The 56,805-nt window shown below is 73.6% G+C and carries 46 protein-coding genes, 5 pseudogenes and 1 riboswitch (2 of these 52 running past the window's edge); of the genes and pseudogenes, 29 read left to right on the plus strand and 22 right to left on the minus strand.

Features of this window, described 5'->3' with window-relative positions:
* Both ACHZ99_RS26965 and ACHZ99_RS26970 read left to right on the plus strand, forming a co-directional pair.
* Positions 1-318, plus strand: partial view of a hypothetical protein gene (locus ACHZ99_RS26965; RefSeq protein WP_420307360.1) — the final stretch only. The gene continues 384 nt to the left of window position 1, outside the view; only the last 318 of its 702 coding nucleotides appear in the window; the start codon falls outside the window, past its left edge; the stop codon is at positions 316-318.
* An 83-nt stretch (positions 319-401) separates the two neighbouring features.
* Positions 402-1,247, plus strand: a complete 846-nt coding sequence (locus ACHZ99_RS26970; protein ID WP_420307361.1) for a hypothetical protein — start codon at positions 402-404, stop codon at positions 1,245-1,247.
* 409 nt (positions 1,248-1,656) lie between these two features.
* On the opposite strand, the gene glyA is transcribed toward ACHZ99_RS26970, so the two are convergent.
* Entirely contained in the window at positions 1,657-2,931 is a 1,275-nt protein-coding gene (glyA, locus tag ACHZ99_RS26975; protein WP_420307362.1) for a serine hydroxymethyltransferase, read from the minus strand.
* A 33-nt stretch (positions 2,932-2,964) separates the two neighbouring features.
* Positions 2,965-3,055, minus strand: a riboswitch (ZMP/ZTP riboswitch).
* 357 nt (positions 3,056-3,412) lie between these two features.
* On the opposite strand from glyA, the gene rocD reads away from it, so the two are divergent.
* Positions 3,413-4,618, plus strand: a complete 1,206-nt coding sequence (gene rocD, locus ACHZ99_RS26980; protein WP_420307363.1) for an ornithine--oxo-acid transaminase — start codon at positions 3,413-3,415, stop codon at positions 4,616-4,618.
* 1,329 nt (positions 4,619-5,947) lie between these two features.
* On the opposite strand, the pseudogene ACHZ99_RS26985 reads toward rocD, so the two are convergent.
* Together ACHZ99_RS26985 and ACHZ99_RS26990 are read right to left on the minus strand one after the other, a co-directional pair.
* Positions 5,948-6,208 (minus strand): annotated as a pseudogene (locus tag ACHZ99_RS26985) (Scr1 family TA system antitoxin-like transcriptional regulator); the annotation flags it as partial.
* A 177-nt stretch (positions 6,209-6,385) separates the two neighbouring features.
* Positions 6,386-8,140 (minus strand): ankyrin repeat domain-containing protein, encoded by a 1,755-nt coding sequence (locus tag ACHZ99_RS26990; protein WP_420307364.1) that lies wholly within the window; start codon positions 8,138-8,140, stop codon positions 6,386-6,388.
* 152 nt (positions 8,141-8,292) lie between these two features.
* Here ACHZ99_RS26990 and ACHZ99_RS26995 point away from each other — a divergent pair, with 152 nt between their 5' ends.
* From ACHZ99_RS26995 to ACHZ99_RS27020, 6 genes and pseudogenes are all read left to right on the plus strand, one after another.
* The gene (locus ACHZ99_RS26995) at positions 8,293-9,084 is read left to right on the plus strand and encodes a response regulator transcription factor (RefSeq protein ID WP_420307365.1); all 792 of its coding nucleotides are present in this window, start codon (positions 8,293-8,295) and stop codon (positions 9,082-9,084) included.
* Entirely contained in the window at positions 9,081-10,556 is a 1,476-nt protein-coding gene (locus ACHZ99_RS27000; RefSeq protein ID WP_420307366.1) for a sensor histidine kinase, read from the plus strand. Before ACHZ99_RS26995 ends, ACHZ99_RS27000 begins: the two co-directional genes overlap by 4 nt.
* Positions 10,557-10,647: 91 nt before the next feature.
* Complete coding sequence (locus ACHZ99_RS27005) at positions 10,648-11,328, plus strand: MMPL family transporter (protein WP_420307367.1); 681 nt, start codon at positions 10,648-10,650, stop codon at positions 11,326-11,328.
* A gap of 62 nt (positions 11,329-11,390) precedes the next feature.
* Positions 11,391-12,594, plus strand: a pseudogene (locus ACHZ99_RS27010) (RNA-guided endonuclease InsQ/TnpB family protein); the annotation flags it as partial.
* 49 nt (positions 12,595-12,643) lie between these two features.
* Positions 12,644-12,924 (plus strand): annotated as a pseudogene (locus tag ACHZ99_RS27015) (MMPL family transporter); the annotation flags it as partial.
* 84 nt (positions 12,925-13,008) lie between these two features.
* Positions 13,009-13,845, plus strand: a complete 837-nt coding sequence (locus ACHZ99_RS27020) for an SAM-dependent methyltransferase (protein WP_420307368.1) — start codon at positions 13,009-13,011, stop codon at positions 13,843-13,845.
* Positions 13,846-14,312: 467 nt separating this feature from the next.
* Here ACHZ99_RS27020 and ACHZ99_RS27025 read toward each other — a convergent pair whose 3' ends face one another.
* Positions 14,313-15,821: an MFS transporter gene (locus ACHZ99_RS27025; protein WP_420307369.1), complete on the minus strand. Its 1,509-nt coding sequence runs from the start codon at positions 15,819-15,821 to the stop codon at positions 14,313-14,315.
* A 62-nt stretch (positions 15,822-15,883) separates the two neighbouring features.
* On the opposite strand from ACHZ99_RS27025, the gene ACHZ99_RS27030 reads away from it, so the two are divergent.
* A complete protein-coding gene (locus tag ACHZ99_RS27030) occupies positions 15,884-16,870 on the plus strand; it encodes a helix-turn-helix transcriptional regulator (protein WP_420307370.1) in 987 nt (328 codons plus the stop codon).
* Between the two features lie 103 nt (positions 16,871-16,973).
* Here ACHZ99_RS27030 and ACHZ99_RS27035 read toward each other — a convergent pair whose 3' ends face one another.
* Together ACHZ99_RS27035 and ACHZ99_RS27040 are read right to left on the minus strand one after the other, a co-directional pair.
* Positions 16,974-18,443 carry a polysialyltransferase family glycosyltransferase gene (locus ACHZ99_RS27035; RefSeq protein ID WP_420307371.1) on the minus strand — a complete coding sequence of 490 codons (1,470 nt, stop codon included), beginning with the start codon at positions 18,441-18,443 and terminating at the stop codon, positions 16,974-16,976.
* A complete protein-coding gene (locus ACHZ99_RS27040; protein ID WP_420307372.1) occupies positions 18,443-19,447 on the minus strand; it encodes a glycosyltransferase family 2 protein in 1,005 nt (334 codons plus the stop codon). The genes ACHZ99_RS27035 and ACHZ99_RS27040 overlap by 1 nt, the downstream gene beginning before the upstream one ends.
* 187 nt (positions 19,448-19,634) lie before the next feature.
* On the opposite strand from ACHZ99_RS27040, the gene ACHZ99_RS27045 reads away from it, so the two are divergent.
* The 7 genes and pseudogenes from ACHZ99_RS27045 (at position 19,635) to ACHZ99_RS27075 (ending at position 27,326) form a co-directional block, all read left to right on the plus strand.
* Positions 19,635-20,996, plus strand: a complete 1,362-nt coding sequence (locus ACHZ99_RS27045; protein WP_420307373.1) for a DUF6716 putative glycosyltransferase — start codon at positions 19,635-19,637, stop codon at positions 20,994-20,996.
* Between the two features lie 124 nt (positions 20,997-21,120).
* On the plus strand, positions 21,121-22,662 hold the full coding sequence (locus ACHZ99_RS27050; RefSeq protein ID WP_420307374.1) for a cytidylyltransferase domain-containing protein: 1,542 nt from the start codon (positions 21,121-21,123) through the stop codon (positions 22,660-22,662).
* A gap of 34 nt (positions 22,663-22,696) precedes the next feature.
* Positions 22,697-23,656, plus strand: coding sequence for an N-acetylneuraminate synthase family protein (locus ACHZ99_RS27055; protein WP_420307375.1), 960 nt, complete (start codon positions 22,697-22,699; stop codon positions 23,654-23,656).
* A complete protein-coding gene (locus ACHZ99_RS27060) occupies positions 23,653-24,783 on the plus strand; it encodes a hypothetical protein (RefSeq protein WP_420307376.1) in 1,131 nt (376 codons plus the stop codon). The genes ACHZ99_RS27055 and ACHZ99_RS27060 overlap by 4 nt, the downstream gene beginning before the upstream one ends.
* A 138-nt stretch (positions 24,784-24,921) precedes the next feature.
* Positions 24,922-26,169 (plus strand): amidohydrolase, encoded by a 1,248-nt coding sequence (locus ACHZ99_RS27065; protein WP_420307551.1) that lies wholly within the window; start codon positions 24,922-24,924, stop codon positions 26,167-26,169.
* 112 nt (positions 26,170-26,281) lie between these two features.
* Positions 26,282-27,031 (plus strand): annotated as a pseudogene (locus ACHZ99_RS27070) (helix-turn-helix domain-containing protein); the annotation flags it as partial.
* 37 nt (positions 27,032-27,068) lie between these two features.
* Complete coding sequence (locus ACHZ99_RS27075; protein ID WP_420307377.1) at positions 27,069-27,326, plus strand: DUF397 domain-containing protein; 258 nt, start codon at positions 27,069-27,071, stop codon at positions 27,324-27,326.
* Here the strand turns inward: ACHZ99_RS27075 and ACHZ99_RS27080 are convergent.
* The 3 genes from ACHZ99_RS27080 to ACHZ99_RS27090 form a co-directional block, all read right to left on the minus strand.
* Positions 27,297-28,511 carry a methyltransferase domain-containing protein gene (locus tag ACHZ99_RS27080; protein WP_420307378.1) on the minus strand — a complete coding sequence of 405 codons (1,215 nt, stop codon included), beginning with the start codon at positions 28,509-28,511 and terminating at the stop codon, positions 27,297-27,299. The two genes, ACHZ99_RS27075 and ACHZ99_RS27080, sit on opposite strands and share 30 nt — an antisense overlap.
* A complete protein-coding gene (tgmB, locus tag ACHZ99_RS27085) occupies positions 28,502-29,494 on the minus strand; it encodes an ATP-grasp ribosomal peptide maturase (RefSeq protein ID WP_420307379.1) in 993 nt (330 codons plus the stop codon). The genes ACHZ99_RS27080 and tgmB overlap by 10 nt, the downstream gene beginning before the upstream one ends.
* 416 nt (positions 29,495-29,910) lie before the next feature.
* The gene (locus tag ACHZ99_RS27090; protein ID WP_420307380.1) at positions 29,911-30,813 is read right to left on the minus strand and encodes a TIGR03619 family F420-dependent LLM class oxidoreductase; all 903 of its coding nucleotides are present in this window, start codon (positions 30,811-30,813) and stop codon (positions 29,911-29,913) included.
* A 262-nt stretch (positions 30,814-31,075) separates the two neighbouring features.
* Here ACHZ99_RS27090 and ACHZ99_RS27095 point away from each other — a divergent pair, with 262 nt between their 5' ends.
* The gene (locus tag ACHZ99_RS27095; protein WP_420307381.1) at positions 31,076-31,372 is read left to right on the plus strand and encodes a hypothetical protein; all 297 of its coding nucleotides are present in this window, start codon (positions 31,076-31,078) and stop codon (positions 31,370-31,372) included.
* Positions 31,373-31,378: 6 nt separating this feature from the next.
* The gene (locus ACHZ99_RS27100) at positions 31,379-31,699 is read left to right on the plus strand and encodes a type II toxin-antitoxin system PemK/MazF family toxin (protein ID WP_420307382.1); all 321 of its coding nucleotides are present in this window, start codon (positions 31,379-31,381) and stop codon (positions 31,697-31,699) included.
* Between the two features lie 37 nt (positions 31,700-31,736).
* Here the strand turns inward: ACHZ99_RS27100 and ACHZ99_RS27105 are convergent.
* A pseudogene (locus ACHZ99_RS27105) lies at positions 31,737-32,099 on the minus strand (TetR-like C-terminal domain-containing protein); the annotation flags it as partial.
* 366 nt (positions 32,100-32,465) lie between these two features.
* On the opposite strand from ACHZ99_RS27105, the gene ACHZ99_RS27110 reads away from it, so the two are divergent.
* The 3 genes from ACHZ99_RS27110 (at position 32,466) to ACHZ99_RS27120 (ending at position 33,908) form a co-directional block, all read left to right on the plus strand.
* Entirely contained in the window at positions 32,466-32,867 is a 402-nt protein-coding gene (locus ACHZ99_RS27110; RefSeq protein ID WP_420307383.1) for a hypothetical protein, read from the plus strand.
* 106 nt (positions 32,868-32,973) lie between these two features.
* Positions 32,974-33,468: a MarR family winged helix-turn-helix transcriptional regulator gene (locus tag ACHZ99_RS27115; protein ID WP_420307384.1), complete on the plus strand. Its 495-nt coding sequence runs from the start codon at positions 32,974-32,976 to the stop codon at positions 33,466-33,468.
* Positions 33,465-33,908: a MarR family transcriptional regulator gene (locus tag ACHZ99_RS27120; RefSeq protein ID WP_420307385.1), complete on the plus strand. Its 444-nt coding sequence runs from the start codon at positions 33,465-33,467 to the stop codon at positions 33,906-33,908. Before ACHZ99_RS27115 ends, ACHZ99_RS27120 begins: the two co-directional genes overlap by 4 nt.
* Before the next feature lie 61 nt (positions 33,909-33,969).
* Here the strand turns inward: ACHZ99_RS27120 and ACHZ99_RS27125 are convergent, their stop codons facing one another.
* Both ACHZ99_RS27125 and ACHZ99_RS27130 read right to left on the minus strand, forming a co-directional pair.
* Complete coding sequence (locus ACHZ99_RS27125) at positions 33,970-35,550, minus strand: acyl-CoA mutase large subunit family protein (protein WP_420307387.1); 1,581 nt, start codon at positions 35,548-35,550, stop codon at positions 33,970-33,972.
* 87 nt (positions 35,551-35,637) lie between these two features.
* Entirely contained in the window at positions 35,638-36,603 is a 966-nt protein-coding gene (locus tag ACHZ99_RS27130) for a sulfotransferase family protein (RefSeq protein WP_420307552.1), read from the minus strand.
* Positions 36,604-36,827: 224 nt separating this feature from the next.
* On the opposite strand from ACHZ99_RS27130, the gene ACHZ99_RS27135 reads away from it, so the two are divergent.
* The gene (locus ACHZ99_RS27135; RefSeq protein WP_420307388.1) at positions 36,828-37,736 is read left to right on the plus strand and encodes a L,D-transpeptidase family protein; all 909 of its coding nucleotides are present in this window, start codon (positions 36,828-36,830) and stop codon (positions 37,734-37,736) included.
* Positions 37,737-37,935: 199 nt separating this feature from the next.
* Here the strand turns inward: ACHZ99_RS27135 and ACHZ99_RS27140 are convergent, their stop codons facing one another.
* The 3 genes from ACHZ99_RS27140 to ACHZ99_RS27150 all read right to left on the minus strand — a co-directional run bounded on the left by ACHZ99_RS27140 (position 37,936) and on the right by ACHZ99_RS27150 (position 40,763).
* The gene (locus ACHZ99_RS27140) at positions 37,936-38,667 is read right to left on the minus strand and encodes an RNA polymerase sigma factor (protein ID WP_420307389.1); all 732 of its coding nucleotides are present in this window, start codon (positions 38,665-38,667) and stop codon (positions 37,936-37,938) included.
* A 255-nt stretch (positions 38,668-38,922) separates the two neighbouring features.
* The gene (locus ACHZ99_RS27145) at positions 38,923-40,086 is read right to left on the minus strand and encodes a hypothetical protein (RefSeq protein WP_420307390.1); all 1,164 of its coding nucleotides are present in this window, start codon (positions 40,084-40,086) and stop codon (positions 38,923-38,925) included.
* Positions 40,086-40,763: an RNA polymerase sigma factor gene (locus tag ACHZ99_RS27150; protein WP_420307391.1), complete on the minus strand. Its 678-nt coding sequence runs from the start codon at positions 40,761-40,763 to the stop codon at positions 40,086-40,088. The genes ACHZ99_RS27145 and ACHZ99_RS27150 overlap by 1 nt, the downstream gene beginning before the upstream one ends.
* A 484-nt stretch (positions 40,764-41,247) precedes the next feature.
* On the opposite strand from ACHZ99_RS27150, the gene ACHZ99_RS27155 reads away from it, so the two are divergent.
* Entirely contained in the window at positions 41,248-43,923 is a 2,676-nt protein-coding gene (locus ACHZ99_RS27155; protein ID WP_420307392.1) for an N-acetylmuramoyl-L-alanine amidase, read from the plus strand.
* A 106-nt stretch (positions 43,924-44,029) separates the two neighbouring features.
* On the opposite strand, the gene ACHZ99_RS27160 is transcribed toward ACHZ99_RS27155, so the two are convergent.
* The gene (locus ACHZ99_RS27160; RefSeq protein ID WP_420307393.1) at positions 44,030-45,820 is read right to left on the minus strand and encodes a beta-N-acetylhexosaminidase; all 1,791 of its coding nucleotides are present in this window, start codon (positions 45,818-45,820) and stop codon (positions 44,030-44,032) included.
* A 232-nt stretch (positions 45,821-46,052) separates the two neighbouring features.
* Here ACHZ99_RS27160 and ACHZ99_RS27165 point away from each other — a divergent pair, with 232 nt between their 5' ends.
* From ACHZ99_RS27165 to ACHZ99_RS27185, 5 genes are all read left to right on the plus strand, one after another.
* Positions 46,053-46,676, plus strand: a complete 624-nt coding sequence (locus ACHZ99_RS27165; protein WP_420307553.1) for a 2-oxo-4-hydroxy-4-carboxy-5-ureidoimidazoline decarboxylase — start codon at positions 46,053-46,055, stop codon at positions 46,674-46,676.
* A 341-nt stretch (positions 46,677-47,017) separates the two neighbouring features.
* Entirely contained in the window at positions 47,018-47,398 is a 381-nt protein-coding gene (gene sdhC, locus ACHZ99_RS27170) for a succinate dehydrogenase, cytochrome b556 subunit (protein WP_420307394.1), read from the plus strand.
* Entirely contained in the window at positions 47,398-47,880 is a 483-nt protein-coding gene (locus ACHZ99_RS27175; protein ID WP_420307395.1) for a succinate dehydrogenase hydrophobic membrane anchor subunit, read from the plus strand. Before sdhC ends, ACHZ99_RS27175 begins: the two co-directional genes overlap by 1 nt.
* A gap of 22 nt (positions 47,881-47,902) precedes the next feature.
* Positions 47,903-49,663: a succinate dehydrogenase flavoprotein subunit gene (gene sdhA / locus ACHZ99_RS27180; RefSeq protein ID WP_420307396.1), complete on the plus strand. Its 1,761-nt coding sequence runs from the start codon at positions 47,903-47,905 to the stop codon at positions 49,661-49,663.
* Positions 49,663-50,430 (plus strand): succinate dehydrogenase iron-sulfur subunit, encoded by a 768-nt coding sequence (locus ACHZ99_RS27185; RefSeq protein ID WP_420307397.1) that lies wholly within the window; start codon positions 49,663-49,665, stop codon positions 50,428-50,430. Before sdhA ends, ACHZ99_RS27185 begins: the two co-directional genes overlap by 1 nt.
* A 139-nt stretch (positions 50,431-50,569) precedes the next feature.
* Here ACHZ99_RS27185 and ACHZ99_RS27190 read toward each other — a convergent pair whose 3' ends face one another.
* The 6 genes from ACHZ99_RS27190 to ACHZ99_RS27215 form a co-directional block, all read right to left on the minus strand.
* A complete protein-coding gene (locus ACHZ99_RS27190; RefSeq protein WP_420307398.1) occupies positions 50,570-51,847 on the minus strand; it encodes a thymidine phosphorylase in 1,278 nt (425 codons plus the stop codon).
* Positions 51,847-52,287 carry a cytidine deaminase gene (locus ACHZ99_RS27195; RefSeq protein ID WP_420307399.1) on the minus strand — a complete coding sequence of 147 codons (441 nt, stop codon included), beginning with the start codon at positions 52,285-52,287 and terminating at the stop codon, positions 51,847-51,849. The genes ACHZ99_RS27190 and ACHZ99_RS27195 overlap by 1 nt, the downstream gene beginning before the upstream one ends.
* Positions 52,284-53,567, minus strand: coding sequence for an ABC transporter permease (locus tag ACHZ99_RS27200; protein ID WP_420307400.1), 1,284 nt, complete (start codon positions 53,565-53,567; stop codon positions 52,284-52,286). The genes ACHZ99_RS27195 and ACHZ99_RS27200 overlap by 4 nt, the downstream gene beginning before the upstream one ends.
* Positions 53,564-54,667, minus strand: a complete 1,104-nt coding sequence (locus ACHZ99_RS27205; RefSeq protein WP_420307401.1) for an ABC transporter permease — start codon at positions 54,665-54,667, stop codon at positions 53,564-53,566. The genes ACHZ99_RS27200 and ACHZ99_RS27205 overlap by 4 nt, the downstream gene beginning before the upstream one ends.
* Positions 54,664-56,316 (minus strand): ABC transporter ATP-binding protein, encoded by a 1,653-nt coding sequence (locus ACHZ99_RS27210; RefSeq protein WP_420307402.1) that lies wholly within the window; start codon positions 56,314-56,316, stop codon positions 54,664-54,666. The genes ACHZ99_RS27205 and ACHZ99_RS27210 overlap by 4 nt, the downstream gene beginning before the upstream one ends.
* A gap of 178 nt (positions 56,317-56,494) precedes the next feature.
* A protein-coding gene (locus tag ACHZ99_RS27215) for a BMP family lipoprotein (protein WP_420307403.1) crosses the window boundary here: on the minus strand, positions 56,495-56,805 show its final stretch. It continues 712 nt past the right edge of the window; only the last 311 of its 1,023 coding nucleotides appear in the window; its start codon lies off the right edge, out of view; it ends in the stop codon at positions 56,495-56,497.

Genomic DNA, 56,805 nt, shown 5'->3' on the forward strand with positions numbered 1-56,805 from the left:
CTGTGCTGGGGGGACGGGCGCGTACGGCTGGACGCGTTCCGGGGAACCCTCGACCCCCTCGTCGGCAAGACGTCCCCCGTACCGCCGGAGTGGGAGCAGGTCGCCACCGGCACCGCCCTGTGGTTCCCCGAGCCGCACCGCCTGGAGCTGCTCCTCCACGAGCCGGGGGGCGGCGCCCCGTACCGGCGCACCGTCCGCACCGCCGGCCCCACCCTCCTGTGGCAGGGCCCCGGCGACCTGACCCTCCGGCTCGAAGGCGTCCCCGGCAAGCCGCGGGCGCTGCGCATCGCGGACTCCGCCGCCCCGCGCGGAACCTGAGGCCGGGCGGCGGTGTACGGAGGGCGGAGCCCGGCTCGTACGGAGAGCGGGGCCGGCTCGTACGACCGGATCGGAGCGACGACATGCGCAGACCCACCCGCCGGCGCACCCCCGTGACCGCCGCCTCGGCCCTCGCCGCGGCCGTGGGCCTCGGCCTCGGCCTCGCCGGACCGGCCGCCGCGGGCGGCCCGACGAGCGCGCTGCTCGTCAACGGCGGCAGCGGCGACGCCGCCGCGCTGTACGCCACGGACCCCGGCTACAAGGCGCTCGACAAGGCCATCGGCGACACCGGCGAACGACTCGACCCGCTGCGCACCGACGCGGAACTCGGCGGCATGGACGGCCGGCGGATCACCGTGACGTGGCTCCAGCACGACGTGCACGTGTGGCGCGTCGACACCCTGTACCCGGACGCGCGCGGGGGAGCGGTGGTGAGCAGGGCGGCGGGCGCGGACGCGACGGCGGCGACGGAGACGTGGCGCCGGGTGGCGCACCCGGAGCGGCTGGGGTCGCTGCTGGACCGCCTGGGGGTGGCGGAGGAGCCGGAGGAGCAGCGCGGGTGGTACGTGCCGCGGCAGTTCGGCGCGGAGGGGGTCCCGCCGGGGGGCGGGGGTTCGCCGGAGGAGGAAGACGGGGGAGACGGCGCTGCGGGGGGCGCCGGGGGCGCCGGGGGGACGGCTGCGGGACCGCCCGCCGAGGCGGCCGAGGCCGAGGCCGCGGCGGCGCCGGACGGCGATGCGGCCACCGCCGGCCGCGCGGCCGCCACCCCGGACCCGGGCCCCGGCACGAACTGGTGGTGGACCCTCCCGGGCCTGGCGACCGGCGCGCTCCTGACCGCGGCCGTCCCCCGCCTGCGCGGCCGCCGGACGGCCGCGGGGCCCCGCGGCGTCCTGCTGGACCAGACCGACAGGCCCGACCGGGAAGGCTGACGAGGCCGGGCCTCGGCACGTACGCGCCCGCCGTTGTCAGAGGGGGCGCATACCCTGGGGCGGGAGTGCGGGGAGACCGCCCGGCCGGGGGGTGCGCAGGCAACCGGGTAAGGCCCGGTCCGCCGCAAGGCGCCCCCGGTACGCCGACCGCCCCCGCTGTGGCAACTCGCGGACCGCCGCCCTGCCGCCCCCAGCGCTCCGCCGGGACGACCCGCCGACCGCCGCACCAGGTGACCCACCGCCCCAGCCGTGGCAACCCGCCGACCGTCGCCCTGCCGCCAGGCGCCCCGCCGCCCCGCCCGGGCGACCCGCCGACCGGCAGGCCCGCCGCCAGGCGCCCCGCAGGCCCGCCGCCAGGCGCGCGCCCCGCGGGTCCGAGGGGTGCCCACCGACGCCGTCAGGCGACCCGTCAGGCGACCGGCAGTCCGGGGGCCGGGTAGGCGGCCATCAGCTCCGCCACCTCGCCGCGGATCCCCTTCAGCACCACGTCCTCTTCCTCCCCGCCCGCCTTCGCCGCCGCGACCCCGCGGTCGATCCACTCCGCGACCTGAGCCATCTCCCCCGTGCCCAGCCCCCGCGACGTCAGCGACGGCGTCCCGAGCCGGATGCCCGACGGGTCGAACGGCTTGCGCGGGTCGTACGGCACGGTGTTGTAGTTCACCACCAGCCCCGCCCGGTCCAGCGCCTTCGCGGCCACCTTCCCCGGCACCTCCTTGCCCGTGAGGTCGACGAGGATCAGGTGGTTGTCCGTACCGCCCGAGACCAGCTCGAAGCCCCGCTCCGCCAGCTGCGCGGCCAGCGCCTTCGCGTTGGCGACCACGGCGGCCGCGTAGTCCCGGAACCCCGGCTGCGCCGCCTCGTGCAGCGCCACCGCGATGGCCGCCGTCGTGTGGTTGTGCGGCCCGCCCTGCAACCCGGGGAAGACCGCGCGGTCGATCGCGCGCGCGTGCTCCGCGCGCGTCAGGATCATCGCCCCGCGCGGACCGCGCAGCGTCTTGTGCGTGGTCGTCGTGATCACGTCCGCGTGCGGTACGGGCGAGGGGTGCGCGCCGCCGGCGATGAGCCCGGCGATGTGCGCCACGTCCGCGACCAGCACGGCGCCGACCTCGCGCGCGATCTCGCCGAAGGCGGCGAAGTCGATGGTGCGCGGGATGGCGGTGCCGCCGCACAGGATGATCTTCGGGCGCTCGGCGCGCGCCAGGTCCCGTACCTCGTCGAAGTCGACGCGGCCGTCCTCGCGCCGCACCTTGTACTGCACGCCGCGGAACCACTTGCCGGTCGCGGACACGCTCCACCCGTGGGTGAGGTGGCCGCCGTGCGGCAGGGACATGCCCATGACGGTGTCGCCGGGCTCGGCGAAGGCCAGGTAGGCGGCGAGGTTGGCGGGGGAGCCGGAGTACGGCTGCACGTTGGCGTGGTCGGAGCCGAAGAGGGCGTTGGCGCGGGCCGCGGCGAGGGTCTCGATCGGGTCGATGTTCTGCTGGCCCTCGTAGTAGCGCTTGCCGGGGTAGCCCTCGCTGTACTTGTTGGTCAGTACGGTGCCGGTGGCCTCCAGCACGGCGGCGGAGACGTAGTTCTCGCTGGGGATGAGGCGCAGCGTGTCCGTCTGCAACTGCTCCTCGGCGGCGACGAGGGCGGCCAGCTCGGGATCGGTCTGCGCGAGGGCGGGGTGGGCGGGAGTCATGGCATGTCCCTCCGGGTCGAGTCTGCGTCGGACCCGGGGCGCCCAGGCGGGCGGCGCCACTCGGCTGCTGCTCCGCACGGCTTCCCCGTGGTCCGTTCCACGTTCGCCAGTCGCCGCACGCGGTTCCACCCTAGCGGCTGGCCCCGTCCGAAGGGAGCGCGCCGACGCCGCCTCTCTCCGCGACGCCCGCCGCCGGACCCGCCCGTCCGTCCTCGGGCACCTCCTGGCAGCAGGTGCGCCCATGGCCGCCGCCTGCCGGGACATCTCCACGTGCGCCGACGCCCGGCGCGCGAAGGAGTTCGACGGCCTGGACGAAAGCTCTACGCCGATCTGAACAAGGGCGCCAAGGGACGGACCCCCTCTAGCGGGCACGCCCGGCGGTGATGGATCCTTCGTGCGGCATCCGAGCGAAGATAGAAACAGGGGCACCACCCCCGCCCCACCGGCACCGCCCTTCACGGCGCAACGGAACGGAGACCCCGTGACGCGTACTGACGCAGCCATCGCCGCAGCCGACGCCCACAGCGCGCACAACTACCACCCCCTCCCCGTGGTCGTCGCCACCGCCGAAGGCGCGTGGATGACCGACGTCGAGGGCAACCGCTACCTGGACATGCTCGCCGGCTACTCGGCCCTCAACTTCGGCCACGGCAACCCCCGCCTCCTCGACGCCGCCCGCGCCCAGCTGGACCGGGTGACGCTCACCTCGCGCGCCTTCCACCACGACCGCTTCGCGGAGTTCTGCACGCGGCTCGCCGAGCTGTGCGGCAAGGACATGGTGCTGCCCATGAACACGGGCGCGGAGGCCGTCGAGACCGCGGTGAAGACCGCCCGGAAGTGGGGCTACCGGGTCAAGGGCGTGCCCGAGGGCCGCGCGAAGATCGTCGTGGCGGAGAACAACTTCCACGGCCGTACGACCACCATCGTCTCCTTCTCCACCGACCCCGAGGCCCGCGCCGACTACGGTCCGTACACCCCCGGCTTCGAGATCGTCCCGTACGGCGACCTGGCCGCCCTCACCGCCGCCGTCGACGACGACACCGTCGCCGTGCTGCTGGAGCCGATCCAGGGCGAGGCGGGCGTGCTGGTGCCGCCCCCGGGCTACCTGGCGGGCGTACGGGAGCTGACGGCGGCCCGCAACGTCCTCTTCATGGCCGACGAGATCCAGTCCGGCCTGGGCCGCACGGGCCGTACGTTCGCCTGCGAGCACGAGGACGTCGTGCCCGACGTCTACGTCCTCGGCAAGGCCCTCGGCGGCGGCGTGGTGCCGCTCTCGGCGGTCGTCGCGAGCCGCGAGATCCTCGGCGTCTTCCACCCCGGCGAACACGGCTCCACCTTCGGCGGCAACCCCCTGGCGTGCGCCGTGGGCCTGGAGGTCATCGAGATGCTCCGCACCGGCGAGTACCAGCAGCGCGCCACGGAACTCGGCGAGCACCTGCACCACGAGCTGGGCCTGCTGACCGGCACGGGCGCGGTCCGCGAGGTACGCGGCCGGGGCCTGTGGGCGGGCGTGGACATCGACCCGGCGCACGGCACGGGGCGGGAGATCTCGGAGAAGCTGATGGCGCGGGGCGTGCTGGTGAAGGACACCCACGGCTCGACGATCCGGATCGCCCCGCCGCTGGTGATCACGAAGGAAGACCTGGACTGGGGCCTGGACCAGCTCCGCGCGGTCCTGTCCGCCTGATCACGCGGGGTACCGCGGGCGGGGTGCCGCGGGCCGCGGGACCCCGCCCGAGCGAGTGCAGCCCGCAGCCCGAACCGGCTCCGGGGCAGCGCCCCGGCTGCGGCCGCGCCCGGGAACGGTCTGCGGCCTCCGGGGGCGTCCGTGCCCCGGGGGGCGGTCTGTGGCCCCGGGCGTGGTGCGCGGCCACCACGCCCCGCCTCCGTCTCCCGGCCGCCGGGGTCGCCTCCCGCCCGGGGGTGCGGCCGGTACCGGCCGAGTCGGCTCGGCCGGCGATGCCGCGGCCCGACTGGGCGCCGCGGGGCGGTAGCGGGTACGGGGGCGCGGCGGCGGGGTGGTGCCAGCGACCGGACCGTTCTCGGCCGACGGGGGGTCTGCGTCGGGGGCGGCCGGGGACGGTGAGTGGAGCGGTGTCGGGTGGTGGGGGCGATGTCGGGGTGGGCGGCCGTGCGTGGCGGGAGCGCGGCGACGGGGTGTGGAGCATTTGTCCCCCCGGGGCCCGCAGCCCGGCTCTCCAGGAGTGCCGGACTCCGGGCGTGGCCGGCGATAGGACGGAGCAGACGGCGATGCGCCCTCGATCCCGCCCGCACCGAGGTCCGCCTCGTGCACGTCGGCGGGCGAAACTCGACGCCCGTGGGTGATTTAACCGGATTCGGCAAGGGGGTTACCGCAGGTTACGATCCGTTTCGCTCCACCGGTAGCGGCGCGTTCGCTCCGGGGGCGGCGAGCCGCGCGTGGCCGCGGTGCCGCGGGGCGGCGGCGCCCCTGAGGCGCCCCGGCGGTGCGGGCGGGATGCGAGAGCCCATCGCTGCCTGCTCCGTGCCTATCGCCGGCCACGCCCGGAGTCCGGCACTCCTGGAGAGCCGGGCTGCCGGTCCAGGGGGACAAATGCTCCAAACCCCGTCGCCGCGCCCGCACACGCACGACCGCCCACCCCGACACCGCCCCGACCACCCCGGCCCGGGACCACCCCTCACCCCGGCCGCTCCCGACGCAGACCCCCCGTCGACCGAGAACCGGTCGGCAGGCACCACCCTGCCGCCGCACCCCTGCCCCCGCCGACTCCCCATCGCCGCCCACCGCGGCCCCGGCCCGCCCCGCGGTCGGCGCCGGGCCGGGAAAGACTCCGGCCGGCCGACGCCGCCCCTCCCCGCCGTCCGCGTAGGCGCGCACCCCGCGACCGGCCGCCCGTCAGCCTCGACCTACCCCGACCGGCCGCCGCGGCCCGCTTCGCCCCGCCGTCGACAGTGTGCTCGCGCGGGTCCGCGGTACGCAGAACGAACCGGTGGTTCCGGGCACGTGGGCGGGCGAGGGGCGGCGAAGTCTCCGGGTTCAGTCGAGGGCTTCGATGGCCTTGAGGATCAGGGCCCGTGCGTCGGCCCCGTAGACGGCGAGCTGCTGGAGTTGTGTGAACGCCTTGAGATAGAGGGCGATTTCCGCAGGCTGCACAATTCTGACCCGCGCCGACACCAACTCCACGGATACCAGCCTGTCGTCGTAGACGTGGAAGGTCTCCCGGGGATACATGGGGCGGGCGGGGGTCGATGCCGGGATGACACCCAGCGATACGGCTGGCAGCGCGCCGGCGGCTGGTGGCTGGCCGGAGGGCGCTTCCTCTCCGTCTGCCTCATCGGCTGCTCCCCGCACCGCTTCCGTCCGGAGTGCCGCTGCCCGGTCCGCTGACCGCGCACCACTGGATCGACCTGGTGACGCGGTGTGGGCGGTCCCGTCCTTCCGCCTGTCGGGGCATGCGCGGTGGCGGAGCTGGGGTCACCTCCGGAGTTCCGGCGGCAGCGCCACCCAACGGCGCGGAGTGCGGTGGTCCGCTGCCTGCCGGCCGTCGCTGATCTTCAGACCGGCCGCGGCGCAGCCGTAGGCGAGCGTGTCGGCTCCGTACGGAAAGGCGTCCCCGCGCTGCCAGAAGCGGAAGTGCCAGTGGGAGGGCGGGTCCTCCTCGCCCGGCCGCAGTCCGATCTCCTCGTGGTCCGCGATCTCGCCGTCACGGGCGAGCACGCCGAACGTGCCGCCCTTGGGGTTGTAGTAGATGCCGTACGCGGAGGTCTCCCGGGATATCGCCCGCAGCACGGTGTTGTCGCCGGGCATGTACCCCTCCTGCGTGATCACACAGCCGCCCGGTTCGCCCGGCACGCCGGTGACGCCCACGAAGCGAAGCGACTCCTCGTGGTCCAAGGGGTCGAAGGGCGCCTCCTCCGGCGCTGCCCGCGGGCACCGGGCGGGGTCGGCGCTCAGGCGCCGGATCACCTCGTCCTCGTCCAGGTCCCGTACGAAGGCGATACCGAGCCCTTCGATCCACATTTCTCGCTCGCCGAAGGCCGCGATGAGCGCGTCGGCCTCCTGGAAGGCGGCGGCTTCCTCCGCCGGCGGCGACACCGCACCCGGCAGGTCCGCCACCAGCCGCGCGAGGGGCGTCGTGAGCAGCAGCCGGCCCGGTGACCAGGGCCCCAGCTGCGGCGTCCACGCGTCGGCACCGGCGTCGAGCAACGCGCGGACGCTGCCCTCGTCCACGCTGCACGCGGCGAACCACAGCGGGGTGTGCCCGTCGTCGTCGTGCGGGTCGACCTGCGTGACGTGGGGGAGGAGTGCGGCCACCGCCTCTCCCGACCCGCGTTCGGCCGCGAGGTGCAGCGGGGTGGCGCCGTCCGAGCCGGCGACCGTGTCGGGTGGGGCGCCTCCGTCCAGCCTGGCCCGTATCACCTCGGCGTCCGACCAGTCCTGCCAGCGCACCCCCTCCCAGTCGGCCCGCGGGACATGGCGTCGGCGTTCCTCTTCCTGCCGGCGCAGCGCCCGACGCTGGTGGTGGGTCAGCGGCGGGGCCAGGAGCCGGGGCGGGCCGCCGATCTCCACGGACGCGAACGTGCCCGCCGGCCCGGTGTGGTCCACCGGCCCGAGTCCCGGCCAGACCTCCAGCGCCGCCCCCGCGGCGGCGTGCAGCGCCGCGGCGTCGACGGCGGTGCGGGTCTCGGCCACGGCCTCGTCCGGCCACTCGACCACCAACTGCGTCTCGCCTGTGGGCGGAAGCTCCGGCAGGTAGAGGTCGACGTCGGTCTTGAACAGAGACCGGCGGCTCGGCTGCAACCCCGGGTCCAGCGGGATCAGCCCGGTCGCCTGCTCCGTGGCCGCGTCGACCTGCTCGCCCTGGGGCGTCGTGTACCGCACCAGGCGCGGCACCTTGCCGTCCAGCGAGGTGACCCGGCGGCCGTCGGAGAAGAGCATGCCCACCCGCAGACCGGACTGCCGGCCCGCGTCCCCTTCTTGCCGGCGCGTCCTGCGGAACACCGCCAGATGCAGCGTGGCCGTTCGCGGCCAGACGGACCAGCCTGTCACCACCACCCTGACCTGCGGCCCGGTCCCGGCCGTCGCAAGCTGCGGCAGCAGCGCGGGCGCGTACCAGTCGACCGGCGGCGCATACGTCCCCGCCTCCTCACCCGGGGGGACGAGCCTGATCAACTCGGCCCGCTCCGCGGCCGGTTCCTCGGGTAGGACCAAGTCGTCGAAGAAGCCCATGCGGCGATACTGGCAGAGGGGTCTGACACCGGCGGGGTGACCACAAACCGGGCGGCCCGTCCGTCTCACGCGCGGCCACCTCCGCCGCTTCTCACAGGGAACTCGCAAACTCGCCCCCGCCGCGAACCCGGCGCCGCCCCGATACTGGGCCCATGAGCAGCGCCACCGACCGGGCCACCGCCGCGGAGTCCGTTCTCGTGGTCGAGGACGATCCCGGGATCGCCGACATCCTGCAGATCACCCTGCGCTTCCACGGCTTCGCCGTGCACGCCGCCCCCACCGCCCGGCGCGCCCTCGAACTCGCCCGCGCCCACGCCCCCGACCTCGTCCTCCTCGACGTCATGCTCCCCGACGGCAGCGGGTGGCAGGTGTGCCGGGAGCTGCGCGAGCTGCGGGAGTCGCGGGCGTACGGGGACGAGCCCGCCGTGATCTTCCTGACCGCCCGCGACGCGCCCGCCGACGTGCTCGGCGGGCTCGCGCTCGGCGGGGACGACTACATCACCAAGCCGTTCAACGTCGACGAGGTCGTCGCCCGCGTACGCGCCGTGCTGCGCCGGACGCGCGGCGGGCGGGCGCGGCACGGTGGCGGGGTGCTGCGGCACGGGGACGTGGAGCTGGACGAGGCGACGTTCACCGTGCGGCGCGGGGGCGCGCCGGTGGAGCTGACGCCGACCGAGTACAACCTGCTGCGCCACCTCATGCGCAACGCCGGCCGCATCCTCACCAAGGAGCAGCTGCTCCGCAGCGTCTGGCAGTTCGACACCGCCGTCGAGTCCACGGTCGTCGAGACGTATATAAGTTATCTGCGGCGCAAGCTCGACCCGCTCGGCCCGCCGCTCATCGAGACCCGCCGCGGCGTCGGCTACGGCCTCCGCCCCATCGGCCCGGCCACGGAAGCCACCGAGCCAATCGAGCCCACCGAGCCCGCCGGGCCGCCCTCGTGAAGCGGTTCCCCCGGTCCCTGCGCAACCGGCTGTCCGTCACCAACGTCGGCATCCTCGCCGTCGGCCTCGTCGCCGCCGCCTGCGCCAGCCTCTTCGGTACGTACACCCTCCTCGTCGGCGAGGTCGACGCCACCGTCCGCCAGAGCCGCGACACCCTCGCCGAAACCCCCCTCAGCACCGACGCCCTCCAGCGGGTGTGCCAACTCGCGGACGCCTTCGGCGCCCCGGACGGCAACCCCGACCACGGCTTCACCGCCTCCGCCAAGGACGAGCCCTTCGTCCTCCTCGACCCCTCCGGCCGGATCCGCCCCACCTGCACGCTCTTCGACGGCGACCTCCGCCTCGCCCGCGCCATCGCCGCCGCCGTCGACGACCCCGGCGCCCTCGCCGACTCCGGCGAGCTCACCAGCGTCACGGCCGGCGGCCACCACTACCGCGCCGGCGTCGCCCGCCTCGACGACGGTTCGTACGCCATCAGCACCACCCGCTACGACGGCGTGCGCAACGCCGTCCGCAAGCTGTTCGTCGTCGAGGCGGTCTTCGGCGCCCTGCTCCTGCTGCTCCTCGCCGTCGTCTCCTCGCACGTCGCCCGCCGCCGCCTGCGCCCCCTGGAGGACATGGTGGAGACCGCGTCCGCGATCTCCGAGGGCGACCTGTCGCGCCGTGTCGACACCTCGCCGCCCGGCGGCAGCGAGGTCGAGCAGCTGCGCGACGCGCTCAACGCCATGCTCCAGCAGGTCGAGGGCGCCATGGCCAGCCGTGAGGAGGCCGCGGCGCGGCAGCGGCAGTTCCTCGCCGACGCCTCGCACGAGCTGCGCACCCCGCTCGCCACCGTCCTCGGCTATCTCCAGCTCTACGACAAGGGCATCCTCGACGACGCCGAGGCCGAGCGCGCCCTCACCCGCGTCGGCGCCGAGGCCCGGCGCATGAGCCACCTCGTCGACGAACTCCTCGCCCTCGCCCGCCTCGACCAGCACCCCGCCCGCGACCGCGCCCCCGTCGACCTCGCCGTCCTCGTCCGCGACGCCGCCGCCGACCTGCGCGCGCAGCAGCCGCACCGCCCCGTGACCGCCGACGCCCCGGCCCCCGCCGTGGTCGTCGGCGACGAGGCGCAGCTGCGCCAGGTCGTCGGCAACCTCCTCGCCAACGTACGCACCCACACCCCCGAGGACGCCGCCTGCACCCTGACCGCCGCCGCCAAGGACGGCGCGGCCGTGCTGCGGATCGCCGACACCGGGCCCGGGATGCGCCCGGAGGACGCGGCCCGCGTCTTCGACCGGTTCTTCCGCGCCGACCCCGGCCGCGCCCGGGCCGCGGGCGGCAGCGGGCTGGGCATGTCCATCGTGCGGGCGGTGGTCGAGGCGCACGACGGCGAGGTCGCGCTCGACACCGCGCCGGCGGCGGGCATGGCGGTCACCATCCGGCTCCCGCGCGCGCAGCGGGGCGGCTCCCGGGTTGAGGGTTCGCTGTGAGGCCCCTGCGGGATCCCTGAGGGGCCTGGGTACGCCCCGGCCCGCGCGGCGACGCTGAAGCCCCGCGACGCCCGGAGCCGAGGAGCCCGCCGTGGCCGCACTGGCCAGAATCTGTTTCCGCCACCGCTTCGCCGTCCTGCTGCTGTGGGTGGCCGCCCTCGCCGGCACCGCCGTGGCCGCCGAGACGGCCGGCAGCCGCTGGGCCAACGACTTCGAGCTGCCCGGCACCGAGTCCGCCGAGGCCGTCGAGCTGCTGCGGGAGTCCTTCCCCGAGACCTCCGGGGACACCGACAGCGTCGTCTGGCGGGCCCCGGAGGGCGGTTCGGTACGGGACCCGCGGATCCGCGCGCGGATGACCGAGGCGCTGGCGGGGATCGCCGACGTACCGCAGGTCGGCCGGGTCGCCGGCCCGTACGCGCCGGAGGGCGGGCGGCAGATCAGCGGGGACGGGCGGATCGCGTACGCCCAGGTGACGTTCACCGAGCAGGCCATGAACCTGGAGAAGGAGAACATCGAGGAGGTCATCGACACCGCGCGGGCCGCGGCCGACGACGTCGACGGGCTCCAGGTCGAGCTGGGCGGCGAGGCGATCCAGGCGGTCCAGGGCGCTCCCGGCGGGCTCGCGGAGGTGACCGGGATCGTCGCCGCGGTGGTCATCAGGTTTCCTTCGTGGATACGCCCGGTTTCAGCCGGGTGGGAAACGAGGCGCCTGCGGAGCAGGGCAACGGGCTGGGGTTCGCCGCCAGGGCGGATCCCAGTGGCCGCGGGGTGATGAGCAAGCCCACCAAGATCGATCTGTCTCGACTGTCAGTCCTCCCGGATAGGTTGGCCCGTATGACGACCGCAGCGCAGCCGGCAGGTGACGGGCACGCCCGCTTCACCTATCGGCTGCGTCTGTCGTCTGCTGCGCGGGCCGCGCTCGAAGTCGAGTGGGACCGGTGCCGCTGGATCTGGAATGAGTGCGTCGCGAAGTCCAGGGCCGTCCACCTGCACAACCAGGCGACGGGCCAGAAGCAGACGTGTGGCCCGGTGCAACTTGCGGCGATGCTCACCGGGGCGCGCGCCCGCACCCCGTGGCTTCGCGAGGGCGCATGCGTTCCTCAGCAGCAGCTGATTCGCGACTTCGGCAAGTCCCGCGCCAGGGCGCTCAAGGACATCAAGGCCGGGCTGCCGATGCGGCAGCGGGCCGGGATGCCCCGATGGAAGAAGAAGCGCGAAGCACTGCCGACCCTCGAATACACCAAACGGGGTTTCCGCCTCAAAGACGGCCGTCTGCACCTTGCAGGCGGCATCGTGGTGACGGTGGTGTGGTCGCGTGAGCTGCCCAAGCCGCCCACCTCGGTGCGCGTGTACCAAGACAGCCTCGGACACTGGTACTGCAGCTTCGTCGTGGCCACCAGCACCGTAGCTCTGCCGGCAACCGGCCGGGTGATCGGTATCGACTGGGGCGTCAGGGAGACCGCGACCACCACCAGCGACGACCACGACCTTCCCCACGCCGAGCACGGGAAAAAGACCGCGCAGCGCCTCGCGCATTACCAGCGGATGATGGCCCGGCGCCGCACCCCGAAGGGAAAGCCGCAGTCGAACGGCTACCGCAAGGCACGGAAGCAGGCCGCGAAGCTGCACAAGAAGGTGGCCCGGCAACGCCAGGACACTGCCCGCAAGTGGGCAAAGCGCGTAGTCCGCGACCACGACGCTTTGGCAGTCGAGGACTTCAGGCCGAAGTTCCTCGCGAAGACCACCATGGCCCGGAAGGCCGCCGACGCCGCGATCGGCCAGGCCAAGGCCGCGCTGGTCGAAATGGCCCGTAAGCATGGCCGTGCCGTGCACCTTGTCCACCCCGCGCACACCACCATGGACTGCGCGCACTGCGATGCGAGAGCCAAGCATCGTCTGCCTCTCTCCGAGAGAACGCATACGTGCACCGCATGCGGAGTTGTCTCGTTCCGGGACAAGAATTCCGCCCGCGTGATGCTCGTCCGGGCTGGTCTGCAACCCGGCTAGTGCTGATCGTGTAAGACCTGCACCCCCGCCGGGAGTCAGGCGACGTGAGCTAGGAATCCCCCGCTTCAGCCGGGAGAGGCGTCAAGATCTGCGTCTTCAGCGCGCGTTCGTGCTGAGCGGCGACCTGGAGGGCGTGATGGCGGGCATCGGCCTGGCGGGCGCGGTGGCGCTCGACGCCTTCGTCATCCGCACGATGCTGGTGCCCGCCCTGATGCACCTGATCGGCGCCGCGAACTGGTGGCTGCCCGCCTGGCTCGACCGCCGCCTCCCCCACCTGGCGGTGGAGCCGCGCTACGACGCCGGCGGCGCGGACGGCGCGCCGCGCCCGCAGGAGTTGGCGACGACGGGTGAGGCGAGGTGACCCCCGCGGGAACCGGACATCCCCGCCCGGGTGTCCGAACGGCGCGGTAGGTTCGGGGCGTTGGCCTTCAGCGGACGGAGTGAGATGTCCGGGACCGAGCACCCCCACGAGCCGTCGGCGCGCGACCTGGGCGCGGACCGGCCGCATCCGGCCCGGGTCTACGACTACCTCCTGGGCGGCAAGGACAACTACGGCCCCGACCGCGAAGCGGCCGAGCAGGGCATGCGGGCCAACCCCCACAGCCTGATCCCGCCCCGCGAGAACCGGGCCTTCCTCAGACGCGCGGTGCACTACCTGGCCGCCGAGGCCGGGATACGCCAGTTCCTCGACATCGGCACCGGCCTGCCGACGTCCCCCAACGTCCACGAGGTCGCCCAGGCCGTGGCCCCGGACGCGCGCGTCGTCTACGTCGACAACGACCCCATCGTGCTCGCCCACGCCCGGGCCCTGCTGACCAGCAGCCCCGAAGGGCGGACGAGGTACGTCGACGCGGACCTGCGGAACGCCGGAGCGATCCTCGACTCCCCCGAGCTGCGCGCGACGCTGGACCTCGACCAGCCCGTCGCCCTGCTGCTCGTCGCCATCCTGCACTTCGTCGGCGACGACGACGATCCGGCGGGCATCGTCGCCCGGTTGCTCGACGCCCTCCCCTCCGGGAGCTACCTGGCCCTGTCCCACCTGACCGGGGACTACGACCCCGAGGCGTGGGCCGGCGTGGCCGCGGTCTACCGCAGGAGCGGCGTGACGATGCGGGTGCGCTCCAAGCCGCGGATCGAGGAGTTCTTCGACGGACTGGAGCTGGTGGAGCCGGGCGTGCAGTGCCTCCCCCGCTGGCGTCCCGAGCCGGTCGCCGTCGGCAGCGCCGACGCGGTCACCGACGCGCAGGTGTCGGTGTATGGGGGCGTCGCCCGCAAGCCGTAGCGCCGCCGGAGGCGGCCCCGGGTCCGGGGGCGGAGTTCCGGTGGGGGTTTCGGTGGGTGGAGTGCGGCCGGGTTCCGGGGCGGAGCCCGCGCGGGGTCAGTGGGGAGGCTCTGGTGGGGGTTCCGGTGGGTGGAGTCCGGCCGGGTTTCGGGGTGGAGCCCCGGGCGGGGTCAGGGGGAGCTGCGGTGGGGGTTTCGGTGGGCGGTGTCCGGCCGGGTTCCGGGGCGGAGCCCCGGGCGGGGTCAGGGGGGAGCTGCGGTGGGGGTTTCGGTGGGCGGAGTCCCACCGGGTTCCGGGGCGAAGCCCTCGCGGGGTCGGGGGCGGAGCCCCGGCGGAGGGCTCGGGGGCGGAGCCCCCGAGGAAGCGGGAAGGGGCGGGACCGGGGCCCCACCCCCACCCCGCCCCACCGCACGGAACGGGGCGCCGCCCCGGAGGACCGCACCCCGTTCCCGTAACCCCGACTCGCCTCAGACGGCGACCAGTTCCTGCTCCGGCTCCTGCTCCGGCTCCGCCACCGGCCCCGCCTCGGCCCCCGCGCCCGCGGCCCGCTTCGGGAGCGCGAACACCAGCGCGTACACCACGCCCACGATCGCCGTCACCCACCACATCGCGTTCTCGAACGCCCCCGCGAACGCCGGTCCGGCCTCCCGCGCCGCCGCCGGCTCGTCCATCGCGCCGAAGAACACCACCGACACCAGCCCCAGCCCCAGCGCCATGCCCAGCTGGTTCGTCGTGTTGATCAGCCCCGACGCGGACCCCGCGTGCTGCCGGGGGACGCCGCTCAGCACCGTGTCCGTGAGCGGCGCGAAGATCAGGCCCATGCCGCCGCCGAGGAGCGTCAGCGGCAGCGCCATCTGCCAGGTCGCGATCTCGGTGCCGTACCGGTCGGCCGCCGTCAGGTACAGCAGCGCGCCCGCGGCCATCGTCACCGCGCCCGCGTGCAGCACCTTCCGCCCGAACCGGGGCGTGAGCTTCTGCACCGACATGCCCGCGGCCACCGAGCAGGCGAGCGAGAACGGCAGGCCGGTCAGCCCCGCGTGCAGCGCGCTCCAGCCGAGCCCGAGCTGCATGTACAGGGTCCACACGAGGAAGAAGATGCCCAGTCCGGTGCTGAAGGCCAGCTGGACCCCGATGCCCGCGGCGAAGCTCTTGACGCGGAACAGCGACAGTTCGACCAGCGGCGCGCCGTCCGCGCGCTTCTTGCGCTTCTGGTACGCGACGAAGGCGGCGAACACCGGCAGGCTCGCGGCCATGGAGACGAAGCCCCACGTGGGCCAGTCGTTCTCGTGGCCCATGGTGATCGGGTAGAGCAGCATCAGCAGTCCGGCGGTGGCGAGCGCCACCCCGCGCAGGTCCAGGCGCAGCGCGTCGGGGGCGGTCGACTCGGTGATGTAGCGGCGGCCGAGGATCAGGCCGGCGATGCCGACGGGGAGGTTGATGAGGAAGATGGGCCGCCAGCCGAGGCCGAAGAGGTCCCAGTCGGTCAGCAGCGCGCCGATCATCGGGCCGGACACCGCGCCGAGGCCGGCGACGGCGCCGAACATTCCGAAGACCTTGCCGCGTTCCTCCGCGGGGAACGTGACGTGGATGATGCTCAGTACCTGAGGCACCATCAGCGCCGCCATCGCGCCTTGCAGCACCCGCGCGCCCACGAGCATCGCCGGGTCGGCGGCGACGCCGCACAGCAGCGAGGCGACGGTGAAGCCGCCGACGCCGAGCAGGAAGATCCGCTTGCGGCCGTAGATGTCGCCGAGTCTGCCGCCGGTGATGAGGCCGATGGCGAAGGCGAGCGCGTAGCCCGCGGTGATCCACTGGATCGCGCCGAACGAGGCGCCGGTGTCCCGCTGGATGCTCGGGATGGCGATGTTGACGATCGTCGCGTCGACGAGGTCCATGAACGAGGCCGTCAGCACCACGGCGAGCGCGATCCAGCGTCGGCGGTCAGGTCCTGCCACAGAGGCGTTCTGGAAGGTCATGCGGGTAATCTAGAAGTCGTATAGGACAGGTCATGTCCTAAAGAGAAGGCAGTCTGGAAAACATGACGACCGACACCCCGAAGCGGCTTCTGCAACTGCTCTCCCTCCTCCAGACGCCCCGCGAGTGGCCCGGCAGCGAGCTGGCCGGCCGCCTCGGCGTCTCCGACCGCACCGTCCGCCGCGACGTCGAGCGGCTCCGCGACCTCGGCTACCCGGTCGAGTCCACCCGCGGCACCTTCGGCGGCTACCGCCTCGTCGCCGGTGCGGCCATGCCCCCGCTGCTGCTGGAGGACGACGAGGCGGTCGCCATCGCCGTCGGCCTGCGCAGCTCCGCCGGGCACACGGTCGCGGGCCTGGCGGAGGCGTCGGTACGGGCGTTGGCGAAGCTGGAGCAGGTGCTGCCGTCGCGGCTGCGCCGCCGCGTCACGTCGCTCGGCACCGCCACGACCCCGCTGACCCGCTGGCAGGGCCCGCAGATCGACGCCGAGGTGCTGACGGTGCTGGCCGCCGGCGCGGCGGGTGGCGAGCGGCTGCGCTTCGGCTACCGGGCGGCGGACGGCACGGAGACGAAGCGGCTCGTGGAGCCGGCCGGGCTGGTCGCGGCGGGGCGGCGCTGGTACTTCGTCGCGTACGACAACGACCGCGACGACTGGCGGATGTTCCGCGTGGACCGCATCACCCGCCCCTTCGCCACCGGCGTCCGCCCGCCGCGCCGCGAGCTGCCGGCGGCGGACGCGGCGGAGTTCGTCGCCGCGCGGATGGGCGGGGACAGGCCGCGCTACCGCGCCCGGGCGACGCTCCACGCGCCGTACAAGGAGCTGGCGCGCCGCCTCGGCGACGCGGCGGTGGGGCTGGAGCGGCTGGACGAGGGGCGGTGCGCGTTCGTCACGGAGGCGGACGCGCTGGAGTGGCTGGGGCTGCGACTGGCGTCGCTGGGGTGCGAGTTCGAGGTGCACGAGCCGGTGGAGCTGGTGGAGTACCTGCGGGACCTCGCGGGCCGGGCGGCGCGGTCGGTGGAAGGGGCGGACGCGGCGCGCGAGGCGGAGTAGCCGAGCGGTGGGGGAGCAGGGTGCCGGGTACGGGGCCGCCCCGTACCCGGCACCCTGCCGCCCACGCCCACGCCCACGCCCACGCCCGCGCCCGCGCCGGGTCTCAGCGCAGCCTGCGCCGCAGCGCCCGCGCCCGCCGCGCGACCCGCCGCACCGCCGGGCTGCGCGGCACGAACGCCAGCCGCTTCGGCAGCCCGCCCGGCAGTCCCTCCACCGTCAGCCGGCGCCGTTTGAAGTACCGCCAGGTGTCGGCGTCCAGCTCCGCCGCCAGCCACCGTTCCACGTCCGGCCGCAGCCGGGCGTGGATCCGCGGCTGCATGGTGAAGCCCACCGCCGTCAGCAGCCCGCCCAGCTTCGCCCGCGTCTCCTCGGCGGTCGGCGCCCGCCAGGCGCGCACCGCCGCCGGGTCCGCCAGGGGCGGCAGCAGCGCGTCGGCGATGGTGACGGGGATCCGGTTGCTGTTCTCGTACGGGGTCAGCCGCTCCAGCAGCGTTCCGGTGCCGATGGTCGCCACCGGCAGCCCGTACAGCGTCGACGCCGTCATCAGCGCGGTGGAGAACGCGCCGGCCACCAGCGCCGGGCGCAGCCGCTCGTACAGCACCTCCGCCAGCACCGGGGTGTCGAGCACGGTGAGCCGCACGCCGAGGCCGTCCGCCTCGTCCTCCAGCAGCCGGGAGACCCGGGCCGGCGCCATCGGGTGCGGCTTGAACACCACGTCGCGGTGGCCCAGTCCGGCGGCGCCGCGCAGCATCTCGACGTGCAGCCGCTCCTCCTCGTCGGCGGTGAGGATGTTCAGCGCCGAGAGGTACTGGCCCAGGAGGAGCGCGGGCGAGGAGCCCTCGTCGAGAGCGTCGGGGCCGTCGGGGCCGTCCGCGCCGTCCGGGCCCGTGGGTTCGGCCGCGGCGCCCAGCTCGGCCAGGACCTTCTTCAGCTCCTCCGCCGGCACGATCTCCGCCGGCACGTCGAACTCGGTCAGCAGCATCGGCCGCACGCCCGGCAGCAGGTCGGGGTGGAGCAGCCGCTCGACGCGGCTGCCGATGAGGGAGGAGAGCTTGTTGCGCGTGGGCCCGTAGCTCATCAGCCCGTCGGCGTAGACGTGCAGCGCCGCGTCGGGGAAGAGCTGGACCAGCGCCCGCGCCGGGGCGACCTGGATCGACTCCACGACGAGCGTGAGCCGGTCGTCGCCCAGTCCCCACAGCATCCGCAGGTGCCGTTCCCACAGTGGGACGTCCTCGGCGCGCGGCTCCCACGCGCCGGGGTGGAGCGGGCGGATGACATCGTTCCAGTCGCGTACGTCGTCGAAGCGGGAGCGCAGCTGCGCGAAGCCGGCCATCTCGTCCGCGGCCGGGGTGGCCTCGGGGTTGGCGGCGTTGTTGGTGATGAGCAGCAGGCGGCGGTCCGCGGCGGGGAAGAGGCCGGCGTCGAGCGCGGCGGCCAGCGTGGCGGTGCCGTAGAGGGTGGAGGCCAGGAAGACCTGCGTGTGCCGCCCGGGGGCGTAGCGGAGCGGCTTCGGCGGCGGGTACGGCGCGGGGGCGGGGGCCGCGGGGCCCGTCGTGGGGGACGGGTCGTTCATCAGGCGGCCACCTTCGCCGGTCGGTGCGGTGCGTCGCCCGGGCCGGGCACGGCCGGGCGGTGCAGGCGGCGCAGCAGTTCGGAGCGGTCGGCGTCCATGGCGTCGAGGGCGTCGGCGAGCACGTGCTGCGGCATGCTCCGCAGCGCCTCCCCGCTCCGCTCGCGCAGCCGCCGGGCCACGGGCTTCTCGAACCGGTCGCTGTTCTTCAGATGGTGCGCGATGATCGCGCAGTAGTTGCGGACGGCCTTCGGCAGCAGCGCCTCCGCGTCGCGGTCCGCCGCCGTCTCCGTCACCACCTGGTCGAAGGCGCGGAGGAAGTCGAGCTGCCGGACGTCACCGATCTGGGTGAGGGAGTTCGCCACACCGCGCCGGTAGAAGACGCCGAGCAGCCCGACGACCGCGAAGGTGCGGGCCTCGCGGTGCAGCCGCCAGATCCACGGGCGGTCCTCGGCGGTGCGCAGCCCGTCGGGGAAGTGCAGCAGGCCGTCGTCGAGCAGCCGGCGGTGGTAGACGCCGGCCCACGCGTAGGCGTAGTCGACCGACGTGCTGTACGTCGCCGGCAGGATCGCCGCCCGCGGGTCCTGGACGACGCCGCGGCGGCCGTGCGGCACCCGGTGGACGGTGCGGGCGCGGGCGGCGCACTGCACGTGGTCGGTGCGGACGAAGTCGCAGTCCAGCCCGGTGGCGGCGGCCAGCAGCCGGCGGCAGTAGCCGGGGGCGAGCCAGTCGTCGCCGTCGAGGAAGGTGACGTACCGGCCGCGGGCCCGGTCGAGCCCGGTGTTGCGGGCGGTGGCCAGCCCGCCGTTCCGGGCGTGGCGTACGTGGACGGCGCCCGGCAGGTCGCGCGCGGCCTGCTCCAGCAGCTCGCCGGTGCGGTCCGTCGAGCAGTCGTCGATCAGGATGAACTCGGTGTCCGACGCGGCGTTCGCCCGGAGGGACGCCAGTGTTTCGGGTGCGAAGTCCTGCACGTTGTAGAAGGGGACGATCACGGAGAGTTGCAGCATCCAGGCGATGCTAGAGGCCGGCCCGCGTCCGGGGCTTGCCCCGCGCCGACGTCGGCATGAACGCCGGGCGGCGGAATGGTGAACGCCTCTGCCGAACGGGCGGGTTAGCCGTTCGGCGGCGTGTTGTTAACCATCTGTACGGACTGTGTTGGGCCACCGAGCGCAATGCCTCCCTAGCGTCGGCGACGTGCTCAACGACCCCCCGTCACAGCTGCGCACGGCTGTACTCGCCGACTCGGACACCCGCTGGAAATGGGGCGCGCTCACCGCCCGCCGCATGGCCCCGGAGGCGGTGCTCGACGGGTATCTGCTGCACGGCCGGGCCACGCCCACCGCCCGCCAGCTCGCGGAGGTCGGCGTCGCCGCCGACGCCATGCGGGAGGTCACGGCCGCCGAGTTCCTCGCCGCCGCCGACCCCGACCGCTACGACGTCGTGCTCCTGTCCTGCGTCGGCGGCACCGTGCAGGCGATGCTGCACGGCCTCGCCCGCGCCTGGCAGGGCGCCCGGCGCCGCCCCGCGGTCGTCACCGGCTACGTCGGCGTGGTGTACGAGAAGCTGTCCGACGGCCTCCTCCTGCGCAACGGCGCCGACATCGTCCTCGCCAACAGCCGCCAGGACGCCGAGCGCTTCCGCGCGGTCTACGAGGGCGTCGGCGCCTCCCCGGACAGCGTGGTGGAGTGCGCGCTGCCCTTCCTCGACGGCGCGCCGTACGAGCCGCTCCCCGGCGGGACGGACGCCGGCGGGACGGACGCCGGCGGGCGCCCGTACACCGTCGTCTTCGCCGTCCAGCCCTCCGTGCCGGACACCCGCGAGGACCGCCTGTACCTGCTGCGCCGCGCCGCCCGGCACGCCGAGCGGCACCCCGAGCGCGAGGTGCTCGTCAAGCTGCGCAGCCGGCCGGGCGAGCACACGACGCACATCGAGGAGGCCCCGTACCAGAAGCTCGCCGGCAAGCTGCCCGGCGGACTGCCCGCGAACTGCCGCCTGGTCTACGGGAACATGGGCGAGGTCCTCGACCGCACCGACCTCCTCGTCACCGTCAGCTCCACCGCCGCGCTGGAGTCCCTGCACCGCGGCATCCCCACCGCCGTCCTCACCGACCTGGGCGTACGCGAGCCGCTGGGCAACCACCACTTCCTCGGCTCCGGCTGCCTCGCCTCCTGGGACGAGCTGGACGCCGGCCACCTCCCCAAGCCCGACCCCGTGTGGCTGTCCCGCCAGGGCGTCCCCGGCGCGGCCTCCGCCGAGCCGTACGACGCCGCCTTCGACCGCGCCCGGGCCCGGCTGACCACCCTGGTCGCCGACCCGCAGCTGCCGCCGCTGGCGCCGTACTACACCCCGCGGACCGCCGGCGGCTACCTGCCGCGGATCCTCGCCCGGCACGGCCTGGCCCCCACCGGCGAGCCGCTGCCGCAGGCCGCGGCCGCCGCCGAGCCCGGCCCGGTGCGCCGGTGGGCCCGCACGCTGCTGCGCAAGGCCGCGCGCGCCGTGTACCGGGGCGGGGTGCAGCGGATCGCGCCGGTCATCCGCCGGATGGGGGCGCTGTGAGCGGCGTACGCGCGGCCGCGGCCCCGCCGGCGGTGAGCGGGCGGCCCGTGCCCTCCCGCCCCGCCCTCCGCCGCCAGGGGGCGCCGTGACCTCCCGCCCCGCCCCGCATCACCAAGGAGCCTCCATGTCCCAGCCCGAGACCGCCGCCCGCGTGCTCGCGGTCATCCCCGCCCGCGGGGGGTCCAAGGGCGTCCCCGGCAAGAACCTCGCCCGCGTCGGCGGGGTGCCGCTGGTGGCCCGCGCGGTACGGCAGTGCCTCGCGGCGCGGCTGGTGACCGACGTCGTGGTCTCCACCGACGACGACACCATCGCCGCCGTCGCCCGCGAGGCCGGCGCCGAGGTCGTCCGCCGCCCCGCCGAGATCGCCGGCGACACCGCGTCCAGCGAGGCGGCGGTGCTGCACGCGCTGGACACGCACGAGGAGCGGTGCGGGGAGCCGATGGCCGCGGTGCTGCTGGTGCAGTGCACGAGCCCGTTCCTGACCGGCGCCGACATCGACGGCGTGACGGCGGCGGTGCTCGACGAGGACGGCGCGGACAGCGCGCTGACGGTGGCGCCGTTCCACGGGTTCATCTGGCGGGACGAGGCCGACGAGGCGATCGACGGGGAGAGCGCGCGCCGCGGCGCGGCGGCTCCGCCGCGCGCGGTCGCGGCGGCCACGGGTGCCGCCGGTACGGCGGCGGCGACCGGGCCGCGCGCCGGGTCGCCGGCGGTTGAGGGGTTCGTCGCCCCGCCCGGCGACAGCGCGCTGGTCGACACCCGCCCCGCGGCCGCCGCCGCAGGCGGCGCCGAGGTCCGCCACTCCGCGGCGCCCGCCGCGGGCGAGCCCGCCGGCGGGGCCGCCGTGGCGGGGGGGCGCGCCGCGCCGCCCCCCGCAACCGCGTCCGCGTACGGTGGCCGGGCCTCCGTCGACCCCGCCGTGCGCGCCGCGGGCGCGGGCTACGGCGTCAACCACGACAAGTCGTACCGCCCGCGCCGCCAGGACCGCCCCCAGGACCTCCTGGAGACCGGCGCCGCCTACGCCATGCGCACCCCCGGCTTCCGCGAGCACCGCCACCGCTTCTTCGGCCGCACCGCCCCGGTCCGTACCGACGCCGCCCGCGTCCTGGAGGTCGACGAGCCGGACGACCTGACCCGCGCCCGCGCCCTCGCCCCCCTCCTCGACGTGCCCGGCCCCGGCTCGCTGCCCACCCGCCGCGACGTCGACGCGATCGTCCTCGACTTCGACGGCACCCAGACCGACGACCGCGTCTACATCGACGCCGACGGCCGCGAACTCGTCGCCGTCCACCGCGGCGACGGCCTCGGTATCGCCGCCCTGCGGCGCGCCGAGCTGAAGCTGCTCATCCTTTCCACCGAACAGAACCCGGTCGTCGCCGCCCGGGCACGCAAACTTCACCTGCCCGTTCTGCACGGGGTCGACCGTAAGGACGTCGCACTGAAGCAGTGGTGCGAGGAGGAGGGCATCGCGCCCGAGCGCGTGCTCTACGTCGGCAACGACGTCAACGACCTGCCGTGCTTCGGTCTCGTCGGCTGGCCCGTGGCGGTCGCCGGCGCCCACGCGATCGTGCGGGACGCGGCGCGTGCGGTGACGTCCACCCCCGGAGGCGACGGGGCGATCCGCGAGATCGCGTCCTGGATCCTCGGTCCCGCCCTCACCTCGTAGTGAATCTCCCCGGAGAGTAAAGGAACAGATCTGCATGAGCTCCACCCAGCGTTTCCGCACCTTTGGCGACCGCGTCGTCGGCCCCGGCCGGCCCGTGTACGTCACGGGTGAGATCGGCATCAACCACAACGGCGAACTCGACAACGCGATCGCGCTGATCGACGCCGCCGTCGAGGCGGGCTGCGACGCGGTGAAGTTCCAGAAGCGCACGCCCGAGGTCTGCACCCCGCGCGATCAGTGGGACGTCGAGCGCGACACGCCCTGGGGCCGGATGAAGTACATCGACTACCGGCACCGGGTCGAGTTCGGCGAGGAGGAGTACGGGGCGATCGACGCGCACTGCAAGGAGCGCGGCATCCACTGGTTCGCCTCCCCCTGGGACCCCGAGGCCGTCGCCTTCCTGGAGAAGTTCGACGTGCCCGCCCACAAGGTCGCCTCCGCCTCCCTGACCGACGACGAGCTGCTGCGCGCCATGCGCGCCACTGGCCGCACCGTCGTGCTGTCCACGGGCATGTCGACGCCGAAGCAGATCCGGCACGCGGTGGAGGTGCTGGGCAGTGACAACATCCTGCTCTGCCACGCCACCAGCACGTACCCGGCGAAGGCCGAGGAGCTCAACCTGCGCATGATCCACACGTTGCAGGCCGAGTTCCCGAACGTGCCCATCGGCTACTCCGGCCACGAGACCGGCCTGCAGACCTCCCTCGCCGCCGTCGCCCTCGGCGCCGTCTTCGTCGAGCGGCACATCACCCTGGACCGCGCGATGTGGGGCTCGGACCAGGCCGCCTCCGTCGAGCCGCAGGGCCTCGCGCGGCTCGTCCGCGACATCCGCGTGGTCGAGGAGTCGCTGGGCGACGGCGTGAAGAAGGTCTACGACAGCGAGCTGGCGCCGATGAAGAAGCTGCGCCGGGTCAAGGGCGTCGTCGCGGAGGCCGCCGAGGCGGCGGGCTCCTCCCAGGCGGCGGGAGCGGAGAAGGAGCCGGTCGGGGTATGACCGAAGACGGCGCCGGCGGCGCGACAGTCGCCCTGGTGGAGAGCCCGGTCCAGCTGCTCAACGTGCTGGAGTGGGCGTACCAGGGCGGCACCGTCATCCCCCTGACGGTGGTCGTGCTGCCCCCCACCGAGCCGCTCTCGCGCGGCCAGCTGCGCCGGATGGCGGAGCTGGCGAGGGACGACGGCCTGGAGGTCCGCTGGCAGGAGGCGCGCGGCGGCGCCGGCCCGCTGCGCACGCTGACGGGCCTGGCCCGGCCGCTGCGGCGAGCACGCAGGGTGGTGCTCGGCGACCCGTTCTCGCGGTACGTGCAGACGCTGCTGACCGTCGTCAAGGCGCGGGAGGTCGTCGTCGTGGACGACGGCACGGCGACGATGGAGTTCACGGCGCAGCTGGCGCGGGGGGAGCGGTTCGTCCGCTGGCACCGCAGCGGACACGGCGGCGGCGCGCGCGGCATGCTGTTCGCGCCGGTCGCACGGCGGGCGCGGCGGCGGCTGACACCGGGCACGGCGGCGGACGGCGCCTCCGGCACCCGGGTGGAGGTCTTCACCTCGATGCCGGTGGAGGACCCGCCGCCCGGGCTGAAGGTGACGGCGAACGAGTTCGCCTGGACCCGCTCCCGCTTCGGCCCCCCGAGCGTCGGCACGGCCACCGACCTGGTCGGCACGTCCCTGGTGGAGACCGGCGTCGTCGACCACGAGCGGTACCTCGCGGCGGTGGAGTCGCTGACCCGGACGTACGGCGCCACCCGCTACTTCGCGCACCGGCGGGAGCAGGCCGACAAGCTGCGCGAGCTGCACGAGCACACCGGCCTGGAGATCGTCCGCCCCGACCTGCCGCTGGAGATCATCGCCCGCCGCGGGCCGATCGGCCGCACGATCGTCAGCTTCCCCTCCACGGTCGTGCACACGCTGCCGCTGGCGCTGGCGGGAACGGGAGTGAAGGTCGCGGTCTGCGAGGTCGACCCGGGCTGGCTGACGGACACGGCGTCGCCGCGGGCGCAGGGGTTCCTGTCGTCGGTGGCGGGCGCGGCCCGCGAGCGGCGCGGGGTCGACGGGCTGCCGGTGGGCCCGGCGACGGCGACGGGGTGGTCCTCCGGGGCCGGGGCGGCGCCGGCGGCGTCGGTGTGAGGGACGGCCCCTGTGGGCGAGGGGCGCAGGAGTGTACCCATCGGGCACACGGGTCATGCACCCGCGGGACTGAAATTTTGTTGATCGCCTCTCGGGCCCCGCGTCGCTCACCGTACTCTTCAGAGTGTGAACCAAGTGATGTCCCGCAACGCCCGACCCGAGTCAGAGCCCGAGCCCGGCACCGACGCGCCCCTGCCCGGGGCGCTCCCGGCCGCTCTCGAAGCCGAACTCATCGCGTTCCGGCGGGACCTGCACAGCCACCCCGAGCTGGGCAACCAGGAGTTCCGTACCACCGCGGCCCTCAAGGAGCGGCTGGAGAAGGAGGGCCTCGCGCCCCGGGTGCTCCCCGCGGGCACGGGGCTGGTCTGCGACATCGGCGTGGACCCGGACGGCCCGCCGCCGGGCCCGATGCTGGCGCTGCGCGCCGACATCGACGCGCTCCCGATCCCGGACACGAAAACGGTCCCGTACCGCTCCGCCGTCCCGGACCGCGCCCACGCCTGCGGCCACGACGTGCACACGACCGTCGTCCTCGGCGCGGGGATCGTGCTCGCCGCGCTGGCCCGCGAGGGGCTGCTGCCCCGGCCCGTACGGCTGATCTTCCAGCCGGCGGAGGAGGTCCTGCCGGGCGGCGCGACCGACGCGATCGAGGCCGGGGTGCTCGACGGCGTGGGCCGCATCGTCGGCGTGCACTGCGACCCCCGCGTCGAGGTCGGCCGCATCGGCCTGCGCCAGGGCGCCATCACGTCCGCCTGCGACCGCCTCGAAATCTCCCTCGACGGCCCCGGCGGCCACACCGCCCGCCCCCACCTGACCACCGACCTGGTCACCGCCGCCGCCCGGGTGGCCACCGACGTCCCGGCCCTGCTCGCCCGCCGCGTCGACGCCCGCGCGGGCCTCGCGATCACCTTCGGCCGCCTCCAGACCGGCCACGCCTGCAACGTCGTCCCGCAGCACGCGGAGCTGTCCGGCACCGTCCGCTGCCTCGACCTGGACACCTGGCGCCGCGCCCCGGACCTGGTGCACGCGGCGGTCGACGAGGTCGCGTCCATGCACCGCGCGAAGTCGGCGATCACGTACGTCCGCGGTGTCCCGCCGGTGGTCAACGAGCCGGGAATGACGGAGCTGCTGGCCGGCGCGATGGAGGCGCGGCGGGGAGCTACAGCCGTGGAGACGACGGAGCAGAGCCTGGGCGGGGAGGACTTCTCCTGGTACCTGGAGCACGTGCCGGGCGCGCTGGCACGGCTGGGCGTCCGGGCGGTGGGGGAGACCGGACTGCCGCGGGACCTGCACCAGGGGGACTTCGACGTGGACGAGGGCGCGATCCGTGTGGGAGTTGAACTTTTCACAGCGGCGGCGCTGTTGGACGCGGGGGCGATCGCCTAGCGTTGTCGGACCGGTCGGCTACGGTGTGTAGTGGATCGGGTCCGGAGCGTAGGGGGTTTGGCGGATGACTCGGCGCAACGCAACGGGAGAGGGTGCGGTCACGACCGCGGTGATGTTCGGGGATGTGCTGAGGCACTTCCGGGAGCGGGCGGGGCTGACGCAGGTGGAGTTGGCGCGGCAGATTCCGTGCGACAGATCGCATGTGGCGAGGGTGGAGACGGGACGGAGTGTCCCGCCGGACGTGTTCGTGGCGAAGTGCGACGAGATCCTGGACACGGGCGGGCTGCTGCTGGCGCTGTGGGGGAGGGTGGACTGGTATCCGGATGTGGGGCATCCGGACTGGTTCGAGCACCGGGCGCAGTTGGACGCGGAGTGCGTGACGTTGCGGGCGTACCAGATGGAGTTGGTCCCTGGCCTGCTGCAAACGGAGGACTATGCCCGTTCGCTCTTCGCCACGCTGGTGGACGAGGAAGCGGAGATCGATGAGCGGGTACGAGCACGGCTGAGCCGACAGCAACGCTTCATGTCTCCGCATCAACCACCGCACTACTCGGTGCTTCTGGAGGAGAGCTGTCTTCGAACGGTGATCGGTGGACCGGAGATCATGCACGCCCAGTGCGCGCACCTGCTCGACGCCGGGCGACGAACCAACGTCCGAATCCAGATCGTCCCTTCGGCCTCCCCGGGTATGCGTCGTCCCGCGACCTCCATGTCGCTGATCAACCTGCCTGATGGGCACAACTGGGTCTATTCGGAGTCCCTTGAACGCGGGCACATGACCGACGATCTGAAGGTCTATACACGTCACTCGCAGACCTATGATGTGCTCAGGGCCGACTCTCTGTCTGCCCCCGAATCCGCCGCGCTGATCGGCGAGTTCATGAAGGGATATCGGCAGCATGGCCACCACTTGGCGCAAGAGCAGCTACAGCGGGTCCAACGGCGGCAACTGCCTCGAAGTGGCCGCGGAATGGCGCACGAGCAGCTACAGCGCAGCAAACGGCGGCGACTGCGTCGAAGTCAAGGCAACGCCGACGGCGATCCCGGTGCGTGACTCCAAGGACCCCGAGGGCCCGCAGCTGACCTTCACCCCCGCCGCCTGGACCGCGTTCCTCGCCTCTGTGAAGTCAGGCGAAATCCTCCCCCTCCAGGGGTAGTTCCCAGCGGTCCACCTCCGACCCGTCGTCCGCGCGCAGGGTCACGACCTGCTGTCCTGGCCCGGCCGCGAACGTGAAGCGAGTCCAGTCGGGCTTGTGGTGCTCAACCCACACCCGGTGCGCACTCTCGACGGCATCCCACAGCCGGCGCGGACCACCTTGTTCCAGGTAGCGACGACGGCCAGTGCTGTCCGGCTCGTACACCTCGGCCCACGAGCTGTCGGCGGCCCGTACGCCGACCAGTTCCCGGCCGTCCTCGTGGGTGGCCGCGTAGCGGCGGACGCCGGGGAGGTGCAGTTGGGCGAAGAAGGCGAAGGCGAGATCGTCCAGCAGGGCGGGATCCAGGGCCGTGTGCCCGGTGACGTACTCGCTGGCGTACGGGGCGACGGCCGGCTGGGGGTGCCGGGAGGGCATGAAGCCGGCCCACCGGGGCAGGAACCGTCCGCTCGCCCGCTCGTCGTCGTGCACGTCGGCGAGCAGCATCGCACCGCCGATCAGGCCGGTGACGTTCGTGAGAATGCGGCCTCCCGGCCGGGTCTGTGCGATCCAGGCCGGGGGCACGTAGGGCAGGCCGAAGGTGGAGATCACGCGGTCGTAGGGGGCGTGTTTCGGGGACCCGAGACGTCCGTCTCCGGCGAGGACGGTGGGGTGGTACCCGGCCTCGGCGAGCCGTTGCCGGGCGCGTTCGACAAGGTTCGGGTCGATGTCCACGGTCGTGACGTGCTCGGCGCCAAGCCGCTCGGTCAGCAGGGCGGCGTTGTAGCCGGTCCCGGTGCCGACCTCCAACACGTCGTCCCCGTCGTGGAGGCCGAGGGCTTGCAGCGCCGAGGTCATCAGGCTCGGCGCCGTAGAGGAACTGGAGTGCCGTCCGTAACCGGGGCCGCTGGCGAAGAGTTCTTCCACGGAGCGCCCTTCGACCTGGGTGAGGAGTGTGGTGTCGGAGTACACGCCGTCCAGCCAGGCCGCGCGCTGCGCGGGGTCCGCGCCGGTGACCAACTCGTAGCGGGTGCCTTTGTTCGTGGCTTGAGTGTGTGCGAAGTGCGGCACGAAGACATGCCGCGGCACGTGCGAAACCACCCCCTGCCACACCGGATCGGTGATGTCGCCGGCATCCGCAAGAGCCTGCGCGAGCGCGGCGGCGCGGGGCCGCCACTGGATGCCTGTGTCACGGCCGTTCACGCGCACCCCGCTTGCAGAACGTCGGCAAGAGCGGAGGCGATCGGCAGGTCGCACTCGGCGGCCAGCCAGCCCCACTCGCCGTTCTGGTTGACCTCCAGGAACACGACTTCTCCTGCCGGAGTGACGATCAGGTCACAAGCTCCGTAGAGGAGACCGAGGCGCCTGTGCAGTTCGACAAGCCCTCTCCGCACCGCCGCGGGAAGCTCGAACTTCTCGTATCTCAGCGCGTCGTAGTCGGACCGCCAGTCCACGTGTCCGCGGGCGGAATCCGCATGGATGGCTACGGTAAAGACGCGGTCGCCGACGACCACTGCCCGTGCCTCGTGCGACTTTTCGACCCACTCCTGCAAGAGGTGGGCCGTCAACTCCACACCCCCTTCGCGCAGCGTCTCGGGATCGTCGATCACGCTGGTGTAGAGGACTTTGATCTGCCTGTCCTCGGGCACCCACACCCCGCTGAGTGGTTTGTAGATGACGGGACGCCCCAGGTCCCGTGCCCAGGCGGCGGCGTGCTCTGGGTCGTTGGTGATGACGGAGGCGGGAACCCGTAACCCGGATGCCGCTGCCGCCGCGAGCTGAAGGGGCTTGTACTCGCAGGCGGCAGCCCGCACCGGATCGTTGACCCAGGTGCAACCGAGGCCCATCAGCACCCCGCCGAACCCGCGACGGGCTTCGCCGTAGGCGAAGACCTGCTCCGGCCCGGACATGCCCGGCTCAAGCTGAAACTGCGTCGGGCGTCGGTAGTACACACCTGCCACATCGGCAAGGTCGACACCGAGTCGGCGCCCCGCGGCCGTCACCCCCGTCAACTGCCCGGTCCAGTGGGCGGACGAACCGTCGAAGGCGGCTGCCAGGGCGATCCGGGTAGGAAAGTCGGCGGCGTCGAACTGCGCCACCCGGACGCCCCGGGCTGTGAGCTCCGCGCTTACACGCTCGGCTGTCCGGTCCTCATCGTGCGTGAGGACCAGCACCGTGGACGGGTCTCGCACTGAAGCGGGTCCTTCCCTGCCAGCGCTTCAATCGCTGGTCATTTCCTCACCCGAGCTGTTGCCGTCCGGGTGGCCGGACGTATCGCGCGACGGCCCCTCATGAGCACCCGCACGCGGTGTGACAGGGCGGACGAAGCGCAGCCCCCACGGGCGTACGGACGACGGGGGTTCCTCAAGGGACCGGAGGATATGCCCGCTCGGGTCCAGCGGGAAGACGTCGCCCACACGGGCGAGACGGGCGCGGGATTCGCCGTCCGGTGAATGTGTGAGCAGGTCCGGATCAGCCGCGGCTGTGCGCTCCGATGTCGGTGTCACCACCCGGCTCCCCTCTCATCCGCCTCGACCTCGATCTCACTCATTGTGCCCAGTTCGCTACTGAACGACAAGAAGGCGTTCTCCAGCCGTCTGGCCGTCGCTCAGCCCTTCCCCACCAGTTCCAGGATCCGCCGGGCGTGCTCCACGGAGCCCTCGGCGGTGTCCACGTCGTACATCGAGTCGATCATGAAGTGGTCGATCCCCGTACGTTCGTGGACCTCCTTCACGGTGTCGGCGACCTTCTCCGTGCTGGTGCCCGCGTCGATGTTCACCCGCAGCACGGTGTCGATGTCGTCGGGCGCGCGGCCGCCCTGCCGGGCGAGTTCGTCGAGCATCGTGCGCTGGGTGATGAGGCCGTCCACGTCGACGTAGCTCGGGACGACGACCAGCGGCAGCCAGCCGTCGCCGCGTCGGGCGACGCGGCGGAGGGCGCGCTCGGAGAGGGCGCCGAGGTAGAAGGGCGGCCGGGGGCGCTGGGCAGGCTTCAGGGGGGAGTGGTGCGCGGGGATGGAGAGCTGGTTGCCCTCGTACTGGGCCGGGTCGGTGGTCCAGATGGTGTGGAGGGCGTCGAGGAGTTCTTCCATGCGGGCGCCGCGGCGGGCGAAGTCCAGGCCCGCGGCCTGGTACTCCTCGGGGGACCAGCCGACGCCGAAGCCGGGAATCAGCCGGCCGCCGCTGATCAGGTCGATCGTCGTGAGGGGCCGGGCCAGTTGGACGGGCGGGTACAGCGGGGCGACGAGGACGTGGGCGCCGAGCTGTACGCGGCTGGTCGCGGAGGCGGCGACGCCGAGGAGGACGAACGGGTCGGCGGCGGGGTTCAGTTCCTCCGGGATGGTGTTGCCCCGGCCGCCGTAGCCCACGACGGGGTTTACCGCGGCCAGATTGCGGTCCCCCACCCAGAGGCTGGCGCCGCCGGCCTCCTCGATCGCGGCGGCGAACGTCGCCGTCCGGGCGATGTCGTCGGCCTGGCGGTGGAACTGGGGGAGTGCGAAACCTATCTTCATGCGTGCCCTTCGCGTGTGGTGGCGCCGGGCGGCACGTATGGGTCCGCTCCGGCGAGAGGCTCCGACCTTGTTCAACTCGCGGCGCCCCGCGTTCAGTTCCGCCGGGGCGGAGCCCCGTGCAAGGGACCCCGCCCGCGGTGGGCCGCCCGCGACCGCCCCCAAACCTGCCGCGGTCGACTCACGGAGCAGGGACAAGACGGCGACAAGGTGCATCAAAGAGTGCATCTTGCAGTGCCGCATAAAATGATGCATATTGGAAAGCGTGACGAAGGTAAAGGTCCGCAAGAGTGTTCCGCTGACCAGCGAGGACCAGGCTGTTCTGGACCGCCTCCGTACCCCCGGCACCGCCGAACACGAGGCGTTGCGGGATGTCGCGGGAATACTGCTGGACGACGACGCCTCGGAGGCGGAGACGCTGCACGCGCTGCTGACCGCCGGTCGCCTGGCCGTGACCGAACGCGTCATGCTCTCCGGCTACGCCGCACTGGCCGCCGCCCAGGACGAGGACGCCGCTGACCGCCGCGCCATGCGCGCCCGCGCCGCCCGCCTCAAGGGCTGATCGCCGGTGGGGGCCGCTCTTGTTCCCGTACGGGGCCGGGTCTACATGGCCGACATCGGTTCCGGCCGCAAGCCTTGGCTGGTCGTCTCCAACGACACGCGCAACCGGGCCCTGCGGGACTGCCTCGCCGTCCGCCTGACCGCCAGCACCAAGCCCGATCTGGCCACCATCATCGAGCTCGGCCCGGCCGACCCACTCGTGGGCCGGGTGCTGTGCGACGACGTTGCCCTGCTCTACCGCGAGGATCTCGACGAGGACCGCGGCGCCCTTTCACCACAGACCATGATGAAGGTCGCCGCCGGGCTGCGCGCCGCACTCGCCTTGTGATCCGACCAGAGCCCTCAATGGGTCCACCTGCATCGCGCTAGATCTCCGCATCGTGCCCGACGGCCTCGCCCCATCCCTCGGGTGCCGGGCCTCTGCGCTCACGTACGTCCCTCGCGGAGGGCCTCCCGTCCCCCCGGAAAGCCCCCGCCGCGGCCGCCAGCACCGCCGCCTCCGCGGCCTGTTCCGGGAGGCGCGGGTCGGGGGCGGCGCGGAGGATTACCAGGTGGTGGTAGAGCGGCGCGGTGGCGGTGAGCAGCAGGCTTCGCGCGTCCGTGGGCCCAGGGGGGAGTTCGCCCCGCTCCACGGCGCGCCCGACGAGGATCTCGCACTGCGCGTACCGGTCCTCCCATAGCCGCGTCTGGGCCCGCGCGGCCGGTTCCGAGTGGAACGACGCGGCCAGCGGCCATGAGCGCAAGAGGAGTTGATTGTTGCCCAATCGGCCCCATACTGAGGGTGACCGGAGTGTGACAACCGCCGCCGCGGGCTCGTGAGGTCTCCTATGGGCAACCCTCCCCACACGCCAGAGCCACCCGAGAAGCCACCTCATGCCCACGGGCCCTGGAACCCCTCCGAATCGCCCACCCCACCCGCACCGCCCGCTCCACCCCCCGCCCCTCCGCCCACGGAGCCGCCGGCGTCGGGAGGTTCCGCCCCGCCCCCGACGTCCCCGCCCCCGCCCTGGGCGCCGCCGCCTCCGCCCTGGGCGCCACCGCCGCCCGGGCCGCCCCGCAACTCCGACGCGACGGTCACCGGACCGCTGCTCCTCATGGTCGGCGGCCTGCTGGCGTTCGTGTCGACGATGATGCCGTGGGCGGGCGGCCTGTCGCTGTGGGATCTCGACACCCTGCAAAGGCTGTTCTCCGATCCGGACACCGGGCCGCTCTACGGCGTCAACGCCGCCGCGACATCCCTGGTGCTCTGCGGGGTGTTGTGCATGTTCTGCGGGGTCGGCGGCCTGGTCGCCAGGGATGCGGAGGTGATGCGCCGCTGGGGGCGGGTCAGCGCGTTCGCCGCGGCCGGGCTGCTCATCGCCTGTATCGGCACCCTCATCGTCGTCCGGGAGGCGCTGGACGACGACCTGGGCGCCGGGGTGATCGCGATGTTCGTGGCCACCCTTCTGGGGCTCTACGGGAGCCTCGCCTTCGACAGGGGCGCGACGCGCCGCTGACCCCCTCGCGGCCGCTCCGGCATCGGTACGCCCCTCCCGCCGGGCACCGCCACGCCGTCCTCCGTAATAGTAGCCATGGACATAATGTCCATGTACTCTATACGCCATGAGTGCAGCTCCGGCCGGTCCCACGCCCGGCTTTCTGGTCTGGCGGCTCGCCAACAAGTGGCGCGTCGCCGTCGACCGCGCCGTGGCGCCGCTGGACCTCACCCACGCGAAGTACGCGCTCGTCGCCTCCCTCTACGGCATGCACCACGCCGGCGAACGCCCCAGCCAACGGCAACTCGCCGACCACACCGGCATGGAGGCCCTGTACGTCTCGAAGCTGGCCCGCGCCCTGGAGGCGGACGGGCTCGTCGAGCGCGCCCGCGATCCGCGGGACCCGCGGGCCATGCGGCTCGCCCTCACCGAAAGGGGGCTGGACGTGACCGGGCGGGCCGTCGTCGTGGTGCGGGAGCTGGTCGAGCGGTTGCTCGAACCGCTCGGCGGCCTCGACGGCCCGGGGACCCGCGCGTTCACCGACGAGCTGCTCGCCCTGCTCGACGTACCCCTCGCCCCTTCTCCACCGGACGACCGGACACCACGAAGGACGACGCCATGACCACCACCGCACCCGCCGCCGACGCCCGCAACCTCGCCCTCGCCCACTACGCCGCCCGCGGCGTCCTGGAGCACATCCTGGACCGGCACGGTGTGACGTTCCAGCAGCAGGTCGCCCTGCGCACCGCCGTCACCGCCGACGCCCCGCTGACCCCGGACGCCCTCGCCGACCGGGTCGGGGGCTACCTCAAGGCCGACCCGGCCGACATCCGCGTCACCCTCGACGAACTGCTCACGAGGGAACTGCTGGCCGAGGACGGCCCGCACCTCCGGCCCACGGACGCGGGGCGCGAGCTGCTCGCGGCCGTCGCCGCCGAGACCGCCCCGATCTCCGCCCGTATCTGGGACGGCATACCTGCCGCGGACCTGGCCGCCGCCGGCCGCGTCCTCGCCCATGTCAACGCACGCGCCGACGCGGAACTCGCCGCGCTGACCGGCTGACGGGACCGAACCGGCCGAAGCGCACGACCCCGACCGGGCCGGCCGCCCCCGGCCGGCCCGGTCACCACGCCTTCACCGGCTCGTACGTCCCCCACACCGCCCGCAGCGCCCCGCACACCTCGCCCACCGTCGCCCGCGCCGCCAGCGCCCGCTTCATCGGATACAGCACGTTCTCCGTGGTCCCCGCCGCCCGCCGCAGCTCCGTCAGGGCCGCCTCCACCGCGCCCCCGTCGCGCTCCGCGCGCAGCCGGGCCAGCCGCTCCACCTGCCGCGCCTCGATCGCCGGGTCGACGCGCAGTGGCTCGTACGGCTCCTCCTCGGCCAGCCGGTAGCGGTTGACGCCCACCACCACCCGTTCGCCCGCCTCCGTCTCCTGCGCGATCCGGTACGCGTTGCGCTCGATCTCGCCCTTCTGGAAGCCGCTCTCGATCGCGCGGACCGCGCCGCCCCGGTCCTCGACCCGCCGCATCAGCCCGGCCGCCGCCTCCTCCAGCTCGTCGGTCATCGTCTCCACCACGTACGACCCGGCGAAGGGATCCACCGTCGCGGGCACGTCCGTCTCGTACGCCAGGACCTGCTGCGTGCGCAGCGCGAGCCGCGCCGACCTGTCCGTCGGCAGCGCGATGGCCTCGTCGAACGCGTTGGTGTGCAGCGACTGCGTGCCGCCGAGCACGGCGGCGAGCGCCTGGACCGTGACGCGCGCGAGGTTCACCTCGGGCTGCTGCGCGGTGAGCTGCACCCCCGCCGTCTGGGTGTGAAAGCGCAGCATCAGCGACTTCGGGTCGCGCGCGCCGAACTCCTCGCGCATCACCCGCGCCCAGATCCGCCGCGCCGCGCGGAACTTGGCGACCTCCTCCAGCACCGTGGTCCGGGAGACGAAGAAGAACGACAGCCGCGGCGCGAAGTCGTCCACGTCCATGCCGGCGGCGACGGCGGCGCGCACGTACGCGATGCCGTCGGCCAGCGTGAACGCGACCTCCTGCGCGGGCGACGCGCCCGCCTCCGCCATGTGGTAGCCGGAGATCGAGATCGTGTTCCACCTCGGCATCTCGGCGTGGCAGTACCGGAAGATGTCGGCGGTCAGGCGCAGCGACGGCGCCGGCGGGAAGATGTACGTGCCGCGCGCGATGTACTCCTTCAGCACGTCGTTCTGGACGGTCCCGGTGAGCTGCGCGCCCGCGACCCCCTGCTCCTCGGCGACGAGCTGGTAGAGCAGCAGGAGCAGCGCGGCCGGGGCGTTGATCGTCATCGACGTCGACACCCTGTCCAGCGGGATGCCGTCGAGGAGCACCCGCATGTCGTCGACCGAGTCGACCGCGACGCCGACCTTGCCGACCTCGCCGTGCGCGAGGGGCGCGTCGGAGTCGTGGCCCATCTGCGTCGGCAGGTCGAAGGCGACGGACAGGCCGGTGGTGCCGTGGGCGATCAGGTCGCGGTAGCGGGCGTTGGACTCGGCGGCGGTGCCGAAGCCGGCGTACTGGCGCATGGTCCACGGCCGGCCGGTGTACATCGTCGGGTAGACGCCGCGGGTGTACGGGTACGCGCCGGGGGCGCCGAGGCGGACGGCGGGATCCCAGCCGGCCAGGGCCTCCGGCCCGTACACCGGCTCGATGGGCAGACCGGACTCCGATCGGCGTGCCATGGCACCCACTCCCAGCTCTCCCACTCCTGTACGGACTGTAGCGGCAAGCCTACTTTCCGGAACTGACAGTGGCCGGGCGGCGTCCGTTCACCGGGACCGTGCCGGGGGCTTGTACCCCCACAGCTCGGCGATCTCCGCGAGCCGGTCCGGCAGCCCCTCGGCGTGGTCGCCCTCGCGCGCGGGCTGGATGCGGCCGGACTTGATGTTGCTGCTCCAGTCGCCCATGTGCGGGCGGAAGGTGCCGTGGTCGTGCTCGCCGTAGTCGAGCATCCCGGGGGTCCACTCGGCGCCGAGGAACGCGCAGAGGGCGCGGGTGGTCTCCGCGGGCTCGGCGGTCAGGTCCTCGTAGCGCAGGACGTGCCCCGCCGCGCCCAGGTTCGTGCGGGCGGACTCCAGGGCCTCGCCGTAGTCGAGGACCTCGCGGTGGATGGCGTCGAGGTCCGGGTCCTTGCGGCGGTTGACGAGGGAGGAGACGACGGCGCCCGGGTGGCGCAGCAGGACGAGGAAGCGGGCCCCGGGCCAGCAGTCGGCGAGCCGGTCGCGGATGAGGGCGTTGGCGGGTGTCTTGTCGACGATGATCCGCTTGCCGCTGCGCTCCAGCTCCCGGTGCAGCACGCGGTCCCACAGCAGGTGCTCCAGCTCGCGGCGGTCCAGCTCCAGGCCCTCCATGGCCCGGGCGCTGTACGGGCGGGTGAGCTGGACGTGCAGCGTGCGCAGGTGCATCTCGTGCGGGGCGCGGATCTCGGGGTGGCTGTTGAGGAGTACGCGCAGCAGGGTGGACCCGGAGCGTACGGAGGACAGCACGAAGACCGGCGACTCGACGAGGCGCGGCGCGCGCGGCGCGACGTACGCCTCCCGCGCCCCGCCGGAGCCGCCCGAAGCGCCGGAGCCACCCGAACCACCCGAACCGCCCGAGCCCCCGGGGGCTCCCGGGCGCCCCGCGCCCGCTCCGCGCGCGGGCGCGGAGTCGCGCCGGGGGGCGCGCTGCGGGGGGCCGAGCGCCTGCGCCAACAGCCGCCCGCGCCGCCTGAGTCCCTTGCCGACCCCGTTCATGTGCACACCCACACTCTCCCAGCGGCGATCACGGACGGCCCGGCAACGCGCGCGCACGCGCGCACCCGTCAGGCCGGCGGGCCATTCCAGGGGGTCCCGGCAAACGCAAGGTGTCCGGCAGGCAACGGCACGCTCCGGGTTCCGGACGACCTGTGACCGGGGAGAGAATCGTTCGAGGACTTACGGGAGGCAACCGGGGGGTGGACGAATTGCGTCCAGTACATATGAGCGTGTGCAGGAGAGTTCGTTCGATACGTACGGCCGTCGCGGTCGCGGCCGCGGGGGCGGCGCTCGTGGCGGCGGGGTGTTCGGCCTCGGCGGACGCGGCCGGCGGTGGCGGGGGCGCTTCGGAGTCTCCGTCGACGTCCGTGCGGCCGGAGCCGTCGGCCACGCCGACGACGCAGAAGCCGAAACCGAAGCCGACGCAAACGCAGACGAAGAAGCCGGAGTCGGAGGCGTCCGCGTCCCAGAAGCCGACCGCCGACCCGACGCCCGAGGGGCCCGACGTGCTGATGGCCGAGGGCGACGAGAGCGACCGGGTACGGGAGCTCCAGGCCCGGCTGCGCGCGGAGGGCGTCTTCGACCGCGGCCCCACCGCGTACTACGGCCCGATCACCGCCGCCGCCGTCTCGGCGTTCCAGAAGGACCGCGGCCTGCCGCGCACGGGGGAGACGGACGTCGTCACGTGGGAACGGCTGCTGGCCCGTACGGACGAGCCGACGCGCGACGAGCTGTACCCGCCGACCTCGCAGACCATGGAGCAGCCCGACCCGCGCTGTACCGAGGGACGGGTGCTGTGCGTGAGCAAGCGCAGCGACACCCTGCGCTGGATGAAGGACGGCGAGGTGCTGGCGGCGATGGACGTGCGCTTCGGGTCGCAGTACACGCCGACCCGCGAGGGCGTGTTCGAGGTCTTCTGGAAGAGCCGGCACCACGTCTCGACGCTGTACGACACCCCCATGCCCTACGCGATGTTCTTCAGCGGCGGCCAGGCCGTCCACTACTCCGAGGACTTCGCCGCGAACGGCTACGCCGGCGCCTCGCACGGCTGCGTGAACGTGCGGGACGAGGGGAAGGTCGCGAAGCTCTTCGGGGACGTCCGGGTCGGCGACAAGGTGGTCGTCTACAGCTGAGCGGGCGCCGCGGTACGGCACGGAGCGGCTGAGCTGTGGCTGTGACACTTTCTCCGCCGCCGACGCTGTAAGTGATGTGCCGACTGGTCATCGGCCCAGCGCTCGGCCGGGGTTCCCCCCGTACCTGCGGCTCAGCGCATTTGGCGCGGGCGGGTTGCGTTCCCCCAGCACCGCCCGCGCCACCCCCTCCTCTTCCTTCTCAGGCGCCCAGGCCCAGCTTCAGCCGCTCCTCCTGCCTCGCCGCGTCGCCGGGCCGGCGGCTCGCGGCCGCCGTGAAGGCCGCGCGCTCCAGGCTCCGCTCCCGCCAGGCCGCCGACGTCACCAGCTCGGCGAGCTGCCGCAGCCCCCGGTGGGCGGCGGTACGCACCGCGCCCGGCCGCTTGCCCAGCACCTCCCCGGCGTCGGTGGCGCGCATCCCCGCCACGGTGCGCAGCAGCACCGCCTCCGCCTGGTCGCGGGGCAGCTCGGAGATGAGCGTGAGCGCCTGCCGGGTGCCCAGGGACTCCAGCGCGTGATCCTCGGCGGCGCGCTCCGCGGGCAGGTCGTGGACGCCTTCGTCGAGCAGCACGCCCTGCGGGCGGCGCCGTTCGCGGCGCAGCAGGTCGAGCGCGCGGCGCCGGGCGACCGTGACCGTCCAGCCGCGGAACGACGGGCCGTCGCCGCGGAACCGGCCCAGGTCGCGGGCGATCACCAGCCAGGCGTCGGCGGCCACGTCCTCGGCGTCGTCGCCGACGACGCCGCGCAGGTACGCCAGCAGTACGGGCTGGAGCCGCCGGTACAGCGCGGTGAACGCCGCGTCGTCCCCTGCCTGCGCCCGGCGGACGAGCGGTTGCAGGTCCGCGTCCGCATCCTTGTCTCCCGGCGCCGTCCGTGCGGCAGCCGGTTCGTGAACTTCCCCCACCTTGTGAGCCTCGTGATCGGCCTGCGGCACTGTGCACCGTGCCCGCGCCCCCGCGCGCTCTCCGTCAGGCCGCTGCCCCAGCCACATCCGGAATCGAACAGAACAGTGCCACCATGCCAGACATCAGGGACGTTTGACGTGGGCACCCCTCACTTTTGCCCGTACAACTGTATGACGATTCGGGTAAGCCGTCGCCCGATTCGGTCATGCGGGGGCAAAAGTCTCCGGGCCGGAGTGGGTTTGGGGGACGGGGTTCGCGTTGCCGCGGCGCGGGGCGCCGACGCGTCAGCCGGTGACCGTGGCCGACGTCGTCGGGGCCGGCGCGCTGTTCGTCGACGTCGCCGTCGGGGTGGGCGCGCGCGGGGACTCCGACATGCCGAGGCTCGGGCTCGACGAGGGGTCGCCGCCCTCCTCCCCGTCGCCGCCCGTGTCGCCGCCGTCGGCGCCGTCGGTGTCCCCGTCCGAGCCGCCGGAGCCGCCCGGGTCCGTACCGGGGGATGTCGGGTTCGACGGGCTCGGGCTGCTCGGCTCCTCCGTGCCGCCGCCCGTGCTGCCGCCGTCCGCAGCGCCGCCCGTGCCGCCGCCGGGGGTGCCGGTCTTCACGTCCAGCCGGTTCGAGCAGTACGCCGGGACCGCCTCCGGGCCGCCGGCCGCCTGTTCCAGCACCCGCAGCCGGCCCTGGCCGGGCATCGGGCCCGTACCGGAGTGGGCGGCGAGGAAGTCGCGGCACAGCTCGTCCAGGACGGCCTCGGTGTCGGGGTTGTTCGGCGGCTGCTGGCCGTTGATGTCGCCGATCACGCCGCGGCCGGGCAGGTCGGGGTCCGTACCGACGCTGCCGCCCGCGCCCTTGGTGTCCTTGCCGCCCGCGCCGGAGTCCTTGTCCTTGCCGTCCTTGCCCGACCCCTTGCCGCCCTCCGCGACGGACCCGTTCCCGTCGTCGTCGCCGGGGGTCTCGGCCGACGTCGTGACGCCGACGCTCGGCGACCGGTTGCCGCCGCTGTCCGGGATGAACGACGGCGCCGGCAGCACACCCGTGCCGGAGGCCACCGCGACCCCGCCCAGCGCACACGCCGCCACCGCGCCCGCCACGCTCAGCCGCAGCGACTTCAGCCGCCGCACGACGCCGGAACGGCGCCGCTCCCGGCGCCCGTCGAAGGGCGACTCGGCGGCGAACTCGGCGGCCGACGCCCGGCTGGTGCTCTTCTGCGCCGCCCGGAACGCCGCCAGCGCGGCCTGCTCCCCGGGCACCCGGCCGTTCTCACCCGGCCGGCCCGACTCGGCGACCCGGGCCAGCACGGCCGCCAGCCGCTCGGCCGCCGCCCGGTCCTCCGGTGACCAGCGCCTGTGCCGCCCACGGCGGCCGGAGCCGTCCGCGAAGTCGAGCGGCTCCCCGCGAAGCAGTCGCTCCGCGACGTCTTCGTCGAGCCAGCCGTACCGGTCGTCCACCATCACATTTCCTTAAGCGTCCGCGCGGCTGATTGCGTCACACCGCCAGGCTGCTGCCCTTCCCCGGGCGGAACGTCCCCCTCTTCGTGCCCCTCTTCGCGCTCGTCCCCGCGCTCCTCCTGCGGCCTCTCTATCAGCGCGGTCAGCTGCTTGAGGCCGCGGTGCGCCGCCGTACGCACCGCGCCCGGGCTCTTGCCCAGGACCTCCGCGGTGCGCTTGGCGTCCAGACCCATGATCACGCGCAGCACCACGACCTCGGCGTAGTCGCGGGGGAGCCGCGCGATGAAGGCCATCGTGCGGCCCGTACCGAGCGCCTCGATCGCCTCCTCGGCGGTGTCCGCGTCCGACGGCCGGTCGGCGAGCTGGGTCTCGTCGCCGCCGGAGACGGGCCGCCGCGACCGCATCCGGACGTGGTCGAGCGCGCGGTTGCGCGCTATCCGGGCCGCCCAGCCGCGGAAGCGGTCGGCATCCCCGGTGAACGAGCCGAGGTCGCGGGCGATCTGCAGCCACGCCTCGGAGGTCACGTCCTCGGCGTCGCCGTCGCCGACGAGGCTGCGTACGTATCCGAGCAGGCGAGGGTGCACCGTCCGGAAGACGATGCGGAACGCTGCCTCGTCACCACGCTGGGCAGCGTGCACCGCGCCGGACAGCGCGGTGTCTTCCGCGTATTCCCCCTGCACGGTGGTCAGTCGGTCCGTGGCGCCAGGAGACGCAGTACACGCGGACACATCTGCGGAGCACCCCCGGATCTGGGCGGACCGTCGAGCGAGTCGTCGAAACGAATACCTGTGCGCCGAGGTCCGGCGCGATGTGCACGCTACGGCGGCGGAGTGTCCTGCGCAACACACCCGGGGCCGGTCCGCACCGCCGCGGGAGGCGGCCGAGCGGCCCCGGCGGGGCCCGTGACGGGCCGCTGTGACATTTCCGGGCCCGCTGGCGCTGAGTATTACAGCGGGTGCGAACGGGCACCCGCACCTGAGGCCGACGGCCGGAGCAGCTCCTGTGGGGGGTAGCGGCTCCGGCCGTCTTCTTTGTGCGGATCAGGGTGCCCTGACACGTTTTCGACCCCGCTGGCGCTGTACGTGTGTCAGGTGTGCACGAACGCACGCGTGTGAAGCGAAGGGGCGGGAATTGAGTCCGCGAAGAACCCATGCGTACCGGCCGTTGAGCCTGCGCAGACGTGCCTGGCTGACCCTGGGCGCGGTCGTGCTCGGCGGCACCGGTGCGGTCACCGTCGCCGTGGCCGACACCGACACCGGCTCCGGTTCGGTCGACCCGGCCGTGGCCGGGCTGGAGCCGCGCGAGTCGTCGGTCCACAAGGTCGACCTGGCCGGGGGCGGTGCCCGGCAGGAGTCGGACCGGACCTCGACCGAGCAGTTCTCGATGGTCGGCATCTCCTGGAGCAACGAACGCCGTGACCTCGGCGGCGTGGCCCAGGTGCGCACCCGCTCGGCCGAGACCGGCGAGTGGAGCGACTGGCACGCGCTGGACGCCGAGGGACGCGCCGCCGACGGCCTCACGACGGACATGCGCGGCGCCACCGAGCCGCTGTGGGTGGGCCCGTCCGACGGCGTGGAGGCGCGGGTCGTCCGCGCGGACGGCACGAGCACGCCGCTGCCCGGCGGGCTGAAGGTGGCGCTCGTCGACCCGGGCGTCACGCAGGAGGAGGCCGAGGAGGCGCAGGACGCCGGCGTCGGCACGGAGCCCGGTACGGAGGCGGACGCGGAGCCGGCGGCGCTGGCGGCGCCCGCTCCCGGCGCCGGGTCCGCGACGGACTCGTTCGACACGGCCTCGTACACCACCGGCATGGCCCCCGCCGCGGCCGTCACCCAGGCCGACCCCGGCCCGGGCCCCGAGTCGCCCGTCGACGCGCCGCCGGTGATCAGCCGCGCCGACTGGGGCGCCGACGAGTCGCTGGTCGAGGACCCGCCGACGTACAACCCCGACGGTGTCCAGGCCGCCATCGTGCACCACACGGCCGAGGCCGTGAACTACACGTGCGCCGACTCCGCCGCCATGGTGCGCGCCGACTTCCTGTACCACGTGCAGGACAACGGCTGGAACGACATCGGCTACAACTTCGTCGTCGACAAGTGCGGCCGGATCTTCGAGGGCCGCGCCGGCGGCATCGACCAGGCGGTGCAGGGCGCGCACACCCTCAACTTCAACAGCGTCTCCACCGGCATCGCCATCCTCGGCGACTACCACACCCACAGCTACCCGCCCCCGGCCGCGCTGGAGGCCGTCGCGCGCATCGCCGGCTGGAAGCTCGGCCAGTACGGCGTGGACCCGTCCGGCACCTCGGAGCTGACGCCGCTGAAGTACAACGACAACAACGAGCTCGTCCCCGCGGGTGACCCCCAGACCATGCGGAACATCTCCGGTCACAAGGACGCCCGCTTCCGCCCGTACGGCGCGGACTCCGACGTCAACGTGACCGCCTGCCCCGGCGACCGGCTCCACTCCCGGCTGGGCCGGATCCGCAAGATGGCCGACGCCCCCGGCGCCTCGCACGCGCTGCCCACCCGGGACTACGACGCCGACGGCCGCGGCGACCTCGTCGCCGGCATCCCGCGGGCCAACGGCGGCGGCCAGACCGGTTCCGGCGCGGTCTTCGTCGTCCCCGGCGGCGAGAACGGCCCGGTGGCCGACGGCACCCGCGTCCTCACCCAGGACCGGGCCGGCGTGCCCGGCACGGCCCAGCCCGGCGACGCCTGGGGCACGGACACCGAGTGGGGCGACTTCAACGACGACGGCATCGCCGACCTCGTCGTCGGCGCCCCGAACAAGGACGACGCCGCCGGCAACGCCGACAGCGGCGTGGTCACCGTCCTGTACGGGCCGGGGCTGGACTCCGGCGTCAACGTCACCCTCGGCGCCGACTCCCCCCTGGCGGGCGCCAAGTTCGGCTCGGCGGTCGCCGCCGGCGACTTCAACGGCGACGGCCGCGACGAGGTGCTCGGCGTCGGCGCCCGGGAGTGGGCCGTCCGCGACCTCGACGGCGGCAACCGCCGCGGGGGCTCGTTCGCGTCCGAGACGGTGGACCACCCGGACGCCGCGGTCGGCGACTTCAACCTCGACGGCTACGACGACGCGGCGCTCACCTACCGCGACCCGGACGGCAAGGCGCACCTCGACGTGTTCCGCGGCACGTCGGCCGGCCTGGATATCACCGGAGGCTTGGACGTGCCGGGCGGCCGGTCCGTGGCCACCGGGGACGTGACCGGCGACGGCTACCCCGACCTCGTCGTCGGCCAGCCCTGGACGAGCGAGTCGGGATCCCACAACGGCGGCCAGATCACCCTGCTGAAGGGCTCCCGGAGCGGGCTGACGACGACCGGCAAGCAGGTCGTCCACCAGTCCTCCGGCTCGGTGCCGGGCGCGTCCGAGGCCGGCGACGCGATGGGCTACTCGGTCGCGGTCGGCGACGTCGACATGAACGGCCGCGCCGACGTCCTCGTGGGCGTCTACCGCGAGGACGCCACCCGCGACGGGGTCAAGCGCACCGACTCGGGCACGTCCCTCCTGCTGTACGGCACCTCCTCGGGGCTGTCGACGGCGTCCGGCTCGCCGAAGATGTACCACCAGGACACCCCCGGAATCGGCGGCGCCAGCGAGTCGGGTGACCGGCTCGGCACGGCGGTGGTGCTGGCGGACCTGTCCGGGTACGCCCGGACGGACCTCGTCATCGGCGCGCTGGGTGAGAACTCCTTCGACGGCACCCTGCTCCAGCTGGACGCCGGCAGCCAGGGCGTGTCGCCGTCCGGTGCGGTGCACTACAACCGGTCCGCGCTGGGCACGCCGAACGCCGGCCGGCTGGGGGGTGAGCTGGCGCCGTAGGCGCCGGCCCTTCCGGTCCTCCGGACCCTCCGGTGAGGGGCCGTCCCGCAGGTGCGGGGCGGCCCCTTCGCCGTGCCCGTCCGGTCTGCCCTTCGCTCCGCCCGCGTCACCCTTCCCGTACGGTCCCCGCGAGGTCCGCGAACTCCCCCCACGTCAGCTCCGGCCGCCGCGGGTCCCACACCTTCTGCGCCAGCGCCGCCAGCGGCAGCCTCACGCCCCGGGCCACCTCCCGCGGCGTCTGCGCCCCCGCCAGGTCGCACCAGACCGCGAACCGGGCGCCGAGCACTTTCTCCGGCCCCGCCAGCCGCTCCGGCACCGGCCGCGTCCCGCGCAGCACCGCCGGTGTCCACTCCTTGTAGATCCGCTCGCCCGTGGGGTAGGTGAAGTCGTTGGGCTCGCCGAGTACGTAGTACAGATATTCGTCGTTGAGGTTCACCAGCCGGCGGCCGTCCTCCAGGAACGCCTGCGGGTCGCGCGCGAACGCCTCCTTGCCCGTCCAGTACTCGACCTCCCGGTCCCGGTCCGGCCCGATCTTCGCGCCCGGGATGAAGCCGTCGTTCCACGCCTTGACCTTCTTGCCGAGCTTCTTGACCGTGTCCGCGCGCTCGTTGAGCCAGGAGGCGGTGAGGTCGGCGACGGTCGCGCCGGCGCCGAGGCGCTCGCGGGCGGCGGCGGCCAGGTGCGGGTAGCGGGCGTCGGGGTCGCTCGACATCAGCGCGACGTACTCGTCGCCGCCGATGTGCCAGTACGGGCCGGGGAAGAGGGGCGCGTACTCCTTGAAGAGGTCGTCCACGAGCCGGGCCGCGCGGGGCTTCGAGATGTCGATCGCGCCCTGCACCGGGGTGCCTTCCGGGGTCTTCAGCTGGAGGCCGGGGTGGGCGTCGAGGACGGCGCCGAGGTGGCCGGGGGAGTCGATCTCGGGGATGACGGTGATGTGCAGCTCGGCGGCGAGGCCGACGATCTCCTTCAGCTCCGCCTTGGTGAGGTGCGGGTCGGAGACCACCTCGGGGTGGCTGTCGCTCTCGACGCGGAATGCCTGGTCGTCGGAGAGGTGGAGGTGGAGCTGGTTGAGCTTGAGGTCGGCCATCTCCCGCAGCCGGTCGGACAGCCACGCGGCGCTGAAGTGCTTGCGGGCGATGTCGACCATGAACCCGCGCTGCGGGCGGTCGGGACGGTCGTCGACGCGCCCGGCCGGTACGCCGCCGTCGGCGCGTACGGCCTGGAGGAGGGTGCGGGTGCCGTAGAAGACGCCGGTGTCGGTGGCGGCGGTGACGGTGGCGCGGCCGTCGGCGACGTCGATGCGGTACGCCTCGGGGCCGCCGGGGCGGCGGGGGTCGAGGCGGAGGAGGACGTCGCCGGCGCGCCGGCCGAGTCCGGGGGTGCCGCCGCCCCCGCCGTCCTTGCCGTCGTCGTCCGCGTAGCGCATGCCGAGTTCGCCGCCGAGGCGCATGGCCTCGTCCAGCAGCTCGCCGTCCCCGGCGACCACGCGCGCGTGCCCGACGGGCCGCCATCCGGTGCCGTCGGCGCGCTCGAAGGAGCGGACGGCGGGGACGGTACGGGGGTCGGGGAGCGGCTTGCGCCGGTCGGCGGCCCGGGACGGGGTGGTGCGGCGGTCCGCGTCGTCGGCCGCGTCCTCGTCGGCGGTGGGGGCGGACGCGGTGCCGCCGTGCGCGGGGCGCTGGGCCGCGGCGCCGCCCTCCGGTCCGCCGTCGCCGCCGTCGATCACGGGGCGCAGGGCGAGGAGCACCGCGGCGGCGGCGAGGGCGGCGGCCACGGTCCAGTACAGCGCGCGCCGGGGGCCGCGGAGGGCGCGGAGCGGCCCGGCGGCCGGGAGGCGGGCGTGCCGGCCGCCGGGGGAGCGGTGCGGGCGGCGGGGCGTACGCGGCGGGAATCGCATGGGGTGGGGACCTCCCGAACGGCCACGGACAGGGTGTGGGGGCGCAGCGTGGGGACGATCAGGACTCCTGTCGACTCATTCCGATAAACCTTCCCGTACGGGTGAACTCCCGGCCGATGCGACCGGAATGTTCGGTTCCGGACACTAGCGTGGCGCAGCGCTGTTCGACCGTAGCCGTCCCCGGCGCGCGCCCGCGCGCCCGGCACGCCATCCACGCACCAGGGAGACCGCTCTGCCCGCATCCGCCCCGCACGCCGCCCCGGCCGCCGGCACGGAAGGCGCCGCCGGCACCGGAGTCGCGGCCCCGCCCGCCGGCGCCGCCGTCCCCACCGGCGCCGCCGTCCCCACCGGCGCCGCCGTCCCCGCCGGCCTCGCCGCCTTCAACGCCGCGCCCGCCGCCGACGCCGAGCGCGCCCTCCTCGGCTGCCTCGACGACCGCCACTGGGCCCGCCGGCTCGCCGCCCACCGCCCGTACCCCGACCTCGACGCGCTCCTCGCCGCCGCCGACGAGGCCAGCTACGACCTCGCCCCCGGCGCCGTCGCCGGCGCGCTGAGCGACGAGGCCGCCGCCCTGCCCCCGGGCGCCGGGCCCGCAGAGCGCACCGCGCTGCGGGCCGCGCACGCCGCGTACGAGAGCCGCTTCGGCCACGCCTTCGTCCTGTGCCTCGACGGCTGCCCCGAGGGCGAGCGGCTGGACCGCACGCTGGCCGCGATCCGCGCCCGCCTGGGCGGTGAGCCGGACGAAGAGCGCCTCGTCGCCGCCGACGAACTCCGCCGCCTCGCCCGCGGCCGGCTGACCCGCCTGCTGGCATCGGGCCCGGCGACGCCCCGCGCCAACGGGCGCAAGGGAGCGTAACCGCCTCGGCTCTCCCTCCCGTCAGTGCCGTGCGGTCATCCGCAACCCCCACTCGCCCACGGCACGCGGGCGCGCGTGGCCGATACCCAGGCGCCCGGCGCGGGCGGGCCCGGCACCGCCGGGCGAAAAGGGGCGTAACCGCCCCGATCCCCACGCCCGCCAGCGGCGTTAGGCCACGCGCGTGCCTGATTGATCACACCTGCACCCCCATGACCGGTGTGCCGACGCACCGTCGCTACGATGGCGAAGGCCGGTGGACCGTACCCGGCCGGGTCATGACCGACAGTGCAGTACCGAGCCCTGACGGCCGGCCCCCGATCAGTTTCCGGAGGGTTTTTTCCGTGCCGGCTGGAACGCTCTACCGCGGCCGGGAAGGCATGTGGTCCTGGGTGGCGCACCGCGTCACCGGCGTCCTCATCTTCTTCTTCCTGTTCGTCCACGTCCTCGACACCGCCCTGGTGCGGGTCTCTCCCGAGGCGTACGACGACGTGGTGGCCACGTACAAGACGCCGATCGTGTCGCTGCTGGAGTACGGGCTCGTCGCCGCGGTCCTCTTCCACGCGCTGAACGGGCTGCGCGTCGTCGCCGTCGACTTCTGGTCGAAGGGCGTCCGGCTGCAGAAGCCGATGCTGTGGACCGTGGTCGGGATCTGGGCGGTGCTCATGGCCGGGGCGGCCTATCCGGTGCTCGGTCACGCCGCGCGAGAGCTGTTCGGGAGCTGATGACCATGGCCACCTCCGATGTCGAACTGACCGGCTCCTCCGCCGCGTACTCCCCGGACAACCCCGCCCCGCTCATCGAGGCCCCGCGCGCCCGCACGCCGCGCACCGCCCGGTCGACCGGCCGTTCCCGCACCAACTTCGAGCTGTACGGCTGGGTGTTCATGCGGCTGTCGGGGATCGTGCTCGCGGTCCTCGTCGTCGGCCACCTGCTGATCCAGCTGGTGCTGGACGGCGGCGTCAGCAAGGTCAGCTTCGCCTTCGTCGCCGGCCGCTGGGCGTCCCCGTTCTGGCAGGGCTGGGACCTGCTCATGCTCTGGCTCGCGATGCTGCACGGCGCCAACGGGCTGCGCACGGTCATCAACGACTACGCCGAGCGCGACGGCACCCGCTTCTGGCTGAAGATGCTGCTGTACGCCGCCACGGTCTTCACCGTCCTCCTGGGCACGCTGGTGATCTTCACCTTCGACCCGAACATCCGCTGACGCGGGCGAAGAGGTTCCCCTCATGCAGATCCACAAGTACGACACCGTGATCGTCGGCGCGGGCGGCGCCGGCATGCGCGCCGCCATCGAGGCGACGAAGCGCAGCCGCACCGCCGTGCTGACCAAGCTGTACCCGACGCGCTCCCACACCGGCGCCGCGCAGGGCGGCATGGCCGCCGCCCTCGCGAACGTCGAGGAGGACAACTGGGAGTGGCACACCTTCGACACCGTCAAGGGCGGCGACTACCTCGTCGACCAGGACGCCGCCGAGATCCTGGCGAAGGAGGCCATCGACGCGGTCCTCGACCTGGAGAAGATGGGCCTGCCCTTCAACCGCACCCCGCAGGGCCGCATCGACCAGCGCCGCTTCGGCGGCCACTCCCGCAACCACGGCGAGGCGCCGGTGCGGCGCGCCTGTTACGCGGCCGACCGCACCGGCCACATGATCCTCCAGACGCTCTACCAGAACTGCGTGAAGGAGGGCGTGGAGTTCTTCAACGAGTTCTACGTCCTCGACCAGCTCATCACCGAGGACGCCGGGACCGGGGTGAAGCGGTCCGCCGGCGTGGTCGCGTACGAGCTGGCGACCGGCGAGATCCACGTCTTCCAGGCCAAGGCCGTCGTCTACGCCTCCGGCGGCAACGGCAAGTTCTTCAAGGTGACGTCGAACGCCCACACCCTGACCGGCGACGGGCAGGCGTCGGTGTTCCGCCGCGGGCTGCCGCTGGAGGACATGGAGTTCTTCCAGTTCCACCCGACGGGCATCTGGCGGATGGGCATCCTCCTGACCGAGGGCGCGCGCGGCGAGGGCGGCATCCTGCGCAACAAGGACGGCGAGCGCTTCATGGAGAAGTACGCGCCCGTCATGAAGGACCTCGCCTCGCGCGACGTCGTCTCCCGCGCCATCTACACCGAGATCCGCGAGGGCCGCGGCTGCGGCCCCGAGGGCGACCACGTCTTCCTGGACCTCACCCACCTGCCGCCGGAGCAGCTGGACGCGAAGCTGCCGGACATCACCGAGTTCGCGCGCACGTACCTGGGGATCGAGCCGTACACCGACCCGATCCCGATCCAGCCCACCGCGCACTACGCGATGGGCGGCATCCCCACCAACGTGCGCGGCGAGGTGCTCGCGGACAACACCACCGTCGTCCCCGGGCTGTACGCGGCCGGCGAGGTCGCCTGCGTCTCCGTACACGGCGCCAACCGGCTGGGCACCAACTCGCTGCTCGACATCAACGTCTTCGGCCGCCGCGCGGGCATCGCCGCGGCGGAGTACACGGCGACGGCGGACCACGTCGAGCTGCCCGAGGACCCGGCGGCGTTCGTGGTCGGCGAGGTGGAACGGCTGCGGGACTCCTCCGGGCAGGAGCGGGTCGCGGAGCTGCGGCGCGAGCTGCAGGAGACGATGGACAAGAACGTGATGGTCTTCCGCACCGAGCAGACCATCAAGGAGGCGGTCGAGAAGCTCGCGGAGCTGCGCGAGCGGTACAAGAACGTGAGCATCCAGGACAAGGGCCGGCGGTTCAACACCGACCTGCTGGAGGCGATCGAGCTGGGCAACATGCTCGACCTGGCCGAGGTCATGGCGATCTCCGCGCTCGCCCGCAAGGAGTCGCGGGGCGGCCACTACCGCGAGGACTACCCGAACCGCGACGACGTCAACTTCATGCGCCACACCATGGCGTACCGCGAGGTCGGCGACGACGGCACGGAGACCGTCCGGCTCGACTACAAGCCGGTCGTGCAGACCCGCTACCAGCCGATGGAGCGTAAGTACTGATGGCAACCCCCGTCATGGACAAGGCCGAGGCGGACGCCGCGGGCGCGGCGCCCTCCCCGTACATCACCGCGACGTTCCGCATCCGCCGGTTCAACCCGGAGGCGGCGGCGGAGTCGTACTGGGAGGACTTCCCGGTCGAGATCGACCCCAAGGAGCGGGTCCTCGACGCCCTCCACAAGATCAAGTGGGACATGGACGGCACCCTGACGTTCCGCCGCTCCTGCGCCCATGGCATCTGCGGCTCCGACGCGATGCGCATCAACGGCCGCAACCGGCTGGCGTGCAAGACCCTGATCAAGGACATCGCGCCGGAGAAGCCGATCACCGTGGAGCCGATAAAGGGCCTGACGGTGCAGAAGGACCTGATCGTCGACATGGAGCCGTTCTTCCAGGCGTACCGCGACGTGATGCCGTTCCTGGTGGCCCACGGCAACGAGCCCACCCGGGAGCGCCTCCAGTCCGCGGAGGACCGGGAGCGGTTCGACGACACGACGAAGTGCATCCTGTGCGCGGCGTGCACGAGTTCCTGCCCGGTGTTCTGGAACGACGGCCAGTACTTCGGCCCGGCGGCGATCGTGAACGCGCACCGGTTCATCTTCGACAGCAGGGACGAGGCGGGGGAGCAGCGCCTGGAGATCCTGAACGACAAGGACGGCGTGTGGCGCTGCCGCACGACGTTCAACTGCACGGACGCCTGCCCCCGGGGGATCGAGGTCACGAAGGCGATCCAGGAGGTCAAGCGCGCGCTGATCACGCGGCGCTTCTAGAAGCGGCAGCCCCGGCCCCGGCCCCCGCGCACGGCGGGCGGGAGCCGGGCCGTCAGGGACGTGCAGTCCACGGCGACCGCCGCCCCCTGCACGGGGGAGCCGATGGGAACGGTCACCACCGTGTCCGGGGCGCCCCGGGTCAGTCCAGCCGGTCCAGGATCAGCGGGGTGCGGTCCACCGTCGTGCCCGGCGGGGCCACCTCGTACGCGCCCTCCAGCGCCGCCAGCGCCTCCGGGATCCGCTCCGGGGTGTCCGTGTGCAGCGTCAGCAGCGGCTGGCCCGCCGTCACCGACGTGCCCGGCTTCGCGTGCAGTTCCACGCCCGCGGCCGCCTGCACCGGGTCCTCCTTGCGGGCGCGGCCCGCGCCCAGGCGCCAGGCCGCCAGGCCCACCGCGTAGGCGTCCAGGCGGGTGAGGACGCCCGTCGTCGGGACCGGGACCGGGTGGGTTTCGCGGGCCACCGGGAGGGGGGCGGACGGGTCGCCGCCCTGGGCGGCGATCATGCGGCGCCAGACGTCCATCGCCGAGCCGTCCGCCAGCGCCTTCGCCGGGTCCGCGGCCGGCAGGCCGGCCGCCGTCAGCATCTCGGCGGCCAGCGCGAGGGTCAGCTCCACGACGTCCGCCGGGCCGCCGCCCGCCAGGACCTCCAGCGACTCGCGGACCTCCAGCGCGTTGCCGGCGGTCAGCCCCAGCGGGGTGGACATGCCGGTGAGCAGCGCCACGGTGCGCAGCCCGTGGTCGTTGCCCAGCTCCACCATCGTCGCGGCCAGTTCGCGCGCCCGGTCCAGGTCCTTCATGAACGCGCCGGAGCCCACCTTCACGTCCAGCACCAGCGCGCCCGTACCCTCCGCGATCTTCTTCGACATGATCGAGGAGGCGATCAGCGGGAGGGACTCCACCGTCCCGGTCACGTCCCGCAGCGCGTAGAGCTTGCGGTCCGCCGGCGCCAGGCCCGTGCCCGGGGCGCAGATGACGGCGCCGACGTCGCGGAGGGTCGCCATCATCTCGTCGTTCGACAGCGCGGCCCGCCAGCCGGGGATCGACTCCAGTTTGTCGAGGGTGCCGCCGGTGTGGCCGAGGCCGCGGCCCGACAGCTGCGGCACGGCCGCGCCGCAGGCGGCGACGAGCGGGGCCAGCGGCAGCGTGATCTTGTCGCCGATGCCGCCGGTGGAGTGCTTGTCGGCCGTGGGGCGGGGCAGCGCGCCGAAGTCCATGCGCTCGCCGGAGGCGATCATCGCGGCGGTCCAGCGGGCGATCTCGTCGCGGTCCATGCCGTTGAGGAGTATCGCCATGGCCAGCGCGGACATCTGCTCGTCGGCGACCTCGCCGCGGGTGTACGCGTCCACGACCCAGTCGATCTGCTCGTCGGTGAGCCGCTCGCGGTCGCGCTTGGCGCGGATGACGGAGATGGCGTCCATCAGTTCTGCGATCCCTCGCTTTCATACCTCTGATCGAGGTCGTACGGGCCGAAGGCGTCCGGCAGCAACTCGGCCAGCGGCCGGACGCCCGACGGGGTGTCCAGCAGCAGCCCGGGACCGCCGTGTTCGCTGAGCAGCTGGCGGCAGCGGCCGCACGGCAGGATCAGCCGCCCGTCGCCGTTGACGCAGGTGAAGTGGGTGAGCCGGCCGCCGCCGGTGGCGTGCAGGGCGGAGACGAGGCCGCACTCGGCGCACAGCCCGACGCCGTAGGAGGCGTTCTCCACGTTGCAGCCGACGACCGTGCGGCCGTCGTCCACCAGCGCCGCGGCGCCCACCGGATAGCGCGAGTAGGGGGCGTACGCCCGGGACATCGCGTCCCGGGCCGCGCGCCGCAGCGCCTCCCAGTCCGGAGAGTCCGGGGAGCCCGGGGAGTCCGTCATGTGCTCTCCCCCCTCCGGTAGCGCTTGCCGATCCACCTCGGCACCCGCAGCCGCTGCGCGAACACCGCCAGCACCACCAGCGTGGTGACGTACGGCGTGGCCTCCACGACCTCGCGCGGCACGGAGTCCGTGGCCGCGTACAGCGCCCCGAGGAGCACCGCCGCCACGCCCGCCGCGATCGCCGCCCGGGCGCCGCCGCGTACGTACTTCCACACCGCGTACGCCGCCAGCAGCACCGCCAGCAGCAGGAACAGCGCGTGCACCGCCTCGCCGCCGCCGCGCAGCTGGAGGCTGTCGGTGAAGCCGAAGAGCCCGGCGGCCATCGCGGTGCCGCCCGGCCGCCAGTTGCCGAAGATCATCGACGCCAGGCCGATGTACCCGCGGCCGCCGGTCTGGCCCTCCAGGTAGAGGTGGGTGAACGTGACGAGGAACGCCCCGCCCAGCCCGGCGAGCGCGCCGGAGACGGCCAGCGCCGCGTACTTGTACAGGTAGACGTTCACGCCCAGCGACTCGGCGGCCACCGGGTTCTCGCCGCAGGACCGCAGCCGCAGCCCGAACGCCGAGCGCCACAGCACGAAGTACGTGAGCACGAACAGCGCCGCCGCGACCAGGATCAGGTACGACACGTCGTGGGTGAGCCCGCGCAGGATGCCGGCGGTGTCGGAGAGGAAGAACCAGTGTTTCTCCTCCAGGTCCCCCAGCCAGTCGGAGAGTCCGGGCACGGAGAACGTGTTCATGTCGTCGACCTGCGGCGACTGCTTGTCGGTGCCGCCGGCCTCCAGGGCGTCCCCGTCCGCGAAGAAGATTTTCGCGAGGTACTGGGTGGTGCCCAGCGCGAGGATGTTGATCGCGACGCCGGAGACGATGTGGTCGACGCCGAACGTGACCGTGGCCATCGCGTGCACCAGCCCGCCCAGCGCGCCGCCGATGACCCCGGCGAGCGCGCCCGCCCACGGCCCGTGCTGCCAGCCGATCCAGCCGGCGAAGAACGTGCCGAGGATCATCATGCCTTCGAGGCCGATGTTGATCACGCCGGACCGCTCCGCCCACAGCCCGCCGAGGCCGGCGAGGCCGATCGGCACGGCGAGCGCGAGCGCGCCGCCGATCTGCGCGGAGGCGGTGAGGTTGGTGGTGTCGGTCAGGGCGCGCACCGCGGACAGCAGCAGCAGTCCCGCGGCGACCAGCAGCAGGATCTGCGGCAGCCCGAACCGCCGCTTGCCGCTGTCGGCGGGCGGCCGCCCCGCGGGCGTGACAGTGCCCGTCTTGCTCACCGTGCTCATGCGCCGGCCCCCGCCTTCTCGGTCTTACGTGCCTGGGCCAGCTCCTCGCCGACGCGGCGCTGCTGGTCCCGCAGCGCCCAGCGGCGGACCACCTCGTAGGCGATGACGACGCAGAGCACGATGATGCCCTTGATGACCTCGACGATCTTCTGGTCGTAGCCCTCGAACTCCAGCTGCGTGCCGGTGCGCTCCAGGAAGGCCCAGAGCAGCGCGCCGAGCGCGATGCCGACCGGGTGGTTGCGGCCGAGGAGGGCGATGGCGATCCCGGTGAAGCCGACGCCGAGCGGGAAGTCGGTGCCGTAGTTGTACGACTCGCCGAGCAGCGTCGGCATCCCGACCAGGCCGGCGACGGCGCCGGAGAGCACCATGCTGGTGACGACCATGCGCTTGACGTCCACGCCGCTGGCCGCGGCGGCGGTCTCGGACCGGCCGACGCTGCGCAGGTCGAAGCCGAAGCGGGTGCGGTTGAGGATGAACCAGTACAGGAAGCCGGCGAGGACGGCGAAGACGACGAAGCCGTTGATGTCCCCGACCGAGGTCCCGAACATGAAGATGTGGCTGGACTCCGGGATGTTCGGGGTGTGGGTGAGGTTCCCGTCCTTCTCGCCGAGGCGGCCCGCGGTGAGGTAGTAGCCGATGACGGCGCCGGCGATCGAGTTGAGCATGATCGTCGTGATGACCTCGCTGACCCCGCGGGTGGTGCGCAGCAGGCCCGCGATGCCCGCCCAGATCGCGCCGACGCCCATGGCGACCAGGATGATCAGCGGGATCTGGATGAGGCCCGGCAGCGACAGCGCGCCGCCGACGGCCGCGGCGAAGAAGGCCGCGATGCGGTACTGGCCGTCGACGCCGATGTTGAAGAGGTTCATCCGGAAGCCGATGGCGACGGCGAGCGCGGAGAGGAAGAACATCGTCGACTTGTTGACGATGTAGACGGCGCTGCGGTCGGTCGTCCCGAACTCGATCATGATCTGGTAGGCCCGGAACGGGTCCTTCCCGGAGATCAGGATGATCAGCGAGGTCAGCGCCAGCGCGGCGAGGACCGCGAGCACCGGGGCGCCGACCGCCGTGATCAGCTTGTCCCTGTCGAGGCGTTTCATTCCGTACGGCCTCCGCCCTGCCCGCTGTCGCCGCTGTCGCCGGAGTCGCGGGGCGCCCGCGGCGCCGCCTCGTCCTCCAGATGGCCGCTCGCCGCCCCCGTCATCGCGCTGCCCAGCTCCTCCGGGGTGATCGACGCCGGGTCGGCGTCGGCGACCAGCCGGCCGCGGTACATCACCCGCAGCGTGTCGGAGAGCCCGATCAGCTCGTCCAGGTCGGCGGAGATCAGCAGCACCGCCAGGCCCTCGCGGCGGGCCTCGCGGATCTGCTCCCAGATCTCCGCCTGCGCCCCGACGTCCACGCCGCGCGTGGGGTGCGCGGCGATGAGCAGCTTCGGCCGGTGGCTCATCTCCCGGCCGACGATGAGCTTCTGCTGGTTGCCGCCGGAGAGGGAGCCGGCGGTGACGTCGATGCCGGGGGTGCGGACGTCGTACTCCTCGACGATCCGCGCGGTGTCCTTGCGGGCCCCGGCGGTGTCGATGAGCACGCCGCGGCTGTTGGGCCGCTCGGTGGTGTGGCCGAGGATGCGGTTCTCCCAGAGCGGGGCCTCCAGCAGCAGGCCGTGCCGCTGCCGGTCCTCGGGGATGTAGCCGATGCCGCCCTCGCGGCGCCTGCGGGTGGGGGCGTGGCTGATGTCCGCGCCGTCCAGCACGACGCTGCCGCCGTCCGGGTCGCGCAGCCCCATGACGGCCTCGACGAGCTCGGACTGGCCGTTGCCCTCCACGCCGGCGATGCCCAGCACCTCGCCCTGGTGGATGGTGAAGGAGATGCGGTCCAGCACCTCGCGCGGTACGCCGTCGGCGTCGACGGCCGACAGGTGCAGCTCGCCGACCTGGAGCATCGGCAGGTCGGTGACCGTCGACTCGCGGGTCTCGGGGGTGGGCAGCTCGCTGCCCACCATCAGCTCGGCGAGCTGCTTGGAGGTGACGTCCGCGGGCTTGACGGAGGCGACGGTGGTGCCGCGCCGGATGACGGTGATGTCGTCCGCGACGGCGAGCACCTCGCCGAGCTTGTGCGAGATGAACAGCACGGTCAGGCCCTCGGCCTTCAGCTCCCGCAGGTTGTCGAAGAGCGCGTCGACCTCCTGCGGGACGAGCACGGCGGTCGGCTCGTCGAGGATGAGGGTGCGGGCGCCGCGGTAGAGGACCTTGAGGATCTCCACCCGCTGCCGGTCGGCGACCCCGAGGTCCTCGACCAGCACGTCGGGGCGGATGCCGAGGCCGTACGCCGCCGACAGCTCCATGATCTTCGCCCGCGCCCGGTCGCCGATGCCGTGCAGCTTCTCGCTGCCGAGGACGGTGTTCTCCAGCACGGTGAGGTTGTCGGCGAGCATGAAGTGCTGGTGCACCATGCCGATGCCGCGCGCGATGGCGTCGGCCGGGCTGGCGAAGGTGACCGGCGCGCCGTCGAGGGTGATGGTGCCCTCGTCCGGCTTCTGCATGCCGTAGAGGATCTTCATCAGGGTGGACTTGCCCGCGCCGTTCTCGCCGACGAGGGCGTGGACGGTGCCGCGGCGCACGGTGATGTCGATGTCGTGGTTGGCGACGACGCCGGGGAAGCGTTTGGTGATGCCGTGGAGCTCGACGGCGGCGGTGCCGGCCGGTGGATCCGGTGCCGTGGAGCTGCTGCTGGGGGCTGCGATGGCGCACACTCCTCGTCGAGCGCGGTGGATGCGGGGCGGACGTACGCCAGCGCCGTGCTGGACGGCGCTGGCGACGTGACGCGGTTACGGCATATCACGCTACGCGCGTAGTGCCGGAGGCAGATGCACGGGGTCCGGCGGACGGCCGACCCGCTCCGTCCGCCGGACCCCGGGACACGTCCCGCGATCAGGGAGTGTCGCTGACCTTGATCTCGCCGTCGACGATCTTCTGCTTGGCGGCGTCGATCTCGCCCTGGATGTCGTCGATGAAGCCGCCGGAGGTGGCCAGGCTCACGCCGTCGTCCTTGAGCGTGAAGGTCTGGTCGCCGGTGAGCGGCTTGCCGTCCACGACGCTCTTGATCACGTCGTAGACCGCCACGTCGACGTTCTTCACGACCGACGTCAGGATCGAGTCCTTGTAGTCGGCCAGCGCCTTGTCGCGGTACTGGTCGGAGTCGACGCCGATCGCCCAGGCGCCCTCCTGCGCGGCCACGGCCT

This window comes from Streptomyces sp. MAR4 CNX-425, assembly GCF_048656465.1.
GTDB lineage: Bacteria > Actinomycetota > Actinomycetes > Streptomycetales > Streptomycetaceae > Streptomyces.

Bases quoted from the DNA above. Each gene is read 5' to 3' on its own strand.
- ACHZ99_RS27110 (WP_420307383.1), top strand. From the start codon at position 32,466: ATGGTCGGCGGCCTGCTGGCGTTCGTGTCGACGATGATGCCGTGGGCG.
- ACHZ99_RS26995 (WP_420307365.1), top strand. From the start codon at position 8,293: ATGAGCAGCGCCACCGACCGGGCCACCGCCGCGGAGTCCGTTCTCGTG.
- ACHZ99_RS27115 (WP_420307384.1), top strand. From the start codon at position 32,974: ATGAGTGCAGCTCCGGCCGGTCCCACGCCCGGCTTTCTGGTCTGGCGG.
- ACHZ99_RS27055 (WP_420307375.1), top strand. From the start codon at position 22,697: ATGAGCTCCACCCAGCGTTTCCGCACCTTTGGCGACCGCGTCGTCGGC.
- ACHZ99_RS27125 (WP_420307387.1), bottom strand. From the start codon at position 35,550: ATGGCACGCCGATCGGAGTCCGGTCTGCCCATCGAGCCGGTGTACGGG.
- ACHZ99_RS27160 (WP_420307393.1), bottom strand. From the start codon at position 45,820: ATGCGATTCCCGCCGCGTACGCCCCGCCGCCCGCACCGCTCCCCCGGC.
- ACHZ99_RS27145 (WP_420307390.1), bottom strand. From the start codon at position 40,086: ATGGTGGACGACCGGTACGGCTGGCTCGACGAAGACGTCGCGGAGCGA.
- ACHZ99_RS27175 (WP_420307395.1), top strand. From the start codon at position 47,398: ATGACCATGGCCACCTCCGATGTCGAACTGACCGGCTCCTCCGCCGCG.
- glyA (WP_420307362.1), bottom strand. From the start codon at position 2,931: ATGACTCCCGCCCACCCCGCCCTCGCGCAGACCGATCCCGAGCTGGCC.
- ACHZ99_RS27130 (WP_420307552.1), bottom strand. From the start codon at position 36,603: ATGAACGGGGTCGGCAAGGGACTCAGGCGGCGCGGGCGGCTGTTGGCG.
- ACHZ99_RS27035 (WP_420307371.1), bottom strand. From the start codon at position 18,443: ATGAACGACCCGTCCCCCACGACGGGCCCCGCGGCCCCCGCCCCCGCG.
- ACHZ99_RS27075 (WP_420307377.1), top strand. From the start codon at position 27,069: ATGGCCACCACTTGGCGCAAGAGCAGCTACAGCGGGTCCAACGGCGGC.
- ACHZ99_RS27120 (WP_420307385.1), top strand. From the start codon at position 33,465: ATGACCACCACCGCACCCGCCGCCGACGCCCGCAACCTCGCCCTCGCC.
- ACHZ99_RS27185 (WP_420307397.1), top strand. From the start codon at position 49,663: ATGGCAACCCCCGTCATGGACAAGGCCGAGGCGGACGCCGCGGGCGCG.
- ACHZ99_RS27040 (WP_420307372.1), bottom strand. From the start codon at position 19,447: ATGCTGCAACTCTCCGTGATCGTCCCCTTCTACAACGTGCAGGACTTC.
- ACHZ99_RS27050 (WP_420307374.1), top strand. From the start codon at position 21,121: ATGTCCCAGCCCGAGACCGCCGCCCGCGTGCTCGCGGTCATCCCCGCC.
- ACHZ99_RS27020 (WP_420307368.1), top strand. From the start codon at position 13,009: ATGTCCGGGACCGAGCACCCCCACGAGCCGTCGGCGCGCGACCTGGGC.
- ACHZ99_RS27060 (WP_420307376.1), top strand. From the start codon at position 23,653: ATGACCGAAGACGGCGCCGGCGGCGCGACAGTCGCCCTGGTGGAGAGC.
- ACHZ99_RS26990 (WP_420307364.1), bottom strand. From the start codon at position 8,140: ATGGGCTTCTTCGACGACTTGGTCCTACCCGAGGAACCGGCCGCGGAG.
- ACHZ99_RS27030 (WP_420307370.1), top strand. From the start codon at position 15,884: ATGACGACCGACACCCCGAAGCGGCTTCTGCAACTGCTCTCCCTCCTC.
- ACHZ99_RS27195 (WP_420307399.1), bottom strand. From the start codon at position 52,287: ATGACGGACTCCCCGGGCTCCCCGGACTCTCCGGACTGGGAGGCGCTG.
- ACHZ99_RS27135 (WP_420307388.1), top strand. From the start codon at position 36,828: ATGAGCGTGTGCAGGAGAGTTCGTTCGATACGTACGGCCGTCGCGGTC.
- ACHZ99_RS27200 (WP_420307400.1), bottom strand. From the start codon at position 53,567: ATGAGCACGGTGAGCAAGACGGGCACTGTCACGCCCGCGGGGCGGCCG.
- ACHZ99_RS27205 (WP_420307401.1), bottom strand. From the start codon at position 54,667: ATGAAACGCCTCGACAGGGACAAGCTGATCACGGCGGTCGGCGCCCCG.
- ACHZ99_RS27065 (WP_420307551.1), top strand. From the start codon at position 24,922: ATGTCCCGCAACGCCCGACCCGAGTCAGAGCCCGAGCCCGGCACCGAC.
- ACHZ99_RS27025 (WP_420307369.1), bottom strand. From the start codon at position 15,821: ATGACCTTCCAGAACGCCTCTGTGGCAGGACCTGACCGCCGACGCTGG.
- sdhA (WP_420307396.1), top strand. From the start codon at position 47,903: ATGCAGATCCACAAGTACGACACCGTGATCGTCGGCGCGGGCGGCGCC.
- ACHZ99_RS26970 (WP_420307361.1), top strand. From the start codon at position 402: ATGCGCAGACCCACCCGCCGGCGCACCCCCGTGACCGCCGCCTCGGCC.
- ACHZ99_RS27090 (WP_420307380.1), bottom strand. From the start codon at position 30,813: ATGAAGATAGGTTTCGCACTCCCCCAGTTCCACCGCCAGGCCGACGAC.
- ACHZ99_RS27190 (WP_420307398.1), bottom strand. From the start codon at position 51,847: ATGGACGCCATCTCCGTCATCCGCGCCAAGCGCGACCGCGAGCGGCTC.